At 69.1% G+C, this 55,747-nt stretch carries 54 protein-coding genes and 2 tRNA genes (2 of these 56 running past the window's edge); 22 read left to right on the top strand and 34 right to left on the bottom strand.

Going from position 1 to position 55,747, the window contains the following annotated elements; translation table 11 throughout:
• The 4 genes from ACYVF3_RS00580 to ACYVF3_RS00565 all read left to right on the top strand — a co-directional run.
• A protein-coding gene (locus tag ACYVF3_RS00580) for a hypothetical protein (protein WP_461152310.1) crosses the window boundary here: on the top strand, positions 1–458 show its 3' portion. 121 nt of this gene lie to the left of the window's left edge; the window shows 458 of its 579 coding nt (coding positions 122–579); its start codon lies off the left edge, out of view; it ends in the stop codon at positions 456–458.
• Positions 459–467: 9 nt separating this feature from the next.
• Positions 468–950 (top strand): hypothetical protein, encoded by a 483-nt coding sequence (locus tag ACYVF3_RS00575; protein ID WP_461152309.1) that lies wholly within the window; start codon positions 468–470, stop codon positions 948–950.
• 3 nt (positions 951–953) lie between these two features.
• Positions 954–2,954: an SGNH/GDSL hydrolase family protein gene (locus ACYVF3_RS00570; protein WP_461152308.1), complete on the top strand. Its 2,001-nt coding sequence runs from the start codon at positions 954–956 to the stop codon at positions 2,952–2,954.
• 88 nt (positions 2,955–3,042) lie between these two features.
• On the top strand, positions 3,043–3,279 hold the full coding sequence (locus ACYVF3_RS00565; RefSeq protein WP_461152307.1) for a hypothetical protein: 237 nt from the start codon (positions 3,043–3,045) through the stop codon (positions 3,277–3,279).
• Between the two features lie 152 nt (positions 3,280–3,431).
• Here the strand turns inward: ACYVF3_RS00565 and ACYVF3_RS00560 are convergent, their stop codons facing one another.
• From ACYVF3_RS00560 to ACYVF3_RS00550, 3 genes are all read right to left on the bottom strand, one after another.
• Entirely contained in the window at positions 3,432–3,836 is a 405-nt protein-coding gene (locus tag ACYVF3_RS00560; protein WP_461152306.1) for an NUDIX hydrolase, read from the bottom strand.
• Entirely contained in the window at positions 3,829–4,485 is a 657-nt protein-coding gene (locus ACYVF3_RS00555) for an NUDIX hydrolase (RefSeq protein WP_461152305.1), read from the bottom strand. Before ACYVF3_RS00555 ends, ACYVF3_RS00560 begins: the two co-directional genes overlap by 8 nt.
• Before the next feature lie 111 nt (positions 4,486–4,596).
• Positions 4,597–5,010, bottom strand: coding sequence for a helix-turn-helix domain-containing protein (locus tag ACYVF3_RS00550; protein ID WP_461152304.1), 414 nt, complete (start codon positions 5,008–5,010; stop codon positions 4,597–4,599).
• A 106-nt stretch (positions 5,011–5,116) separates the two neighbouring features.
• Here ACYVF3_RS00550 and ACYVF3_RS00545 point away from each other — a divergent pair, with 106 nt between their 5' ends.
• Genes ACYVF3_RS00545 through ACYVF3_RS00530 form a run of 4 tightly spaced genes read left to right on the top strand, consistent with a single transcriptional unit; the run spans position 5,117 to position 6,430 of the window.
• On the top strand, positions 5,117–5,335 hold the full coding sequence (locus ACYVF3_RS00545; protein ID WP_461152303.1) for a helix-turn-helix domain-containing protein: 219 nt from the start codon (positions 5,117–5,119) through the stop codon (positions 5,333–5,335).
• 56 nt (positions 5,336–5,391) lie between these two features.
• Complete coding sequence (locus ACYVF3_RS00540) at positions 5,392–5,664, top strand: hypothetical protein (protein WP_461152302.1); 273 nt, start codon at positions 5,392–5,394, stop codon at positions 5,662–5,664.
• Complete coding sequence (locus ACYVF3_RS00535; RefSeq protein ID WP_461152301.1) at positions 5,661–6,215, top strand: GGDEF domain-containing protein; 555 nt, start codon at positions 5,661–5,663, stop codon at positions 6,213–6,215. The genes ACYVF3_RS00540 and ACYVF3_RS00535 overlap by 4 nt, the downstream gene beginning before the upstream one ends.
• A gap of 20 nt (positions 6,216–6,235) precedes the next feature.
• Positions 6,236–6,430, top strand: a complete 195-nt coding sequence (locus ACYVF3_RS00530) for a hypothetical protein (protein WP_461152300.1) — start codon at positions 6,236–6,238, stop codon at positions 6,428–6,430.
• Between the two features lie 217 nt (positions 6,431–6,647).
• Here ACYVF3_RS00530 and ACYVF3_RS00525 read toward each other — a convergent pair whose 3' ends face one another.
• From ACYVF3_RS00525 to ACYVF3_RS00500, 6 genes are all read right to left on the bottom strand, one after another.
• Entirely contained in the window at positions 6,648–7,883 is a 1,236-nt protein-coding gene (locus tag ACYVF3_RS00525) for a tyrosine-type recombinase/integrase (protein ID WP_461152299.1), read from the bottom strand.
• A 120-nt stretch (positions 7,884–8,003) separates the two neighbouring features.
• Positions 8,004–8,077: transfer RNA gene (locus ACYVF3_RS00520), tRNA-Leu, on the bottom strand.
• Between the two features lie 99 nt (positions 8,078–8,176).
• Complete coding sequence (locus tag ACYVF3_RS00515) at positions 8,177–9,310, bottom strand: ATP-grasp domain-containing protein (RefSeq protein ID WP_461152298.1); 1,134 nt, start codon at positions 9,308–9,310, stop codon at positions 8,177–8,179.
• 311 nt (positions 9,311–9,621) lie between these two features.
• Entirely contained in the window at positions 9,622–10,944 is a 1,323-nt protein-coding gene (locus ACYVF3_RS00510) for an NAD(P)/FAD-dependent oxidoreductase (RefSeq protein ID WP_461152297.1), read from the bottom strand.
• A 314-nt stretch (positions 10,945–11,258) separates the two neighbouring features.
• A complete protein-coding gene (locus ACYVF3_RS00505; protein WP_461152296.1) occupies positions 11,259–11,828 on the bottom strand; it encodes a DinB family protein in 570 nt (189 codons plus the stop codon).
• Positions 11,829–11,865: 37 nt separating this feature from the next.
• On the bottom strand, positions 11,866–12,666 hold the full coding sequence (locus ACYVF3_RS00500; protein ID WP_461152295.1) for a DUF6597 domain-containing transcriptional factor: 801 nt from the start codon (positions 12,664–12,666) through the stop codon (positions 11,866–11,868).
• A 66-nt stretch (positions 12,667–12,732) separates the two neighbouring features.
• On the opposite strand from ACYVF3_RS00500, the gene ACYVF3_RS00495 reads away from it, so the two are divergent.
• A complete protein-coding gene (locus tag ACYVF3_RS00495; RefSeq protein ID WP_461152294.1) occupies positions 12,733–13,173 on the top strand; it encodes a DUF3224 domain-containing protein in 441 nt (146 codons plus the stop codon).
• Positions 13,174–13,353: 180 nt separating this feature from the next.
• Positions 13,354–13,791, top strand: a complete 438-nt coding sequence (locus tag ACYVF3_RS00490) for a VOC family protein (protein WP_461152293.1) — start codon at positions 13,354–13,356, stop codon at positions 13,789–13,791.
• 28 nt (positions 13,792–13,819) lie between these two features.
• Here the strand turns inward: ACYVF3_RS00490 and ACYVF3_RS00485 are convergent, their stop codons facing one another.
• Together ACYVF3_RS00485 and ACYVF3_RS00480 are read right to left on the bottom strand one after the other, a co-directional pair.
• A complete protein-coding gene (locus ACYVF3_RS00485) occupies positions 13,820–14,035 on the bottom strand; it encodes a VOC family protein (RefSeq protein WP_461152292.1) in 216 nt (71 codons plus the stop codon).
• A complete protein-coding gene (locus ACYVF3_RS00480; protein ID WP_461152291.1) occupies positions 14,025–14,426 on the bottom strand; it encodes a winged helix-turn-helix transcriptional regulator in 402 nt (133 codons plus the stop codon). Before ACYVF3_RS00480 ends, ACYVF3_RS00485 begins: the two co-directional genes overlap by 11 nt.
• Positions 14,427–14,513: 87 nt before the next feature.
• Here ACYVF3_RS00480 and ACYVF3_RS00475 point away from each other — a divergent pair, with 87 nt between their 5' ends.
• Entirely contained in the window at positions 14,514–15,980 is a 1,467-nt protein-coding gene (locus ACYVF3_RS00475; protein ID WP_461152290.1) for an MFS transporter, read from the top strand.
• 45 nt (positions 15,981–16,025) lie between these two features.
• Here ACYVF3_RS00475 and ACYVF3_RS00470 read toward each other — a convergent pair whose 3' ends face one another.
• Positions 16,026–16,775, bottom strand: a complete 750-nt coding sequence (locus tag ACYVF3_RS00470) for a uracil-DNA glycosylase (RefSeq protein WP_461152614.1) — start codon at positions 16,773–16,775, stop codon at positions 16,026–16,028.
• Between the two features lie 67 nt (positions 16,776–16,842).
• Between ACYVF3_RS00470 and ACYVF3_RS00465 the strand changes: the two genes are divergently transcribed.
• Both ACYVF3_RS00465 and ACYVF3_RS00460 read left to right on the top strand, forming a co-directional pair.
• Entirely contained in the window at positions 16,843–18,300 is a 1,458-nt protein-coding gene (locus tag ACYVF3_RS00465) for a S10 family peptidase (protein ID WP_461152289.1), read from the top strand.
• A 155-nt stretch (positions 18,301–18,455) separates the two neighbouring features.
• Complete coding sequence (locus tag ACYVF3_RS00460; protein WP_461152288.1) at positions 18,456–18,683, top strand: cell division protein SepF; 228 nt, start codon at positions 18,456–18,458, stop codon at positions 18,681–18,683.
• Positions 18,684–18,750: 67 nt separating this feature from the next.
• On the opposite strand, the gene ACYVF3_RS00455 is transcribed toward ACYVF3_RS00460, so the two are convergent.
• The 7 genes from ACYVF3_RS00455 to ACYVF3_RS00425 all read right to left on the bottom strand — a co-directional run bounded on the left by ACYVF3_RS00455 (position 18,751) and on the right by ACYVF3_RS00425 (position 27,111).
• A complete protein-coding gene (locus ACYVF3_RS00455; RefSeq protein WP_461152287.1) occupies positions 18,751–19,749 on the bottom strand; it encodes an ABC transporter ATP-binding protein in 999 nt (332 codons plus the stop codon).
• Positions 19,742–20,752 (bottom strand): ABC transporter ATP-binding protein, encoded by a 1,011-nt coding sequence (locus tag ACYVF3_RS00450; protein ID WP_461152286.1) that lies wholly within the window; start codon positions 20,750–20,752, stop codon positions 19,742–19,744. The genes ACYVF3_RS00455 and ACYVF3_RS00450 overlap by 8 nt, the downstream gene beginning before the upstream one ends.
• An 11-nt stretch (positions 20,753–20,763) precedes the next feature.
• Positions 20,764–21,732: an ABC transporter permease gene (locus ACYVF3_RS00445; protein WP_461152285.1), complete on the bottom strand. Its 969-nt coding sequence runs from the start codon at positions 21,730–21,732 to the stop codon at positions 20,764–20,766.
• On the bottom strand, positions 21,725–22,651 hold the full coding sequence (locus ACYVF3_RS00440) for an ABC transporter permease (protein WP_461152284.1): 927 nt from the start codon (positions 22,649–22,651) through the stop codon (positions 21,725–21,727). The genes ACYVF3_RS00445 and ACYVF3_RS00440 overlap by 8 nt, the downstream gene beginning before the upstream one ends.
• A gap of 63 nt (positions 22,652–22,714) precedes the next feature.
• Positions 22,715–24,343 carry a peptide ABC transporter substrate-binding protein gene (locus tag ACYVF3_RS00435; RefSeq protein WP_461152283.1) on the bottom strand — a complete coding sequence of 543 codons (1,629 nt, stop codon included), beginning with the start codon at positions 24,341–24,343 and terminating at the stop codon, positions 22,715–22,717.
• 206 nt (positions 24,344–24,549) lie between these two features.
• Positions 24,550–25,503 carry a Ppx/GppA phosphatase family protein gene (locus ACYVF3_RS00430; protein ID WP_461152282.1) on the bottom strand — a complete coding sequence of 318 codons (954 nt, stop codon included), beginning with the start codon at positions 25,501–25,503 and terminating at the stop codon, positions 24,550–24,552.
• A 138-nt stretch (positions 25,504–25,641) separates the two neighbouring features.
• Entirely contained in the window at positions 25,642–27,111 is a 1,470-nt protein-coding gene (locus tag ACYVF3_RS00425; RefSeq protein WP_461152281.1) for a lytic transglycosylase domain-containing protein, read from the bottom strand.
• 230 nt (positions 27,112–27,341) lie between these two features.
• On the opposite strand from ACYVF3_RS00425, the gene ACYVF3_RS00420 reads away from it, so the two are divergent.
• Complete coding sequence (locus ACYVF3_RS00420) at positions 27,342–28,931, top strand: acyl-CoA dehydrogenase family protein (protein ID WP_461152613.1); 1,590 nt, start codon at positions 27,342–27,344, stop codon at positions 28,929–28,931.
• A gap of 117 nt (positions 28,932–29,048) precedes the next feature.
• Here ACYVF3_RS00420 and ACYVF3_RS00415 read toward each other — a convergent pair whose 3' ends face one another.
• Genes ACYVF3_RS00415 through eno form a run of 3 tightly spaced genes read right to left on the bottom strand, consistent with a single transcriptional unit; the run spans position 29,049 to position 31,387 of the window.
• Positions 29,049–29,552 carry a DUF501 domain-containing protein gene (locus ACYVF3_RS00415; RefSeq protein WP_461152612.1) on the bottom strand — a complete coding sequence of 168 codons (504 nt, stop codon included), beginning with the start codon at positions 29,550–29,552 and terminating at the stop codon, positions 29,049–29,051.
• Positions 29,546–30,097, bottom strand: coding sequence for an FtsB family cell division protein (locus ACYVF3_RS00410; RefSeq protein WP_461152280.1), 552 nt, complete (start codon positions 30,095–30,097; stop codon positions 29,546–29,548). Before ACYVF3_RS00410 ends, ACYVF3_RS00415 begins: the two co-directional genes overlap by 7 nt.
• 3 nt (positions 30,098–30,100) lie before the next feature.
• Positions 30,101–31,387: a phosphopyruvate hydratase gene (gene eno, locus ACYVF3_RS00405; RefSeq protein ID WP_461152279.1), complete on the bottom strand. Its 1,287-nt coding sequence runs from the start codon at positions 31,385–31,387 to the stop codon at positions 30,101–30,103.
• Positions 31,388–31,703: 316 nt separating this feature from the next.
• Here eno and ACYVF3_RS00400 point away from each other — a divergent pair, with 316 nt between their 5' ends.
• The gene (locus ACYVF3_RS00400) at positions 31,704–32,081 is read left to right on the top strand and encodes a tetratricopeptide repeat protein (protein ID WP_461152278.1); all 378 of its coding nucleotides are present in this window, start codon (positions 31,704–31,706) and stop codon (positions 32,079–32,081) included.
• Between the two features lie 16 nt (positions 32,082–32,097).
• Here ACYVF3_RS00400 and ACYVF3_RS00395 read toward each other — a convergent pair whose 3' ends face one another.
• The 5 genes from ACYVF3_RS00395 to mfd all read right to left on the bottom strand — a co-directional run bounded on the left by ACYVF3_RS00395 (position 32,098) and on the right by mfd (position 39,552).
• Positions 32,098–32,913, bottom strand: coding sequence for a lytic transglycosylase domain-containing protein (locus ACYVF3_RS00395; RefSeq protein WP_461152277.1), 816 nt, complete (start codon positions 32,911–32,913; stop codon positions 32,098–32,100).
• A gap of 65 nt (positions 32,914–32,978) precedes the next feature.
• A complete protein-coding gene (locus ACYVF3_RS00390) occupies positions 32,979–33,731 on the bottom strand; it encodes a lytic transglycosylase domain-containing protein (protein WP_461152276.1) in 753 nt (250 codons plus the stop codon).
• The gene (locus ACYVF3_RS00385) at positions 33,724–34,713 is read right to left on the bottom strand and encodes a nucleoside triphosphate pyrophosphohydrolase (protein ID WP_461152275.1); all 990 of its coding nucleotides are present in this window, start codon (positions 34,711–34,713) and stop codon (positions 33,724–33,726) included. Before ACYVF3_RS00385 ends, ACYVF3_RS00390 begins: the two co-directional genes overlap by 8 nt.
• An 84-nt stretch (positions 34,714–34,797) precedes the next feature.
• The gene (locus ACYVF3_RS00380; protein WP_461152274.1) at positions 34,798–35,730 is read right to left on the bottom strand and encodes a SurA N-terminal domain-containing protein; all 933 of its coding nucleotides are present in this window, start codon (positions 35,728–35,730) and stop codon (positions 34,798–34,800) included.
• Between the two features lie 237 nt (positions 35,731–35,967).
• Positions 35,968–39,552 carry a transcription-repair coupling factor gene (gene mfd / locus ACYVF3_RS00375; RefSeq protein WP_461152273.1) on the bottom strand — a complete coding sequence of 1,195 codons (3,585 nt, stop codon included), beginning with the start codon at positions 39,550–39,552 and terminating at the stop codon, positions 35,968–35,970.
• A 166-nt stretch (positions 39,553–39,718) separates the two neighbouring features.
• Between mfd and ACYVF3_RS00370 the strand changes: the two genes are divergently transcribed.
• Positions 39,719–40,870, top strand: coding sequence for a PQQ-dependent sugar dehydrogenase (locus ACYVF3_RS00370; RefSeq protein ID WP_461152272.1), 1,152 nt, complete (start codon positions 39,719–39,721; stop codon positions 40,868–40,870).
• Between the two features lie 87 nt (positions 40,871–40,957).
• On the opposite strand, the gene ACYVF3_RS00365 is transcribed toward ACYVF3_RS00370, so the two are convergent.
• Both ACYVF3_RS00365 and ACYVF3_RS00360 read right to left on the bottom strand, forming a co-directional pair.
• On the bottom strand, positions 40,958–41,551 hold the full coding sequence (locus tag ACYVF3_RS00365) for a TetR family transcriptional regulator (protein ID WP_461152611.1): 594 nt from the start codon (positions 41,549–41,551) through the stop codon (positions 40,958–40,960).
• 179 nt (positions 41,552–41,730) lie between these two features.
• The gene (locus tag ACYVF3_RS00360) at positions 41,731–42,693 is read right to left on the bottom strand and encodes an acyl-CoA desaturase (RefSeq protein WP_461152271.1); all 963 of its coding nucleotides are present in this window, start codon (positions 42,691–42,693) and stop codon (positions 41,731–41,733) included.
• 516 nt (positions 42,694–43,209) lie between these two features.
• Here ACYVF3_RS00360 and ACYVF3_RS00355 point away from each other — a divergent pair.
• The 4 genes from ACYVF3_RS00355 to ACYVF3_RS00340 all read left to right on the top strand — a co-directional run bounded on the left by ACYVF3_RS00355 (position 43,210) and on the right by ACYVF3_RS00340 (position 47,884).
• Positions 43,210–43,280, top strand: a tRNA-Gln gene (locus ACYVF3_RS00355).
• A 68-nt stretch (positions 43,281–43,348) separates the two neighbouring features.
• A complete protein-coding gene (locus ACYVF3_RS00350; protein WP_461152270.1) occupies positions 43,349–45,121 on the top strand; it encodes a GGDEF domain-containing protein in 1,773 nt (590 codons plus the stop codon).
• 253 nt (positions 45,122–45,374) lie between these two features.
• Entirely contained in the window at positions 45,375–46,901 is a 1,527-nt protein-coding gene (gene glmU / locus ACYVF3_RS00345; protein ID WP_461152269.1) for a bifunctional UDP-N-acetylglucosamine diphosphorylase/glucosamine-1-phosphate N-acetyltransferase GlmU, read from the top strand.
• 11 nt (positions 46,902–46,912) lie between these two features.
• A complete protein-coding gene (locus ACYVF3_RS00340) occupies positions 46,913–47,884 on the top strand; it encodes a ribose-phosphate diphosphokinase (protein ID WP_461152268.1) in 972 nt (323 codons plus the stop codon).
• A 217-nt stretch (positions 47,885–48,101) separates the two neighbouring features.
• Here the strand turns inward: ACYVF3_RS00340 and ACYVF3_RS00335 are convergent, their stop codons facing one another.
• The gene (locus ACYVF3_RS00335) at positions 48,102–48,707 is read right to left on the bottom strand and encodes a malonic semialdehyde reductase (RefSeq protein ID WP_461152267.1); all 606 of its coding nucleotides are present in this window, start codon (positions 48,705–48,707) and stop codon (positions 48,102–48,104) included.
• 396 nt (positions 48,708–49,103) lie between these two features.
• Between ACYVF3_RS00335 and ACYVF3_RS00330 the strand changes: the two genes are divergently transcribed.
• Together ACYVF3_RS00330 and pth are read left to right on the top strand one after the other, a co-directional pair.
• Positions 49,104–49,724 (top strand): 50S ribosomal protein L25/general stress protein Ctc, encoded by a 621-nt coding sequence (locus tag ACYVF3_RS00330; protein ID WP_461152266.1) that lies wholly within the window; start codon positions 49,104–49,106, stop codon positions 49,722–49,724.
• 84 nt (positions 49,725–49,808) lie between these two features.
• Complete coding sequence (gene pth, locus ACYVF3_RS00325) at positions 49,809–50,384, top strand: aminoacyl-tRNA hydrolase (RefSeq protein WP_461152265.1); 576 nt, start codon at positions 49,809–49,811, stop codon at positions 50,382–50,384.
• A gap of 111 nt (positions 50,385–50,495) precedes the next feature.
• On the opposite strand, the gene ACYVF3_RS00320 is transcribed toward pth, so the two are convergent.
• The 4 genes from ACYVF3_RS00320 to ACYVF3_RS00305 all read right to left on the bottom strand — a co-directional run.
• Complete coding sequence (locus tag ACYVF3_RS00320; protein WP_461152264.1) at positions 50,496–52,154, bottom strand: fatty acyl-AMP ligase; 1,659 nt, start codon at positions 52,152–52,154, stop codon at positions 50,496–50,498.
• A gap of 123 nt (positions 52,155–52,277) precedes the next feature.
• Positions 52,278–54,056, bottom strand: a complete 1,779-nt coding sequence (locus tag ACYVF3_RS00315; RefSeq protein ID WP_461152263.1) for an ABC-F family ATP-binding cassette domain-containing protein — start codon at positions 54,054–54,056, stop codon at positions 52,278–52,280.
• Between the two features lie 33 nt (positions 54,057–54,089).
• The gene (locus ACYVF3_RS00310; RefSeq protein WP_461152610.1) at positions 54,090–55,046 is read right to left on the bottom strand and encodes a 4-(cytidine 5'-diphospho)-2-C-methyl-D-erythritol kinase; all 957 of its coding nucleotides are present in this window, start codon (positions 55,044–55,046) and stop codon (positions 54,090–54,092) included.
• A 141-nt stretch (positions 55,047–55,187) separates the two neighbouring features.
• Positions 55,188–55,747: the 3' portion of a MetQ/NlpA family ABC transporter substrate-binding protein gene (locus tag ACYVF3_RS00305; protein ID WP_461152262.1), read on the bottom strand. Its footprint extends 247 nt past the window's final position; only the last 560 of its 807 coding nucleotides appear in the window; its start codon lies off the right edge, out of view; its stop codon occupies positions 55,188–55,190.

Here is a 55,747-nt window from a genome sequence, read left to right as displayed (position 1 = left end):
CCGACACGGTGATCTCGGTGCAACCCATCGAATACCCCCTCGACGACGACGGGGGCATGTCCGTGCGTGTGCCGATCACAGTGCAGGACGCAGTGCCTGACTCGATCTACGTCGAGGTGCACGTGCTGCTGGCCGACACCCGGCCGGAGTCCCTGCTGCTCCGCATCCCCGGCGATACCGAGCTGGTGGACATCGCCGACGCGGAGCGGGTTCCGATGCTCCCCGAAGGCCCGGAACCACCGGTGGTTCCCCTGGTGGCGTGGTCGAGCGTGGGTGAACCCGGCGGGGTTGCACCGCTCGATGGGTCGGGGCTGGTGCCGTCCCGGTACCTGCCCGCCGGCTCCGGCGGGACAGCATCGGAGGCGATCGTGTTCGGCTACGGGCCACCACCGACGGACCTCGTCCTCACCGCAGGGCAGATGTACATCGACCAGGAATCGTTCCTGGTGTACCGATAGGAGTCGCACATGGCGACGTTGACGCCGATCGGGTCGATGCGGGGCCCGACCGGACCGGCCGGGCCATCGGGTACCGACGGGCGCGGGGTGTCCTCCGCAGGGGTCAACCCCTCCGGTGACCTGATCCTCACCTACTCCGACTCGACGCAGGCCAACGCCGGGCACGTCGTTGGCGCCGACGGAACGTCGGTGACGATCCAGGACAACGTGCCCACTGCCGCGGACCTGCCAAGCGGGCTGACCGAGGCCGACGCCGGCAAGGGCTGGATCACCGACGACACCGGGCACCTGCACGTGTGGTCGGGTAGCGAATTCACCGACGCTGGTGCCATCAAGGGCCCGCCCGGCGACACCGGGCCCGCCGGACCCGCCGGGCCACGTGGCAGCTCGTTCTTCACCAGCGCAGGCGCCCCGGATCCGAACGACCCCAGGTTCCAGGCAGGCGACACCGTCATGGACACCGCCACCGGCACCCTGTACTCGGTGAGCTGACCGATGGCGACCTTGACGCCGATCGGGCAAATCACAGCGTCGGCGGGTGCGCACGAGCACAGCGCGGCCGAGGTCGCCGCGTGGCATCCGGCGGCGACCCGCGCTTCGATCAACCCGCACTACACCGATCCCTCCGGACTTGGGCCGAGCCGGAACGCAATCCCGAGGGTCGACCACCGGTTCGGACGGTCGTTGTCGCGGGTCATCGCCCACGGGGTGCGGGAGATCCGGCTGGAGTGGCGCAACGTCTACACGCAGGTCGCCGACCCTGGTGAGGTCAACGGACCGAACGCGGTGACGATCCGGGCTGCGGTGGAGTACCCGGCGGGCCGGTGGCGGAAGGTCAACGGCACGACCGCGTGGTCATCGAGCACTGCGTACGCGGCCGGTGACCAGGTCACGCACGGCGGGCAACGATTCGTGGCGATCAACGCAACCAGTGCAGGCCAAACACCGACGACGGACCCGTACGGGCCGTGGCGGCAAGTGCAGGTACTTCCGGTGTCCTGGCCCGGTCAGGATGCCAACCGGCGCGTCACCGTCGACCCCGGCGGGACAGTTACCTCGGACCCGATCCGGGTGGGCTCCGCGGGGATCGGGTTGATGGCCGGGCACCAGGTCGCGGTGTGCCTCCTCGCCTCGGCGGCAAGTGCCGGTGGCGCGGTAATCGCGGGCGCGGACGCTCTCACCGATGACTTCGTCCTCGACTTCCCGACGGCCCCGGATCCGGCCGTCGATCTCGTCGACGCCCCGGTCACGACCGAATCGTCGCTGGCCGTAGGGACTCCGATGCCGATCCCGACACTGATCGCCGGGCGCTCCGAGGACCCTTCCACGGTCGCGGTCTTGGGCGACTCGTTGTTCCACGGGCTCTACGACACCGCCATCGACAACGACATCGGCGGGTTCATCTCCAGGGCGTTTCGGGCGCGGCAGCACTATCACGTGTCGGTTTCCGGCGCCCGCACCGACTTCTACACCCAACCCGCGCAGGTCTCCCGCTGGCGCTGCGAACTCGTCGACCGCTTTCCGGTGGTGCTCACCGACCTCGGTGGCAACGACGCCGTTGTCGGCGACGGCACGACGAACATCGCTAGCAACCTGGCGATGGTGCAGCAGCGGCAGACCGCCCTGTGGCGTGGCCTCGCGCAACGCAGCTCGCGGGTATGGGCGACCACGATGACGCCCTGGACCGCCTCGTCGGACGGGTGGGCCACCACCACGGGACAGACCCGGGCGAACAACGTCATGGGCGGCACGAACGGCCTCGACGGTGTGTGGGGCCGGCTGCGGGACTGGATGGTCGACGGTGCCCCCATCACCGTCTACGGCCGCACCGTGCGCGCCGGGGACGGGGAACACCCCCTCGCCGGCATCGTCGACATCGCCTACGCGGTGATCGACCCGGCCACCGGGTGGAAGTGGAAGGCCGGGTTGAGCCCGGACGGAATGCACCCCAACGCCGCCGGCCACGAGCTGCTCGCGACCGCGCTGCGCCCGTATCTGCCTGCGTTGACGCACGTGGGTGGCATGTCCCGCATCCCGTCGGGAACGTTCGAGGGGCATTGGTCGGTGCCGTTCGCCGCACAAGCCGGTGGCGGGGAGTCCAAAGCGATCACCGCATCGGCCGACAGCAAAGTCGCGCTGCCGAACGTGCTGGTCGACACACTCTCCAGGACCGTGGTCGACGGGGTTGGCTGCACCATGAACGCTGGCATCTTCGAACCCATCGTCGGCGGCGAGTGGCGGTTCGAATTCGCGACCCAGTGGATGGGTGGTTCCTCGTCAGTGCGGGCGATGTACCTGTCCGAGGTCGCCAGCAACGTCTTCGGCAGCCTCGGCTCGCAGGGCCTGGTGTCGGATGCGATGTCCTCGGGCACGGTCGTGCGTCTCAAACCGCGTCAGCGAATGGCCTTGTACGTGTCGAACTGGACCCGCGGCACGACCGTGAAGCTCTGGAACGACGGCATGACGCACATCCGCGCCACGTGGCTCGGGCCGTAAGTCGCGGCCAACTGAGGCCCAAAGGCCTATGCACTTTGTGTAGCCCATCGGAATACTACGAGTAATCGACTCTGGCGAGGGGGACGCAATGCCGAACACCATCGGCCGGTGGCGTGCGGGACACACTAACTGGCTCACGATCCCGCCGTACGAGATCATTCTCGAACGGTCCCCACCGAAATGGCTCCTGACCTACCTCGTTCACGGGGAGCGTCACGCCCTGATCGGTTTCGACACCGAGGAAGAAGCACTCCGTGACCTGACCTGGTTGAAATCCAGGTGCCCGGCAGGTGTCGATGCCTGGGTCGAGACCGCCATGCCGTGACTCGGTAGCGCGAACCCGGGATCACCCGGAACAATCTGAGAAGGCTTCGCGTGTGGTGACGCGGAGGGTGCCGCAATCCGGGTAGGGATGCGGTGGGGTAGAGAAATCCCCGGGGCCGGCGGTGGACCCGGGGATTTTCTATGCGCTGTTGGTCAAGCGGCGACGAGCATGGAGTCGAGGTACTCCTGCACCGGCTCGAACAGGCCGTACGGCACATACTCCGGGAGTTCGGCGAGGCTGATCCAGGCGACTCCGGCGAGTTCTTCCATGTCACCGACCGCGGCAACTCCCTCGACGACGGCGCAGGCGGTGTAGTGCATTTCCCGGCCGGTCTTGGGGTGGATCCGCTCTCCGAGGTGCTTGTCTTCGGTGACGGTAAGGGTGGTTTCTTCCTTGGTTTCGCGCACCGCGGCCTGCCCGGGGGTCTCGCCGGGTTCGATGCCGCCGGCGGGGAACTGCCACGACAGCGCGCCTTCGGTGACGCGGCGTTTGACCATCAGCACCCACTGGCGGTCGACGATGATGGCGGCGGAGATGGCGGGCTTGTCGTCAGGCATGGGTGTGTTCCTCCAGGGCTTCGAGGACGGGCGGGTAGACCTGCTCGGGTGGGATGAACCGGGACAGGTGGGTGATGGAGCACCAGACGACGTCGATGTTTTCCACGACGTCACGGTTTTCAACGTCTCCGGCGAGGTAGTCGCAGAGCCAGTAGTCGCAGTCGACGTTGGTGACCGGGTGCAGGCGGGTGCCGAGGTGGCGCTGCACAGCGACGTGCGCACCGGTCTCGTTGTGGGTTTCCTGCACGGCAACGGTTTCGGACGAGCCACCGGGTTTGACCATGCCGGCGGGGAACTGCCAGCGGATGCCGCCGTTGTCCTCGCGGCGCCGCACGAGCAGGATGCGACCGGTGTCGACGACTACGGCGATGGCTACGCGGAGGAATTCACCGCTGGCCTGGGTCGGTGTCGCGGGCGGCGAATGAAGTTCGGCGAACCGTGCTCGCTCCCCCGTGCTGGTGCGTTCGAGGGCAGTGTCGAGGGCTGCTTGCACCTCGGAAATCGGTTCGGATGCGGGTTTGTCGTGCCAGCGCTGGACGGTGCGCACGGCGACGCCGAGGTGTTCGGCGAATGCCTCGTTGGTCATGCGCTTCGCGGTCTGCAGGGCGCAGGCGGATCTCCCGGTCCAGCCGGTGACTACGTCTGACATGGGGTCTGCCCTTGCTGTGTCACTAGGGATGCACTGTGGATGCACTGTGGCGACATGGGATCTCTTGGATTCCACGCACATCCTAGGTGCATGGGCCAGGGTCGGGGGCAATCATTCGTCATCGGTGCGACGTTTCCGCAGCATCTCGGACACGGCAGCCGAGGCTTCCTCGTACACCTGCGGCCCGTAGTAGGTCAGGACGGTTGGCAGGAACCGCACGGCTTCTTGAATGAACTCGTCGGTGTCGGGCGCTGGGGTCGTCTCGTCGCCGCGGGTAGGCGTGTACAGCGACTTCCAGCCGAGAGCTGCGGACACGAGGTCGACGGTCTTGAGGCTGACCTTCGTGCCACTTTCAAGGTTGACGACGCTGCGGGTGCTGACTCCGGCAGCTGTTGCAAGGTCGGCCTGCGTCCACTTGCGTTTCTTCCGCGCAGCGGTGACCTGGGCCGCCAATTGATCCCGGTCTTGGGTGTTTCGCGAGGTCACCACCACATCATCGTGGCTCGAACGGTGCTGATCGGGCAAATGGCCGCACCGGCGGGTTGCGTCCTTTGCCGTTACTTACGTGCTCATATGCACCCTATTTGCGTCTTATGTTGCGTAATTTGCCGATTCTGCTTACGGTTGCGTCATGCCAGCAGTAGACGGGCCTCGACTGCGCGAACTGCGCCAGCGATCAGGCCAGAAGGTCGGCGCGTTCGCGACAGCCATCGGGATCTCCCGCGGGCACCTGGTCAACCTCGAACGCTCCGCACGCCCCGCCTCGATCGAGGTGCTGTACCGCATGGCGGGCGCCCTCGGCGTGGAGATCAACGAGTTGACCAGCGAATCCACCAGACCAGCGCCATAGAAAACGGGCCGCCCAGCTGCAACTGGACGGCCCGTGAAACCCGGAAAGGTTCCTTCATGTGCAACCCGGATGCTAATGCGCTCTCGGGCATGCCCGCTACCGGAGATCATGTCGCGACCGGTGACGTGCCACTGGTGGATCACGGCGAGAGGATCATCATCACCGCCCACCGCTTCCCCGAGAACGTCAATGACGGCGAGGTGTCGGTGAGCGTGCTGCATGCCGACGGTGTCGCCACGTCAGGTGTTCTCGACCCCGCCGAGGCCCGCCGCGTCGCGTACGCACTGCTGGACGCCGCCGATCTCGCAGATGGGGTGGGGCGGCGATGAATCCAACCTCTCTGGCCAACACCGCGCACGTGCGTGAACTGGTGCGTCGAGCCGAAACGGCCGAGGCCCAGGTGCGCGCCTTGACCGCCCGCCTTCACTCCGACCCGTTGACGGGTATCGGCAACCGCCTCGCCCTCGACACAACCTTCCGCCGTCACACCGGGCCGGCGGCCGTGCTGATGCTCGACCTCGACCACTTCAAGGCCATCAACGACACCTACGGGCACCGCACCGGCGACCTCGTCCTCGTCGAGGTCGCAGACCGGCTCCGCTCGCTCCAGCGTCCCGGGGATCTGCCGGTGCGGATCTCCGGCGACGAGTTCGCCCTCTGGCTCGGCGGCGCCGTGGACTCGGCACGCGACTGGGCCGAGAACGTCGCCCTGGCCATGGCCGAACCCATGCACCTCGGTTCCCTCCACCTACGGGTCACGGCCAGCGTCGGCACTGGTGTCCACCGCACCCCGGGTCGGTTGGAAGACCTCCTGGAGCTCGCCGACCACGACATGTACCGACACAAGCACCACCACTCCCAGATCCCCGCCGCTCGATAGCACCCCGCAGGAGGAACCCCATGGCCACGAACCAGCAGCACCAGCCGATCGACACCGACGTCCTGAACGCACTGGCCGGCTCGATCCGCACCGGCTGGACCGAGCTCGCCGAGGAGCACGGCCCGGACGAGCACGACAACTGCCGGCGCTGCGGTGTTCCGGCCGACTGGTGCCACGTGCGCCGCACCGCCCTCGACCACCTGGCCGCCGCCTGACCCCGACCCCTCAGGCGGCGCACGCACCCCCGGCCGAATCGGCCGGGGGTGTCGTGTTGTGTCGGCCGTTTCCGGTGCGACTGATTGGTTCGGCGATGGGAACCGTCCGGCCCCTCGTCGGGCGGTGAACCATCGTCACCGTCTACGACGGACGGTCGATAATTCTCGTTTCGACCTCAGTCGGACAGTCCCCATCCGAACGACAACGTCAGCTACATCATTCTTTCCGGCTGTAGGCGTCGTGCAGGGCGGCGGCAGCGGCCGGGTTTGTCGAGCCGCGGCCCATGTACACGTCTTGGGTCATCGACGGCTTCGCGTGACCGAGCTGGTCGGCGATCAGCCTGGCCGACATGTTTGTGTCGTCGAGGATCGTGGCCGCGGTCTTGCGGAACACGTGCGGCGTCACCCACTCGTAGCCGAGCTCGGCGCGGGCCGACCGCCAGGAGCGGCGCACGTTGTTGGGGTGCTTCCAGCCGAGGGTCTCCGATGGGAACACCGGCTCGTCGTCGGTGGCATCGACGTCACGGCGCACCATCAGCATCGCAACCAGGAACTGCGGCAGAGCGAGCTGCCGGTCGGCGTTCTCCGTCTTGCCGTTGTGCCGCACCAGGCCATCGCCGACGACATCGACGACGTTGCCGTTGATCCACACCGAGTACGGGGCCACCTCGGTTCCGTCGATGAACACCTTCTTGTCGGTGAGGTTCAGGTCGCGCCACCGCACGGCGACAGCTTCACCGATCCGGACGCCGGTACCGAGGAGGAACCGCACGAAGTCGGGTAGGTCTGAGCGCTTGAAGTAGCGGTTCTCCTCGACCAGCTTGTCGAGCCCCTTCAGCAGGCGCACCCGCTCGTCAGGGGTCAACGATCGCACCTTCTTCGCCTTGCCCTCGATGGGCGAGAGCTCGCGGACGGGGTTGGTGTCGATAAGTTCGCGGCGGACGGCGAAGGACAGCGGGCCGCGGATCACGGTGCGTGCCGAACGGCGGTAGTTCGCCGAGAGACCCTCGTCGGCGTACTCCTCGAACAGTTCTTCGAGGGTGCCGATGGTGAGCTCGGTAAGGCGGAGGTCGCCGATTCGATCGAGGACGAGGTTGTTGAGAGTGGCGCGGTACCGGTCGTGGGTGGTGTCGGCGCGCTCGGGATTGGCCTTGACCTGTTCGAGCCAAGCGGCGGCGACGTCCCGGAACTTTGACTGCGACGTCAGCGTCGACTTGCGCTCCGTGAGCTTGTTGATGGCAACGCGCAGAGCGCGCTTCGCCTTGGCCTCGGTGGAGCCGGATCGTTCGACGGGCTTGGTCTTGCCGTTCGAGTAGCGGAAGTTGGTGACGGCCCGCCAGGCGTCGGGGCGCGAACCCTCCGGCAGGGAGCTCTTGGCGATCCATCGGCCATCGAGCCATCCGTAGGTTCGGATGGTGCCGTGGGTGCCGATCTGTAGGGGTGGCCGGGCCATCGGTGTGCCCCTCTCACTCTCTCAAGATCATCCGGGTTAAGCATGGATAAAGCATGGATGACCTTGATTTTAGAGGATCACCAGGTTAAGTGACATGGCCTCTGACCTGGGAGAAGTAAGTGCCCCCGGTCGGGTTCGAACCGACACTCTGACGATTTTAAGTCGTCTGCCTCTGCCAGTTGGGCTACGGGGGCCAGCACGGATACCGGCACGCGTGCCGGATCGCCACTAGGACGCGGGAGAACCGCCTAAGGTTCCCGCGCGCGGACAGATTCCACACCCACGTGGTCTGGTCACCAGCTGCCCCATTCACCCACCGTCGCGGACGCCGCGAGCTCGTCGAACCTCGAACGAACCCAGTCGTGCACCGCGCTCGACACGTCCTTGCTGTCGGCGCGTTGCTCGAACCAGCGCCAGTCGCAGTTGACGTTGACCTCCAGGAACACCCACTCGCCGCCGACGCGCAGCAGGTCGAAACCCGCCACGTCCAGCCGCCAGCGCTCGCACAGCTGCAGGAGTCGTCGAGCCAGATCGTCGGGGATGTCCACCGTCTCCACCACGACCGACTCCGGATCGACCCACAGCTGAGCCGGGTCGAGCTTGTTCACCCGGAAACCGATCGCGCGCTCCCCCACCACGAACACCCGCAACTCCTCGTCGGCTTCGAGGTACTGCTGGACCAGCACCGGGGCCGGCTCGCGCGCCTCGTCGCCGGTGCGGCGGATGTCGAGGGGCTGCGGGAACAGGCCGCGCAGCGCACCGGGTTCGGGTTCGAGCATGTGGTGACCGGCGGTCTTGACGATGCACTGCGCGCCGCCGGGACGGCTGCGCCCGGGCATCGTGGTGACGGAGGTTCGCGGCACGCGCATGCCGACCGACGCCGCGCCCTGCAGCTGCGTCAGCCGGTCGACACCGTCGCCGGACCGCCCCGTGTTCACCCGATCCCAATCGTCCCTCGTGGTCAGCCAGTTGCCGACCGCCTGCCACTGCTCACGAACATAGGCCCCGTAGACGGTTGCGGCGTCAACGGGTACGGCGGTCATGTCGAAGTGTCGCCGCCAGATCAGTACCGGGCGCAAGAGCCAGCGGTGGAATTCGATCAGAGGAGTATCCGCGTAGACCGTCAGTGGGAGGTCGAGGCAGCGGTCGGCGTCGATGCGCACCATGCGGATGTCGTGCTCGGCCAGCGCGAGGGAGAGCTCGTTCATCTCCATGTCGGTCGCGCGCGAGAGCACGAGAACGCAGGGAACCGGGTCGCCGGGCTCCTCCTCGACCAGTCCCGCCTGGTACATGCGTTCTTGGAAGTCGAGCGGAGTGCCGGGTGCGCGGACGAAGTAGTCCTGTCCCTGCAGCAGCACCGGCGTCGGGCGGAGCTCCGGTTCGGACCGTTCCCCCAGATCAGCGGGCCGGTTCTCCGCCTCGCCCATGATCAGTCGTCCTTCTTGCGGAACACCTTCGAGGCTTCGGCGTAATCCGCTTCGAACTCGGCGATCGGCCCGTCCTGCGCGTCGCCACTGCGCAAGATCGCTGCCAGTTCTTTGAGCGTCAAGGGATTCACCCCTTCCCCCTGGTGACGCATCCTTTCAGGTGAACACCTGAACTGAGTCTTCGTTTACTCGCTACTGATTGTCAAGGATAGCGGGCTGGGTTGTCCACCGCTCGGACGAGGATCTTGAAACATGACGGCCGCGCGTCAACGTCGACGCGCGGCCTCGGTGTCGTTCGGCTCGAAGTGGCGTCAGTCCTTGGCGGCCCGCTCGAAGGCGGCCCGCGGGTTCTCGATCTGACCCATGGACACGGCTTCCCGCTTGAACAGGAAGGCCAGCGTCCAGTCGATGACGATCCGCATCTTCCGGTTGAAGGTGGGCATCCGGCTCACGTGGTAGCTGCGGTGCATGAACCACGCGATGAAGCCCTTGGCCTTGAAGCCGTAGACGTCGGCGACACCCTTGTAGAGACCCAGGCCGGCGACCGAGCCGGCGTAGGCGTGCCGGTACTCCTTGGTCTGCTTGCCGCGCAGTGAGGCCAGCACGTTCTTGGCGAGCTGGTCGGCCTGGCGGACCGCGTGCTGCGCGGACGGCGCGCAGGTGGCGGTCGGGTCCTCGTCGGTCTTGGACAGGTCCGGAACGGCGGCGACGTCACCGGCGGCCCAGACCTCGGGCAGCCCGTCGACCTGCATGTGCGCCGAAGCCTTGACGCGGCCTCGCTCGTCCAGCGGCAGATCGCTGTTCTTGACCACCGGGTTGGCCTTCACACCGGCGTTCCACACCAGGGTGTCGGTGTCGAACTCCGTGCCGTCGGACAGGACGGCGTGACCGCCTTCGACCGACTTCAGGAAGGTGTTCAGGTAGACCTTGATGCCGCGCTCTTCGAGGGCCTTGACGACGTAGACGCCCATCTTCTCGCTGACCTCTGGCATCACCCGGCCGGCAGCTTCGACGAGCACCCAGGACATGTCGTCCGGGCCCAGGTTCGCGTAGTCACGGCTCGCGTAGCGGGCCATGTCCTCCAGCTCGGCCAGCGCCTCGACGCCCGCGAACCCACCACCGACGAAGGTGAAGGTGAGCAGCCGCTTGCGCAGCTCCTCGTCGTCGGTGTTGGCCGCGGCGTCCATCTTGGCCAGCACGTGGTTGCGCAAGTACGTCGCCTCGCCCACGGTCTTGAGCCCGATGCCTTCCTCGGCGAGGCCGGGGATCGGCAGCAGCCGGGACACCGAACCGAGCGCCACGACGAGGACGTCGTAGGCGAGGGTCTCGGAACCGCTCTGCGGGTTCTCGATCGTGACGAGCTTCTCGTCGTTCTTGATCTCGGTGACAGACGCGGTGATCACATGGCACCGCTTCAACACTCGTCGCAGTGGCGCTACCACGTGGCGGGGTTCAACCGAACCCGCGGCCGCTTCCGGCAGGAAGGGCTGGTAGGTCATGTGCGGCTGAGGATCGACGACCGTCACGGAGGCCTCACGACGCCCCAGCTTCTTCTGCAGCTGAAGTGCCGTGTACATGCCGACGTAACCGCCGCCGAGGATGAGAATCCGCGTGGGATCGGATTTACCAGCCATGACTTTATGGTCGCACCACATACCGTGAGCGCGCTGCAGCTACCCCCCTTAATGTGACGCCAGTCGCGAGTGGCATCGATCACGATCAACGCGCGGTAGGCGAACATACGCGCTGCGTACGCGCTCTGTAACGAACAAGAGCGGAGGGCGGCTTCGACCAGAGATCGCCTCTGGTGTCAGGGGTCCTGGTTGCGGCTCACCCTACCGAATCTCCGGCGAGGTACGCCAAGCCCGCACCATTTCTTGATCAAGTCGAGCTCCACCTGCGGCGGATCCGCGAATCGCGGTGCCCTGCCGGAAATCCTGCTGGTGGATCACGCCTCCCGGGCGATCCGCTCCAGCCGGTCGCGGTGCTCCCGCCACTGCGCCTCGTCGTCGCCGGCCATGTTGTCGTTGCCCGGTCCGCGGCCGACGGCTCCGTCGATGAGTTCGCGGACGATGTCGAGATGCCCCGCGTGCCTGCCGGTTTCCTGCACCATGTGCACGAGGATCCGGTGCAGCGTGACATCGCCGCTCGGCCACCACGGCACGGATCCCGGCGAGTCGAGATCGAGCGCGTCGATCGTCGCGTTCGCGTGCGCGCACGCGCGGTCGTAGAGGCCGAGCACCCACGCGCTCGACTCGTCGGCGGTGGCCCACAGGTCCGCGTTGAACTCGGCACCCGGCTCCATCCACGGCGTCGGGATCCCCGACGGGCGCCCGAAGACGTCGCCGAAGTACCCGAGCTCCATGGTCGCCAGGTGCTTGATCACGCCCAGCACGTTGGTCCCGGTCGGCGTCATCGGCCGGCGCAGGTCGTGCTCGGAGAGCCCGTCTGCCTTCCACCGCACGGCCTCCCGGCCGTCGTCCAGGTAGCGCCGCAACATCGCCTTCTCATCGGTCATGCCTGGAAACCTCCCACGCCCCACCGACGTTCACCGCTCACCGAGCCGTGCCGGGGTCCCGTCGGTACCGCTCGGGCGATGTGCCGACGACCTGGGTGAACACGCGGGTCAGGTGGGCCTGGTCGCTGAATCCGAGCGTCGCGGCGAGACCGGACCAGTCGACCGGTTCACCGGAATGGGCGGCCGCGGTCGCGTCGAGGAGGCGGGAGCGCTGGATGACCCACTTGGGGCCGATTCCCACGTAGTCAGAGAACAGGCGCTGGAGGCTGCGCGTGCTGAGTCCGGCGTGCTCGGCCAGCTGCTCGGCGCGCACGATGTCCGGCCTCCGCCGGACCTCGTCGACCAGGTCCGTCACTTCGCGCCCGGTGGGATCCGGTTCGGGTTCGCAGGCCAGCAGGTAGGCGTCGAGGACCGGGACGATCGCGGCGGTGTCGCTCGTGGCCAGGATCTGCTCGGCGGCGGCGCGGTCGTCGTGGCCCAGGACTTTCTCGGCGGACCGGACGGTTCCCGAGATGGTCCCGACGCCGCCCCTCAGCAGCGCCCGGAAGCCGCCGGGGTGGAAGGCGGCGCCGAGCACGTGCCCGACTCCGGTCAGCGTCCGGAAGAACGGTTCGCGGGAAACCCCGTGGACCCAGAGCCTGCCGTCCTCCGCCGCGACGTGGACGCGCGGCTGCGGCACGACCTGCTGCCGGTGCTCACCGGTGACGTTCCAGCGGACGAGCCAGTAGTAGTCGACGAACTCGGCCAGCGCAGGATCCGGTTCGAGGCGTCCCACCTCGAACGCCCGCTCCCCCGCCTTCGGGCGCACGATCGCCTCGGGCCGCCCGGCTTTCGACATGGCTTGAAGCGTAAGCCGTCGCGTTTGTTCAAGACCGGCGAAACGGCCCGGCCTAGCGTCGAGAGCATGACCTACCAGCACAAAGCCGCGGCCCGCTTCACCGTCACCGCGTGGTCGGAACACCTCGTCGTCGACATCGACGGCGAAGGCACCACCGCGGGAGACGCCTACTACCCGAACCGGGGCATCACCCGCGCCGAGGTCCGCTACACCTACACCGGCGAGATCGAGGGCACGAGCACCCTGACCTACCTCATCTCCTACAAGGCCGATGCGGCCCCGGTCCTCGCCTTCGAGCACTTCGAAGGCTCCATCGCAGGTCACGAAGGCACCTGCGTCTTCCAGCACGTCGGGAGCCAGGACAAGGCTTCCGTCTCGGCCCACGTCCAGGTCATCCCCGGCATGGGCACCGGAGGCCTCGAAACCCTCCGAGGCGAAGCCGAACTCACCATCGCAGGCCACTCCGAAGACGGCTACGACCTCACCCTGGCCTACTCCCTCACGTGATGCCGCCTGGGCTCTGGGCAGTTTTGGTCCGAACCGTCCCATGATCAGGTCCGAAATGCCCGGTCAATTCAGACCAAAACTGCCCACGGTCCCGAACCCCGGAACCAAGTCCACCGGCCAGGCGACCCCGGCCCCGGCGGCCTGAGCGCACGTGTCGGTGTTCGGCCCTACAGTCGGTGCATGAGTCCGATACGCACGGTTCAGATCACGTTCGACTGCGCGCACCCGCAGGCGCTGGGACTGTTCTGGAACCAGGTTCTCGGGTACGAGACACCTCCCCCACCACCGGGTTTCGACTCGTGGGAGGCGTTCTCGGCGACCCTGCCCCAGGAGGAGCGCGACACGCGCTGGGCGTGCGTGGATCCCGAGGGCGTCGGACCTCGCCTGTTCTTCCAGCGGGTTCCGGAACCGAAGCAGGTGAAGAACCGCCTGCACCTCGACGTCCGGGCAGCACCCGGCCTCCAGGGCGACGACCGGATGGCGGCCCTAGAAGCGGAGTGCGAACGCCTGGTCGCGCTCGGCGCCGCGAAGCAGCGCCGAGTCGACCCGGCCCCACCGATGGAATCCGGCTTCATCGTCATGACGGACCCGGAGGGCAACGAGTTCTGCCTGGACTGATCCTCGTCCGCCGCGCCCGGATCCCGGCTCAGCGGGTGAGGCAGAGCTCGTTGCCCTCGGGGTCGGCCAGCACCGTGAAGCCGGGCTCCACCCGAACCTCGCGGCCTCCGAGCCCCAGCAGCCGGTCGACCAGCGGGTCGAGCTCCTCGCCCGGAACTCGCACGTCCAGGTGCACGCGGTTCTTCACCACTTTGGATTCAGGGACTCGCTGGAACCATACGGTCGGCCCCCGCCTACCCGGCACTGGACTCCTGGTCGCCGTTGGCTTGGTCGTACGCCTTGCGGGCCATCGCGATCGTGGCGCGGTGGCGTTCGGCCCAGGCTGTCAGTCCGGCCAGGGACTCGTGCAGTTCCCACGCGACGTCGGTCAGCGTGTATTCGACCTTCGGAGGAACCGTCGGGTAGACGGTGCGGATCAGCAGTCCGTCGCGTTCGAGGTTGCGCAGGGTCAAGGTCAGCATGCGCCGGCTGATCCCCTCGATGGCTCGTTCCAGCTCTGTGAATCGGATAGGACCGGCGGCAGCGGCGACCAGGATGCCGATGCTCCATTTGCCGCTCACGCGGTCAACGACCTCGGTGAGCGCGCAGGCATGGCCGCTGACCTGCTCGGACACATCAGTGTTCCTTTGGGACATAAAACTGCCTCCTTCCGGCCTGACCAAGGATCACAGAACATCTCCTCTGTAACAAATAGTGCACCAAGCAGTTCAGAGGAGCAGGCAGTGTCCACCACGCACCGCGATATTCAGGAAACAACGCCACCGAGTCGAAAGCACCGACCTCGCGCGGTCTTGGCGTTGCTGGCATTGGCGCAGTTGATCGTCGCGGTCGACTTCGACATCGTCTTCGTCGCGCTACCGCAGATCGGGCGCGAACTGGGCTTCAGCGTCCAGTCACTCCAGTGGGTGGTCAGCGCGTACACCGTGACGTTGGGCGGTTGCCTGTTGGTGGGCGGCCGCGCAGCGGATCGGCTGGGCGCGCGCCACGTCTTCGTCGCCGGGACGGTGATCTTCGGGCTGTCGTCGTTGGTCGGCGGCCTGGCCACCCGACCGGAAATGCTCGTGGCCGCCCGCGCCGTCCAAGGCTTGGGTGCCGCGCTGCTGATCCCGTCCACGCTCAAGCTGATCAACACGAGTTTCGAAGAAGGACCGGCACGCACGGGCGCGCTCGCGGTCTGGGGTATCGCTGGAAGCTCCGGTGCAGCGCTCGGTGCTCTCGGTGGTGGTGTGCTCACCGGGTTCCTCGGCTGGGAGTGGGTGTTGTTTGTCAACGTCCCATTCACGCTCGTCGCCCTGGCCGCGGGATTCGCTCTGCTGCCAACGGATCGCGGGCGCGGCAGGCCGAACGTCAGCGGGTTCGACCTCCCGGGGGCGTTGCTGGCCACCGCTGGTTCGACCTTGGTGGTGTTCGGCCTTGTCAGCGGCCCCGAGTCGGGGTGGATGACCTTCCGGGCTACGGGCTGCCTGGTCTTCGGGGTGGCTCTGCTCGCGGTGTTTCTCCTCCTTGAACGGCGCGCGAGCCATGCGCTCGTTCCGCTGCGCATGTTCAGAAACCGCAACCTGGCTGTTGCCACCGCCGTGGCTTTCGTGTTCATGAGCGCGATCGCCACCGAGTACTACGTGTTTACGACCTACATGCAGGAGGTGCTCGGCTACAGCGCGCTGGCGACCGGTCTGGGTTTCCTACCGCTGAGCGTGCTCAGCATGATCGGTTCCGGAGTTGTGTTCCCTCGCCTGTTGAAGCGTTGGGGACTGCGGGTCACGCTGTTCACCGGGATGGCGGGATTCGGCGTGTCCATGGCGATTTTCTCCACAGGCATTTCCAACGGCGGCTCGTACTGGACGGCGTTTCCCGGAGTGATCGCCTGGGCGCTGTTCGCGGGCATCGGGTTTCCGCCGATATTCCTGGCGGCTTCCACCGGCACGGATGCCGATGAACAAGGGGTTGCCGCCGCGCTGGCGTCGACTTCCCAGTACATCGGCGGTGCTGTTGGCCTGGCCGTCTTGGTCGGCATCGCCAATACCGTCGCGGGCACCGCGACTGCCGCCGCAGGAGCATCGGTTTCTCTACACGACGCCCTGGTAGACGGCTTGCGGACCGCTGGTTGGGTCGGCACAGCAGTCATGGTCGCGGGTGCGCTCCTGGCTCTCGCCATCCCGCGCGACACCGCGTCCACATCGAGGTCGTAGATGTCTGGTCCAGTGCTGGTTCGCCCAAGGACACAAATGGCGTGGTCACGGAGACCCGGCCAGCTCCTTGGCCCGCTCCAGCACGCCGCGGAGCATCTTCGGGGTGAGCTTGCCGGTGAAGGTGTTCTGCTGGCTGACGTGGTAGCAGCCGAGGAGGTGGAGCGGGGCGCCTCCGTCGGTGGCGGGGAGTTCCGCGTGGGCGAGGTGGCCGAACTTGGGGCGGGGGCGCGGGACCTGCCAGACCGCGTCGGCCAGCACCGGGAGCAGGGCCTGCCAGCCGAAACCGCCCAGGACGACCACGACGCGCAGGGTGGGGCGCATGAGATCGAGCTCGCGGACGAGCCACGGGCGGCAGGTGTCGCGCTCGGCCGGGGTGGGCTTGTTGGCGGGCGGTGCGCAGCGGACCGGTGCGGTGATCCGGATGTTGCGCAAGGTCAGGCCGTCGTGCATTGACACCGCCTCGGGCTGGGAGGCCAGTCCGACGTCGTGCAACGCCTGGAAGAGCACGTCGCCGGAGCGGTCCCCGGTGAACATCCGCCCGGTGCGGTTCGCGCCGTGGGCCGCGGGTGCGAGGCCAACGATCGCGATCTGCGCGTCGGGCGGCCCGAAACCCGGGATCGGGCGTCCCCAGTACTCCTGGTCGCGGAACGCGGCGCGCTTGACGCGGGCGACCTCCTCCCGCCACTCGACGAGCCGGGGGCAAGCCGCGCATCGGGTGACGAGCTCGTCCAGCTCGGTCAGATCGCCTGCGCCGGGGGCCGCGTCGGCGGGGTCGCCGACCGGATCGGTGATCAACTCCGGGGTGGTGTTCACCCCTCAAAACTGACAGAGAACGCCTCCGGTGGCACGTACTGTGGGCGCCATGGCAGAGGAGAAGACCGACGAGCAGGACACCACCCCCGCCGAACCGGTGGACGACCTGGTCAGCACGCACCACGCGATCACCGCGGACGGGACCGAGCTGTCCTACACCGCGACCACGGGACGCGTCGTGCTGCGCGACGAGGTCTACACCGACGGCAAGTTCGACGGGAACAAGCCCAAGGCCGAGGTGTTCCTGACCTCCTACGTCGTCGACGCCGCACCGGAGCACAACCGCCCGGTCACCTTCGCCTTCAACGGCGGTCCGGGTTCGGCGAGCGTGTGGCTGCACCTGGGCGTTCTCGGGCCGCGCCGGGTACTCTCCGGCGACGCCGGCGACCTCGCACCGCCGCCCTACGAGCTCGCCGACAACCCCGACACGCTGCTCAAGCACAGCGACCTGGTGTTCATCGACCCCGTGTCGACCGGCTACTCGCGGGCCGTCGAGGGCGGGAAACCCGGTGAGTTCCACGGTTTCCAGGGCGACATCGAGTCGATCGCCGAGGTCATCCGGCTGTGGACGACCCGCAACGGCCGGTGGATGTCGCCGAAGTACCTCGCGGGTGAGTCCTACGGGACGCTGCGCGCGGCGGCCGTGGCCGACCACCTGCAGTCGCGGCACGGGCTCTACCCGAACGGACTGCTGCTGATCTCGTCTGTGCTGGACATGGGCACGATCCGGTTCACCGAGGGCAACGACCTGCCGTACTCGCTGTACCTGCCCACCTACGCCGCCATCGCGCACCACCACGGCAAGCACGGCGACCGCCCGCTGCGCGACGTCCTCGACGAGGCCGAGAAGTTCGCCGCCGGGGACTACGCGTGGGCGCTCGCGCGCGGCGCGCGGCTGACCGCCGAGGAGCGGGCCGACGTGGTGCGCAAGGTCGCCGAGCTGTCCGGGCTGTCCGAGGACTACGTGGACCGCGTCAACCTGCGCATCGAGCACCTCCGGTTCTTCACCGAGCTGCTGCGCGACCAGCGCAAGACCGTCGGGCGGATGGACGGCCGCTTCACCGGTTGGGAACCGGACGCGGCGGTGGAGCGCTTCACCGACGACCCGAGCATCTCCGGCATCCGCGGCGCCTACTCCGCGGCCATCAACCACTACGTGCGCGAAGAGCTCGACTACCGCAACGATCTGCCCTACGAGACCCTGACCGGCCGGGTGCAGCCCTGGTCGTACAAGGAGTTCGAAGGCGCGGCGGTGTCCGTCGTGGACCGGCTCGGTTCCGCGATGCAGGCCAACCCGCACCTGCGGGTGCACGTGGGCTGCGGGTACACCGACGGCGCCACGCCGTACTTCGCCGCCGAGCACGTGCTGGCGCGGCTCCCGGTTCCGGAGGAACTGCGGGACAACATCGACGTCCGCTACTACCCGGCGGGCCACATGATGTACGTCCACGAGCCGTCCCGAATCCAGCAGTCCGAAGACCTCGCCACCTTCATCACCCACTCCTGATCCAGCGTGGGCTCCAATTTCTTAAGTATTTGACGTTCACCCGGGTGACGTTCAAATACTTAAGAAATTGGGCCCCTGGGGACGTGGGGTGGGGAATTTTGCGGCGCGGGGGTGGTTGGCTTTGACACCTGGGCCGGTTGGGTGACACTGAGCACGTGGTCAAGACGCTGCACCCGCAGAACTACGCCGACGTCTACTACGTGGGCGACTACTACCGACAGGGCAACGCGGTTCTCATGGACCTCACCGACGTCCGGGGTCCCGAAGCAACCCAGCTCGTCGACTTCGCAGCCGGCCTGGTCGTGGCCCGCGGCGGAGACATGCAGCGGGTCGCCCCGAAGGTCTTCCTCCTCAGCCACCCCGAGCAGCCGGAGCGGCGCTGACCCGACGCAGCGCGCGAAAGGGCGCCCCCACCCGAGTTCGGTGAGGGCGCCCGGTTCTCGTGCGGTGTCAGACCACGACGTGCGGGATTTCCTCGGCGAAGTGGCAGGCCGAGGGGTGCCCGCCGAGGCGGACCTCCAGCTCCGGGGCCTTCTCGGCGCAGATGTCCTGGGCCTTCCAGCAGCGGGTGCGGAAGCGGCAGCCCGACGGCGGGTTGGCCGGGCTGGGGACGTCGCCGGTGAGGCGGATGACCTCGCGCTTGCCGCGCAAGGTCGGGTCCGGCACCGGAACCGCCGACAGCAGCGCCTGGGTGTACGGGTGCTGCGGGTGCTCGTAGATGTCGTCCTCGGTGCCGACTTCGGCGATCTTGCCGAGGTACATCACCGCGACCCGGTCCGACAGGTGCCGGACCACGCCGAGGTCGTGGGCGATGAAGACGTAGGACAGCCCGAACTCGTCCTGCAGATCACCCAGCAGGTTCATCACCTGCGCCTGGATCGACACGTCCAGCGCCGACACCGGTTCGTCGCAGACGATCACCTTCGGCTTGAGCGCCAGCGCGCGGGCGATGCCGATGCGCTGCCGCTGACCGCCCGAGAACTGGTGCGGGTAGCGGTGGATGTGCTCCGGGTTGAGGCCCACGACGTCCAGCAGCTCCTGCACCTTGCGGCGCCGCTCGCCCTTCGGGGCGACCTCGGGGTGGATCTCGAAGGGCTCGCCGACGATGTCGCCGACGGTGCGCCGCGGGTTCAGCGAGGTGTAGGGGTCCTGCAGCACGATCTGCATGTCCCGGCGCAGCTTCCGCAGTTCGGAGCCGCGCATCTTGAAGATGTCGCGGCCCTCGAACAGCGCGGTGCCGCCGGTGGGGTTCTCCAACCGCATCAGCACCTGCGCCAGCGTGGACTTGCCGCAACCGGATTCGCCCACGACACCGAGGGTTTCGCCCTTGTTGAGGTCGAAGGACACGCCGTCGACCGCCCGCACGTGCCCGACGGTGCGCCGCGGGAGCCCCGCGCGCACCGGGAAGTGCTTGACCAGGTCCTGGACCTGGAGGATCGGCTCAGCCACGGCTCATCATCTCCTCCGCGAAGTGGCAGGCGCTGACCCGGCCCAACCCGAGGTTGTGGTCGGCGGGCACCTCCGTGCGGCACTTGTCCTCGGCCCGCGAGCAACGCGGGTGGAACGGGCATCCGGGCGGCACCGCCATCAGGTTCGGCGGCAGGCCCTTGATCGTCTCCAGTTCCTGGCCCTTGAGGTCCAGGCGCGGTATCGACCGCATCAGACCGTCGGTGTAGGGGTGGCCCGGAGTCTTGTACAGCGAGTGCGCGTCGGCCTTCTCGACGATGCGGCCCGCGTACATCACCACGATCCGGTCCGCGACCTCGGCGACCACGCCCAGGTCGTGGGTGATCAGGATCAGGCCCATCCCGCGTTCGCGACGCAGCTCGTCGAGCAGGTCCATGATCTGGGCCTGCACGGTGACGTCCAGCGCCGTCGTCGGCTCGTCGGCGATGAGCAGGTCCGGGTCCAGCGCCAGCGACATCGCGATCATCGCGCGCTGCCGCATGCCGCCGGAGAACTGGTGCGGGAACTCCTTCACGCGCTGCTTGGCGTTCGGGATCTTGACCTGGTCCAGCAGTTCCACGGCCTTGCTCATGGCGTCCTTGCGGGACATGCCACGACGGGTGCGCAACTGCTCGGAGATCTGGAAGCCGACCGTGTAGACCGGGTTCAGGGCCGACAGCGCGTCCTGGAAGATCATCGCCATCGAGTCGCCGCGCAGCTCTCGCCTGCGCTCCTCGGTGGCGGTCAGCAGGTCCTCGCCGCGGTAGCGGATCGAACCTCCCGTGATCGCCCCCGGCGGGATGTCCAGGATGCCCATCACGGTCTGCGCGGTGACGCTCTTGCCGGAGCCGGATTCGCCCAGCACGGCCAGCGTTTCACCCGCATCGACCTGGTAGTTGACGCCGTTGAGGACCTTCGCGACGCCGTCCCGAGTGCGGAACTCGACGTGCAGGTCCTCGACCTCCAGCAGGGGTTCCGCCGAGGTCTTCTGTTCGTTGGCAGACACAGCGGTTTCTCCTACTTCTGCTTCGGGTCGAGCGCGTCGCGGACGGCATCACCGAGCATCACGAACGCCAGGACCGTGATCACCAGGAAACCGGCCGGGAAGAGCAGCAGGTGCGGTGCGGCCTGGATGTAGTTGCGCGAGTCGGAGATCATCACGCCCCAGGAGACCACCGGTTCCCGCAGGCCGATGCCCAGGAAGGACAGCGTCGCCTCGGCGCCGATGAACCCGCCCAGCGCGATGGTCGCGTAGACCAGGACCGGCGCCAGCGTGTTGGGCAGCACGTGCCGCAGGATGATCCGGCTCGAACTGGCGCCGAGCGCGCGGGCGGCCTTGACGTAGTCCTGCTGCTTGGCGGCGATCGCCGCCGACCGCATGATGCGCATCGAGATCGGCCAGGACAGCACCGCGATGGTCAGCACCACCTGGGTGATGATCCGGGTCCCGCTGGGGATCTTGATGTCGGCGTTGAAGGTCGTCAGGATGACGATCGCGCCGAGCACGAACGGCAGTCCCATGAAGATCTCGGAGAACCGGGAGATCAGGGTGTCCACGATGCCGCCAAAGTAGCCGGCGACGATGCCGATGAGACCGCCGAGCAGCACCGTGAGCAGCGTCGCCGCCAGACCCACCAGAATCGACGCGCGGGCACCGATGATCGTCCTGGCGTAGAGGTCGCGGCCGAGGTTGTCGTAGCCGAACCACGCCTCCGCGGACGGGGTGTCGCGCGCCTTGGTCAGGATCTGGAAGTTCGGGTCCGTGTGCGTGAACAACTGCGGGAACGCCGCGATGATCAGCAGCAGGAAGATGAGCGCGGAGGCCACCAGGAACAGGGGACGGCGGCGCAGATCGCGCCACGCGTCGCTCCAGAGTCCGCGGGGCTTCTCGTTCTTGGCCCGCTCGTTCTGGTCGTCCGCCGGTGATACCTCGGACGCCGGGGTGGTGGTTTCGGCGAGCCTCGTGGTGGGGCGTGGGTCAGTCATATCGGATCCTCGGGTCGAGCACCGCGTAGAGAACGTCCACCAGCAGGTTCATCAGCAGGTAGACCAGGACCAGGACGGTGACGATCCCGGTCACCGTCGTGCCTTCTTGGGTGGTGATGCCCTTGTAGACGAGACCACCGATGCCGCGGATGTTGAACACGCCTTCGGTGACGATCGCGCCGCCCATGAGGGCGCCCAGGTCGGTTCCCAAGAAGGTGACCACCGGGATCATGGAGTTGCGCAGCATGTGCACCCCGACGACCCGGCGGGGCGCGAGGCCCTTGGCGACGGCGGTGCGCACGAAGTCCGCGTGCTTGTTCTCCATGATGCTGGTGCGCGTCAGCCTGGAGACGTAGGCCATGGACAACGACCCGAGGACGAAACCGGGAACGATGAGTTCGCCGATCGAGGGGTCGGACGACACCGTGGTCTTGATCAGCCCCAGCTCGGAACCGAGCACGATCTGCAGCACGAAACCGGTGACGAACACCGGCAGCGCGATCAGGAACAGGGTGGACACCAGCACCAGGTTGTCCAGGAAGCCGCGGCCGCGCAGGCCGGTCAGGACACCGGCGAGCAGGCCGATGACGCCCTCGATGACCAGGGCGACGATGGCGAGCCGGATGGTGACCGGGTAGGCCTGTTCGAGCAGCGACGAGATCGCGGTTCCGGAGTAGGTCTCCCCGAAGTCACCGCTGAGCAGCTTCCCCAGGTACTTGAAGTACTGCACGACCAGCGGATCGTTGAGGTTGTACTTCTCGTTCATCTCCGCGATGTAGGACGGCGGGCAGCCGCGGTCACCGCACTTGCCCGCGAACGGATCGCCCGGGATCGCCCACACCAGCAGGTAGATGATGAAAGTCGTCCCGATGAAAACCGGGATCAGTTGCAGCAACCGCCGCAACACGTAGCGACCCATTCGGGCCTCCTTCAGAGGCGCCCGGCCCGCCGGGTCGCGGCGGGCCGGGCACGGACTCGATTGTTACGGGTTCAGCTTGACCGTGGTGAGGTCGAGCCTGCGGTTGGCCAGAACCTCGCCCTCAGCGATCCGCTCCGAGAAGCCGTACTGCACCGGCTGAGTCCAGAGCGGAACGACCGGCAGGTCCTCGCCCAGCAGCTTCTCCGCTTCGGCGTAGGCGTTGGTGGCGTCCTCGATGGTCGGAGCCGCGTTCGCCTTGTCCAGCGCCTTGTCGAAGGCCGGGTTGGAGTACTTGTAGTCGTTCGACGACGCGTCCGTGCGGTACAGCTGCGTCAGGAACGTCTCCAGGTTCGGGTAGTCGGCCTTCCAACCGGTCCGGAACATGCTGGTGAACTGGAACGCGTTGGCCTTCTGGCGGAATTCGCTGAAGGTCGGCACCGGCACGAACTGCGTCGGGACGCCCAGGTTCTGCTGGATGCTCGCGGCCACGGCCTGCACCCACTCGGCGTGCCCGCCGTCGGCGTTGGACTCCAGGGTCAGAGTGCCCTTGAAGCCACCGGCCTGGGCCAGGTACTGCTTGGCCTTCTCCGGGTTGAACTCGCACGCCTCGCCGCACTGGCCCGGGCGATAGCCCTCGACCGCGGCGGTGGCGAAGCCGTCCGCCGGGTCACGACCACCCGAGAAGACCTGCTGAGTGATGGTCTTGCGGTCGATCGACATCGAGATCGCCTTGCGGACCAGCGGGTTCTTGAACCGCTCGTCGTAGATCGGGAAGCCCACGTTCTGGGTGAGCAGACCCGGCTTCTGCTTCGCGCGCTCGCCGAGGTCCTGCTTCCACTTGTCACCGACCAACGCGGAGACCGGAATGGCCTCGAGGAAGTCCAGGTTCCCGGAAACCAGGTCCTGGTAGGCGGTGTCGAGCTCGTTGTAGACCTTGAAGTTGGCGCCCTTGATCTGCGGCTTGTCGGCACCCGCGTACTTGTCGTACGCGGCGACGTTCAGCTCGACGTTCGGGGTCCGGTTCTCGAACTTGAACGGACCGTTGCCGACCGGGTGCTCCTCGAACGCATCAGGGTTCTGGAAGAACGAGTCCGGCATCGGCATGAAGGCCGAGTAACCCAGCATCACGGGGAAGATGGTCAGCGGGGCCTTGAGCTTGACGGTGAACGTGGTGTCGTCGACGACGTTCAGGCCGGAGAGCTTGTCCGCCGCCGGCTTCGGCGCCTGCGCGGGACCGTCCTCGTCGGGGTCCTCGCTCTGCATGGCGTCGTAGCCGTCGATCTGCTCGAAGAAGCTCGCACCCTGAAGACCGTTCGGGCCGTAGGCCGCGTAGTTCCAGGCGTCCACGAAGTTCTTGGCCTTGACCGGAGTTCCGTCGTGGAACGTCCAGCCCGGCTTCAACTTGATGGTGTAGTTCGTGTTGTCGGTAGTCTCGATCGACTGCGCGACCGCGTTCTCCGGCTCCATGTCCGTGGCCCGGTACTTCACCAAGCCGGTGAACAGGGCGTCAACGATGAACCCACCCATCTCTTCGGTGGTGTTCGCCGGGACCAGAGGGTTCTCGGGCTCGCTCCAGTGCAAGGAGACGATGCCGTCCTCTCCCGAGCCGCTGCCGCCGCCACCGCAGCCGGTGGCGAGCATCGCCACCACCAGCGGGGCCGCGACCATTGCGGCCAAACGTCCCTTTCGCATGTAGGTCCTCCCGCTTCCACGCGCGCCCCAGCCTTGGTTTTTTCCGGGGTCATCACGCACGACGGTTCTTCACCGTCGCGTCAGACGTGCGTAAACATAAGTGAGAACCGGGCGGCGGCAATGCAGTGTCACAAAGCCGTCACTTTCTGAATCGATTCTCCGTTGCCGTTCTTTGCAATCGGAACGAAGTGTCCACGATCTGGGAACTAGCTGATCGACAGGGCAATACCGTCGAGGATGTCGTGCTCGCTCGCTGTCATCGACGAGATGCCGCTGCGCTCGGAGAACTCGGCCGCGAGGACCTTGACCACCAGCGCACCACCGCCGATCACGTCCACCCGACCCGGGTGCATCGAACCGATCTTCGCGCGTTCCTCATGGGATTCAGAAAGAAGGCGTTCGGCGATTTGTTCGACGCGATTCTGGGAAATATGGGAAAGGTGGATCGCCTGCGGGTCGTATTCGGGCAAATCCTGGGCGATCGCCGACAGCGTGGTGACCGTTCCGGCCACTCCGACCCAGGTCCGGGCCGCGCTGACGTCGACCCGGACGAAGGCCTCGTCGAGCACCTGCCGCGCGACCTTCTCCGCCTCCAGCACCTCTTCGTCGGTCGGCGGGTCGTTGTGCAGGCAGCGTTCGGTCAGCCGCACGCAGCCGATGTCGGCCGAGTGGGCCGCGATGATGTCGGCGTTCGCACCGTCCCAGTTGCCCACCACGACCTCGGTCGAACCGCCGCCGACGTCGGTCACCACGAACGGGCCGTCCAGCGGATCGAGGTCGCCCACGGCGCCCACGAACGACAGCCGGGCCTCCTCGTCACCGGTGATCACCTCGGCGTCGACGCCCAGCGTCTCGCGCACCATCGAGAAGAAGTCTTCGCGGTTCTCCGCGTCGCGGGTCGCCGAGGTCGCCACCATCCGAACCCGCTCGACTCCCTTGCGCGCGGCCATCGCGGCGTACTCGACCAGTGCTTCCCGGGTGCGCTCGATCGCCTCCGGCGCGAACCGGCCGGTGGCGTCCACGCCCTGGCCGAGTCGCACGATGCGCATCGCGCGGTAGATGTCGCGCAGATCCTTGCGGCCGTCGTCGTGCACCGTGACGTCCGCGACCAGCAGGCGAATCGAGTTCGTCCCGCAGTCGATCGCCGCAACCCGTGCCATCGCACCCTCCTCGCCCAGCTGCGCACCGGCGCTTCCGGCGGCTCCCCCACGCTATCGGGCAGCACGGGGGCCGGGAAAAGCGCCGGGCCGCCCACATTTCGGGTGAAACGTGGGCGGCCCGGTGCTGGGGTCCAGCGGTTACTGCGGCTTGGGGGTGTAGCCGTCCGGGACGGTGCAGGCCTTCGCGACGCCCTCGGCGTCGGTGAAGACCTCGTTGCCCGGCTGCGCGAGCAACGGGGTCGACTCCCCCGGCTCCAGCTCGTCGCCCGGGTGCGGCTCGATGATCGCGAACTCCCCCTGGTCCAGCAGCGACGTCTCGCACTGCTCGGCGAACCCGTCGGCCGGGGTGGACGACGACGGCAGCAGTGGCTGGGACGGCGTCGCTTCGGGAGCCGGCTTCGTCTCCGGGACCGGAGTCGTCATCGGGGACGACGTCGTCGGCAGGGACGGAGTCGTCTCCGGTGCCGGCTTCGTCTCCGGTGCCGGCTTCGTCTCCGGGGTCGGCTGCGCGGACGGCGGCTCCGGCGCGGTCGGCTCCACCGGGGCCACCAGCGGCGTCTGCTCGGGAACCGGCTGCTCGGGAACGGCCTGCGGAGCAGCGGTTTCCGGAGCGGGCTCCGCCAGCGCGAGCGGTTGCGGCGGCGGGTCCTCCGGCAGCGGCACCGGGTCGATCCCCGGGATCGTCAGCGGCTCGGGCTCCGGCATCGACATCGCGTCCAGGTTCTCGGTCGCCCGCGCGCCCGCCAGCACGTCGCTGGTCTCCGGTGCCAGCTCGGCCGGAGTGGGGGTGACACCGCGCCGGTAGGCGTCAGCCCAAACCAGGACCGTGCGGACGTACTCCTCGGAGTGGTTGTAGCGGAACACGGCGGCCGCGAGAGCGCGCTGGTCGCTCAGGTCCTCGCCGCCCCCGCAGAGGTAGGTGCCGGCCGCGGCCGCCGCGTCGGGCAGGTTGTGCGGGCTCTCGACGCCGTCGAGGTTGCCGTCGGTCGCGACCTTCCGCCAGGTCGACGGGATGAACTGCATCGGCCCCACCGCGCGGTCCCACACCCGGTCACCGTCGAGGGCGCCGGCGTCGGTGTCCGGGATCGCCGCGACGCCCGGACCGCCCGACAGCTGCGGGCCGAGGATCGCGTGGGCCGTCGTGCCGTGGACGTCGATGTCCCCGTTGCGGGCGTGCCCCGACTCGATGCGCCCGATCGACGCCAGCACCGACCAGTGCAGTCCGCACGCCTGCGTCTGCTCCACCTCGCGGGCGGCCTGCATGTACGCGGCCAGCACGGGCTCCGGGATGCCGAGCTCACCGGTCGGCAGCTCCACCCTGGGCGCGGCCTGCGGCACCGCGCCGAGCTCCGCCGGAGCGGCGGCCTCGTCCAGCAGGCCCGGGTTGAGCTCGCGGGCCTGCGGCAGGTTCCCGCTCGCGCCCAGTTCCCGCAGCTCCGGGGAGTGCGCCCCCGTTCCCGCGGGGAGCGCCGACGCGCTCAGCAGAGCGGCCGGAAGCGCGAGGATCGGCGCCATCGCGGTGGCCGCCAGCCACTTCCTCCCCCGCACCGGAGCGCCCGCCCGGTAGTAGTTCCGCCGGGCCTTGTCGCGCTTCCTGCGGTCCCCCACTCGTCAAACCCCCACGCCTGAGTCGAGCACATCCGCCAATAGCCGAATCCCTGGATACACCACCCCTGGCGGGCTCGCCGCCCGACTTCACCCGACCGAGCCGCTCCAGCGGAGGCGCCGCCCCAGCGAAACCGTCACCCCCGCGGAATGGAGCCGCAATCGCGCGAGGCATTCAACTCGCCGCCGTTTGTGCCTACGCTCCGGGCATGACGCTCATCGACGAGCCGCGCGTGGGAGCGACCCACCAGGTGACGAACCAGGCGACGCCGCTGTCCGGTTTCGACCCGCTCGCCTGCGACCCGGCGCTGGGATCGGCGCTCACCCGGTACGCGGTCGGCGACCTGACCCCGCTCGCGCTGGAGGCCGGTTCGGCCGAAACCCGCGAGCACGGCAGGCTCGCCGACGAGAACCGCCCCCAGCTGCGGACCCACGACCGCTACGGCAACCGCATCGACGAGGTCGAGTTCCACCCCTCCTGGCACTGGTTGATGGAACGCGCGATCTCGCACGGCCTGCACGCGGCGCCGTGGGGTCAGGGACCGGGCGCGCACCTGCGCCGGGCCGCCGGGTTCTACCTGTGGTCCCAGGCCGAGGCCGGGCACGGGTGCCCGATCTCGATGACCTACGCCGCGGTCCCCGCGCTGCGCTGGTCGCCGGAGCTCGCCGCCGAGTACGAGCCGAAGCTGACCGCCAACCGCTACGAGTTCGGGCTGCGACCACCGCAGGAGAAGCGGGCGCTGCTGGCCGGCATGTCGATGACCGAGAAGCAGGGCGGCTCCGACGTCCGCGCCAACACGACCACCGCCGAGCCGCTGGCCGACGGCACCTACCGGCTCGTCGGGCACAAGTGGTTCACCTCGGCACCGATGAACGACCTGTTCCTGACGCTCGCCCAGACCGCGAACGGGCTCAGCTGCTTCCTGGTGCCGAGGGTCCTGCCCGACGGCACCCGCAACGAGATCCGGCTGCAGCGGCTGAAGGACAAGCTGGGCAACAAGTCCAACGCCTCGTCCGAGATCGAGTACTCCGGAGCGATCGGGCACCTCATCGGCGAGGAGGGGCGCGGGGTCCGCTGCATCATCGAGATGGTGTCGATGACCAGGCTGGACTGCGTGCTCGGCGCATCGGCGAACATCCGGATCGCGCTGTCGGAGGCCGCCCACCACGTGCAGCTGCGCAGCGCGTTCGGCGCGCGGCTGGCCGACCAGCCGCTGATGCAGCAGGTGGTCGCCGACCTGGCGCTGGAGTCCGAGGCCGCGACGACGCTGGCGATGCGGCTCTCGGCCGCCGTCGAGCAGGAGGAGCACGACCTGCTGCGGCTGGCACTGCCCGCGACCAAGTTCTACGTCTGCAAGCGCGCTCCGTACGTCGTGGCGGAGGCCCTGGAGTGCCTGGGCGGCAACGGCTACGTGGAGGAGTCGGGGATGCCCCGGCTCTACCGCGAGGCGCCGCTGATGTCGATCTGGGAGGGATCCGGGAACGTCACCTCGCTCGACCTGCTGCGCGCGCTGGCCAAGCAGCCGCCGAGCCGGGACGCGCTGCTCGCCGAGCTCGACGCCGCCGCGGGCGAGAACGCCGCCTACGACGACGCGCTGCGCCGCGTCCGCGCGGAGCTGGCCGACCCCCGCCCGGAGCGGGCACGAGCGCTGGCGGAGTCCGTGGCGCTGACGCTCCAGGCATCGCTGCTGCAGCGCTACGCCCCGGCCTCGGTCTCGGACGCCTTCATCAAGACGCGCCTGGCCGAACCGGGCCGCACCTTCGGCGCAACCCCGATCGCCAACCCGAAGTACCTCCTCGACCGCATCGCCCCAGGTCAGTGAGGACCGCTCCCAGTTTTAGTCATAGCTGAGCCGACATTTCGGACATGATCATGGCTCGGTTTGGACTAAAACTGGGACCGGGTGACCACCGACATGCGCGAAGGTCGGGGAACAGCGTCAGGGCTTGACGAGGTAGCGGTGTTCTGGCCAGCGTTCGGCGATGAGGTTGACGGCCTCGTCGCCGAACGGGTTCACGCCGGGTCCCTTCGCCAGCGAATGGGCGATGTGGACGTGCAGGCACTTCACGCGGTCCGGCATCCCGCCCGCGCTGACGTCGGTGCCCAGCGACTCCAGCGCGTCGCGCTCGGCCAGGTAGGACTCGTGGGCCCGCCGGTAGACCTCGGCCAGCTCGGCGTCGGTCGCCAAGCGGTCCTGCATCTCCTTCATCAAGCCCTCGGCCTCGAACGTCGAGGCGTGGGCCGTGAGGTCCGGAGCCGTCAAGTAGTAGAGCGTCGGGAACGGCGTGCCGTCCTCCAGCCGCGGCCAGGTCTGCACGACGGTCGGATCACCGGAGGCGTCCCGCGCAGCGATCGCGCGCAGGCCCCTGGGCGGACGTCCGAGCTGACGCCGGACGCACTCCCGGTCCGCCTCGCTGACCTGCGACGTATCCACCGTCACGATTCCTTCCCCAACACCGAGTTCCACATCTCCTCGTACCACGGCACCCCGTCGTCACCGGGTGCCCGCGGAGGCGGCGGTGCCGGAGCCTGCGGGACCTCCACGATGTAGGGCGTCTCGCCCGGCCGGACGTAGCCGAGCCGCGCCCGCGCCTCCGCCTCGACCTGCGCCGGGTCGGAGAGCTCCTGCTTGCGCTGCTCCAGCTGGCGGACCTGGATCTCCAGCTCCGCCCGCTGCGTCTCCTGCGCCGCGAGCTCGTCGCGCTGGCTGAGGTAGGTGCGCAGCGGCACCGCGACGCTCAGCGCCATCACGCACACCAGCAGCGCCAGCACGGCCGCGCGACGCGTCGAGGAGAGCTTGAACGCTCCCCCTGTGCTGGACTTCGCGCGGTTCGCCGGGCGGCGCTTCGGGTGCTGGTTGTTGCTCCTGGGCGAGTTGCCGGCCGGACGCCCCTTCGCCGGGGCGCGGCGGGCGCGCACCCGTCGACGCGACGGCGGAACGTTCCGCTCGCCGCGCCCGTGCGGATCGGATGCGCGCCCGGCCGGCATGGCTCAGCCCTCCGCGTTGAACCGCGGGAACGCCAGCTCACCCGCGTAGCGAGCGGCGTCGCCGAGGCCCTCTTCGATGCGCAGCAGCTGGTTGTACTTGGCAACCCGCTCGCTCCGCGCCGGAGCACCGGTCTTGATCTGGCCGCAGCCGGTGGCCACCGCCAGGTCGGCGATCGTGGTGTCCTCGGTCTCGCCGGAGCGGTGGCTCATCATGCTCTTGTAGCCGCACGAGGTGGCCAGGTTGACCGCGTCCAGGGTTTCCGAGAGCGTGCCGATCTGGTTGACCTTGACCAGCAGCGCGTTCGCGGCGCCCTTGTTGATGCCGTCTTCCAGGCGCTCCGGGTTGGTGACGAACAGGTCGTCGCCGACCAGCTGCACCTTGTCGCCGACCTGCTTGGTCAGCTTGGTCCAGCCGTCCCAGTCGTCCTCGCCCAGCGGGTCCTCGATGGACACCAGCGGGTAGGCCGACACGAGTTCCTGGTAGTACTCCGCCATCTGGTCGGCGGTGCGCTTGGAGCCCTCGAAGTTGTAGGTGCCCTCGGTGAAAAACTCCGTGGCGGCCACGTCGAGCGCGAGCACGATGTCGCGACCCAGCTTGTAGCCGGCCTTCTCGATCGCCGAGGCGATCAGGTCCAGCGCCTCGCGGTTGTTGGGCAGGTCGGGGGCGAATCCGCCCTCGTCGCCCAGACCGGTCGCCAGGCCCTTGGACTTCAGGACCGACTTCAGCGCGTGGTAGGTCTCCGCACCCCAGCGCAGCGCGTCGGCGAAGGTGTCCGCACCGATCGGCGCGATCATGAACTCCTGGATGTCCACACCGGTGTCGGCGTGCGCGCCACCGTTGAGGATGTTCATCATCGGCACCGGCAGGACGTGCGCGTTCGGGCCACCGACGTAGCGGAACAGCTCCAGCTCCGAGGCCTCCGCGGCGGCCTTGGCCACCGCCAGCGAGGCGCCGAGGATCGCGTTGGCGCCCAGCCGGGACTTGTCCGGCGTGCCGTCGAGGTCCACCAGCTTCTGGTCGACCACGCGCTGCTCAGTGGCGTCCAGGCCGGTCAGTTCGGGGCCGATCTCGTCCAGCACGGCCGAGACGGCGTTCTCCACGCCCTTGCCGCCGTAGCGGCCGGCGTCACCGTCGCGCAGCTCGACGGCCTCGTGTTCGCCGGTCGAGGCGCCCGAGGGGACCGCGGCGCGACTGAGCGTGCCGTCCTCCAATGCCACTTCGACCTCGACGGTGGGGTTACCGCGCGAATCGAGGATCTCGCGGGCGCCGACCTGTTCGATGATCGCCACGTGTGCTCCTAACCAGCTTGGATTCATAGGACGTGAGCAACCGACACGACGTTCCCGCACGCCGCGAACCGGCTGTCCGCCCCGACAACCGACTACGAGCCTAACCGGGCCCGCGCGGCGCTCGCCGCAGACTCGCGATGCCGTGATCTGCGCCGCTCGATCTCCGCACCCGGTGTTCGCCGTCCGTTCGCCTTCGCGGAGGTCACGGCACCTCGGCGTCGGCCCGGCGACGCGCGCCCGACACCTCTGCGTCACCACAAGACCATCCGGTCGGACGTCTCGGAACAGTGGATCGCGAATTAACGTTGTCCGCGCCATGACGACAGAAGGCACCGTCGAAGCGTTCCGGCGAGCGGAGCGACTGGTCACGCAGCGCCGCCCGCTGGAAGCCCTCCGCGTCCTCGAACCCGTTGTCGACGTCGCCCGCGACGAGCCCAGCGTGCAGCTGCTGCTGGGGCGGGCGTACTTCTTCTCCGCGCAGCTGCGCAAGGCCGAGCGAGCCTTCTTGCGCTTGCTGGAATTCGACCCGTCGGACCACTACGCGCGCCTGGTGCTCGGCCGCACCCTGCAACGTCAGGGCCGGTTGGACGAGGCCAGGGCCCAGCTCCGCCTCGCCGCCACCATGTACCCGGATCCCGCGTACCAGGAAGCCCTCGGCGAGATCAACGCTCACATCGCCGTCCGCTCGTCCTGACGCCGATCCCGGGCGGTCAGCGGCGGATGTTGCCCGCGGCCGCGTAGTTCTCGGCGAGGCCGAAGACCTTCTGGGCGTACTCGACGGAGTTGTTGTACGACATCACGCCCTGCCACCAGCCCGAGCCGGTGGACATGTCGCGCCCGCTGGCACACAGGTAGCGGCCCGCGGCGATGGCCGCGTCGTCGAGGTTCTGCGGGTCGCCTCGGCCGTCGCCGCTGCCGTCGGTCGCCCACTTGCGCCAGGTCGAGGGGATGAACTGCATCGGCCCCACCGCGCGGTCGTGCTCGACGTCGCCGTCGAGGGCTCCCCCGTCGCTGTCCGGGATGAGCCGCACGTTGGGGCCGCCGTCGAGCTTGATGCCGATGATCGGCACGGACGGGCGGGCGTCCTCGCGCAGCTGCCGGTTGCCGAAGCGGCCGTGGTTGGACTCGATGCGGCCGATGCCCGCCAGCGTGGTCCAGGAGATCTGGCAGCTGGGCTGGTGCTGCCGCATCGCGAGGTCCGCGTTGACGTAGGACACGACGGCGCGGGCCGGGATGTCGACGGACGCCGAGACCTGGTTCGCCCACTCCCGCACCGGATCGACCCCGGGTTCGGGCTGCGGCTGGACCTCGGTCACCTGCGGCGCCTCGACCGGTGGCGCGATGGAGCCGGGCGCGACCTGCGCGGGCTCGGGGTCCTCCGGTCGCGGTGGTGCCGCCACCTGCGCCTTCGGCGGAGCCCCGAGAACGTTGATCAGGGCGACGCCGACGACCAGCGCAGCCAGCAGCGATACGGCGAGCGCGAGGCGTCCGAGGGCCGCGAGCACCGTTGGCGAGATCCTGATCACCCGGACAGGCTACTTGCAGGTAGCTCAGGGTTCCAGCACTTCAGGACACCGACCACCCTCCGGAATCATCCTTCTGCCGGCAGTGACCGGCTGGTCCTCCCGTAGTGATCGGCGTGGTCGAGGACTTCCTGGCCGTAGCTGCGGGACTGGTTGTAGTCCAGCAGCGCGGACCAGAAGCGGTCCTCGTCGCGCAGGTCGTGGCCGACCGCGCACAGGTAGCGCCCGGCCGTCAGCGCCGCGTCGTCGACGTCCTGCGGGTCGGCGACGCCGTCACCGTCGGCGTCGGCCTGGTACTCGCGCCAGGTGGACGGGATGAACTGCAGCGGCCCAACCGCCCTGTCCCACACCGGATCCCCGTCGAGAACCCCGTCGTCGGTGTCGTGGATCTGCTTGACCCCGGCGCTGCCGTCGAGCGGCAGACCGATGATCCGGGGTTCGGGCCTGCCCGTCCCGTCGAGCCGGGAACCGCCGTGCCTGCCGTGGCTCGACTCCACGGCGCCGATGCCCGCCAGCACCGTCCAGGTCAGCCCGCAGCCGGGCGCGGAGGCGTTCATCATCTGCTGCGCGTAGCCGTAGGCCTGGAGCGCGGCGCGCGGGACGTTGAGCTCGTCGGACATCCGCTCGGACCAGTCGGTCAGCTGCGCCTGCGGACGTTCGGGCGACGACTCGCCCGCCGCGAGCAGCCGGACGGGTGGCGGGTTGACGCCCGGGTCGGGCGGAGCGGACGCCGAGGGCAGCTCGAAGGTGGTCGGAGGCGGCGGAGAGCAGGCGGCGAGGGCGAGCACCAGCGGTAACGCCAGCACCCAGCGCTCACGCATCGGATCCCGCAGAGGAGCCGAGCAGCGCGCACCAGTCGTCGGCGGTGAGCGCGGTGCTTCCCGATTCCCGGGCGCTGCGCTCGGCTTCGCGGACGCGCGCGGCGAAGGACAGGGCCACTCCGCGCAGCGCGTCCTCCGGGTCGATGCCGTCCAGCTTGGCCGCTGCGGCGAGCGCGAACAGCGCGGAACCGGTGTCCTGCCCGGAAGGCATCGCGGCCAGCGGGATTCCCGCGCGGTTCGCCCGCTGGGTGAGCTTGGCGGCCAGGGCGACCGCGGGCTGCCCGAGCGCGACTCCGTCCACGATGGACTCCCGCTGCTTCTCCTGCTGCTTGAGCTCTTCCCAGCGCGCGTGCTGCGACTCGGTGTCGAGCACCGTCGCGTCGTCGGCGAAGACGTGCGGGTGCCTGCTGACGAGCTTGCTGACCAAACCCGCGGCCACGGCGTCGATGTCGAACGGGTCGCGGGAGTCCTCGGCGGCGACCCTGGCGTGGAAGAGCACCTGCAGCAGCACGTCGCCGAGTTCTTCGCGCAGGGCTTCGCGGTCCTTCTCGGCGATCGCGTCGAGCAGCTCGTAGGTCTCCTCGACGAGGTACTGGCGCAGCGAGTCGTGGTCCTGCTCGGCGTCCCAGGGGCAGCCGCCGGGCGAGCGCAACCGGTCCATCACGTTGACGGCGTCCAGCAGCTCCACCCCGGCGGGCGCGGGTGCTCCGACGACCTGCGCACCGGCCGCGCGCAGCGCCTCGGCGGTGGCGTCGATCTCGCCGGTGATCAGCACGACCGACGTGGACGCCGCCCGCTCGACGACGTCCTCCGGGACGACCGGAACGCCCAGGGCGGACCGGGTCGAGGCCGACAGGCCGCTGTCGGCGTAGACGGCGCCGGCCTCGCGGACCAGCGGCAACGCGGCCGTCGGCAACGCCTCGCCGAGCCGGTCGTCGACCAGGACGATCGCCGTGCCTTCGGCCACCCGGAGCTCGCTCATGCCTCGATTGTCCCAACCGGCAACACCCGAGGGTCAGCGACGTGCCTCACATCCCGCCGATGGCGGGATCGCGGCGACGAGCGGTCAGCTGTCCTGCGCCTGGTAGTCGGGCTCGATGCGGAAACCGGTGGTCTCGTCCTCGTTCGGCGCCGCCTGGAGGCCGATCGGGTCCCACACGCCGTAGCGGGGGCTGAGGGTGACGCCGACGCGATCGGCGGTGTCGCCCAGCAGGAACGTGCCGACGCCCTGCAAGGTCTGGTCGTCCACACCGCCCGCGGGGTTCGGCGTGGGCGCGGCTTCGCGGTGGCGGATGAGCGCGACCAGCCACTGACCCGAGTTGGGTTCGGGCTCGAACGCCAGAACCGTTCCCGGTTCGGCGCCGAAGAGCGGGGTGGAGGCCGCGAGCTTCGGGCTGTCCACCGCGCGCAGGTGCTGGCCGGCTGCGGCCGGTACGCCCGCCTTGGCGTCGGCGGCGATGAGGTCGCGGACCGCGGCGTCGCCGCGCGCCATCTGGTGGGCCTTGCGGTCGGCCTCGGAGCGGGTGGTGGCCTGGGTGAAGTCGAAGGTGACCGCGAGACCGTCGAAGTGACGCCTGCCGAGCTCCGTCACCAGCGCTTCGGTGCGCGCCATCTCGCGCAGGTTCTGCGGCGTGAAGATCTTGCCCTCGGTCGCCTGCGGACCGCCCCACTGGTTGATCATGTCGTCGACCTGCTGCTCGGACACGGTGAGGCCGTCCTCCCGCGCCGCCTGCGCGACGAGCTCCTGGCGCACGAGCTGCGCGGCGAGGCTCCGGCCGAGCTCGTCGAACTGACCCTGCTGCCGCAGCTGCGGTTTCAGCTCCGGCTCCTTGGCCAGCACCTCGGAGAACCAGGACTGCACGTCGGACACCGGAATCCGCTGATCACCCACGATCGCGGCGGCCCCGGCCTGACCGGGCCCGGACCCACAACCCGACAGCAGCACACCGGCGACGGCGAGGGAGGCGAACAGGCGGCCACGGCGCAGCGAGATCGTCACGCGGGCACCTTCTCACGAAGTAACCCTCAGATGAAGACGAAACACTGTCCGAAGTCAACATCTCGCCAACCAACGAGAGGCGCGACCAACAGCCGAGCTCCGTCAGGCAAGCACCGAAGGTGCTTTCTCAGGCTCCTGCTGGGGGCGAGACCGAAGTTTTCATGAAAACTTCCCCACGACCCACGTCAGGCAACCGGCGAAGCCGGCTTCTCAGTCAAGCAGCAAGACCACAGAGCTTTAAGCCGGAACAGGGTCAGCCGTAAGCGTTTCCAGGAACTGAGCGCACCACTCGAGCAGCGCTTCATCTCGCAGCTGCGGCGCTCCCATCCGGCCCCCGGCCGCACCTTCGGTAGGACGCGGCAACGAGATCGTGCGCAGCGCCGGCTTGTAGACCGCCTTCGGGTAGAGGCGCTTGAGCCGGACCTGCTTGGAGTCGGGCAGCTCCAGCGGGGCGAACCGCAACGACGTGCCCTGCAACGTCACCTCGCGGACTCCGTGCTCGCGGCACACCTGGCGGAAGCGGGCCACCTTGAGCAGCCGTTCCACCGGCTCGGGCAGAGGACCGTAGCGGTCGGTGAGCTCGGCGCGCACGACCTCCAGGTCGTCGGGGTTCGCGGCTGCGGCCAGCTTCCGGTAGGCCTCCAGGCGCAGTCGCTCGCCGGGCACGTAGTCGTGCGGGATGTGCGCGTCGATCGGCAGATCGACCCGCACGTCGGTGAGCTCTTCCTCGCCTTCGGCGGGTTCGGCGCCCGCGTGCTTGCGGAAGGCGTCCACGGCCTCCCCCACCAGCCGCACGTAGAGGTCGAAGCCGACGCCGGCGATGTGCCCGGACTGCTCGGCGCCGAGGATGTTGCCCGCGCCGCGGATCTCCAGGTCCTTCATCGCCACGGCCATGCCTGCGCCGAGCTCGGAGTTCTGCGCGATCGTGGCCAGCCGGTCGTGCGCGGTGTCGGTGAGCGGTTTCTCCGGCGGGTACAGGAAGTACGCGTACCCGCGTTCGCGCGCCCGGCCGACGCGCCCGCGCAGCTGGTGCAGCTGGGCGAGGCCGAGCATGTCCGAGCGGTCCACGATGAGCGTGTTGGCGTTGGAGATGTCCAGGCCGGTCTCGATGATCGTGGTGCACACCAGCACGTCGTGCTCGCGCTCCCAGAAGCCCTGGATGATCTTCTCCAGCCGCTCCTCGTTCATCTGGCCGTGCGCGGTGACGATCCGCGCCTCCGGGACGAGCTCGCGCAGCTGGCGGGCCGCCTTCTCGATGTCGCTGACCCTGTTGTGCACGAAGAACACCTGGCCGTCGCGCAGCAGCTCGCGGCGGATCGCCGCGCCCACCTGCTTCGGGTCGTAGGCGCCGACGTAGGTCAGCACCGGGTGCCGCTCCTCGGGTGGGGTCAGGATGGTCGACATCTCGCGGATGCCGGCCATGCTCATCTCCAGCGTGCGCGGGATCGGCGTCGCCGACATCGTCAGCACGTCGACGTGGGTCCGCAGCGCCTTGATGTGCTCCTTGTGCTCGACGCCGAAGCGCTGCTCCTCGTCGACGATCACCAGGCCGAGGTCCTTGTAGCGCACGCCGGTCTGCAGCAGGCGGTGCGTGCCGATGACGATGTCGACCTCGCCGTCGGCGAGCCCCTTCACCGTCTGCTCGGACTCGGCCGGGTCGGTGAAGCGGGACAGTCCCTTGACGGTCACCGGGAACGAGCGCATCCGGTCGGCGAAGGTGTTGAGGTGCTGCTGCGCGAGCAGCGTCGTCGGCACCAGCACCGCGACCTGCTTGCCGTCCTGGACGGCCTTGAACGCCGCGCGCACCGCGATCTCGGTCTTGCCGTAGCCGACGTCGCCGCAGATCACCCGGTCCATCGGGACGGAGCGCTGCATGTCGCCCTTCACCTCGTCGATCGCGGCGAGCTGGTCGCCGGTCTCGGTGTACGGGAAGGCGTCCTCCAGCTCGCGCTGCCACGGGGTGTCGGCGCCGAAGGGGTGGCCCGGCGAGGACTGCCGCGCGGCGTAGAGCTGCACGAGCTCGGCGGCGATCTCCTTGACGGCCTTGCGCGCCTTGGCCTTGGTGTTCTTCCAGTCCGAGCCGCCGAGCCGGTTCAGCGTCGGGGTTTCGCCGCCCACGTAGCGGGTGACCTCGTCGAGCTGATCGGTGGGCACGAAGAGCCGGTCACCGGGCTGGCCCCGCTTGCTGGAGGCGTACTCCAGCACCAGGTACTCGCGGGTCGCGCCACCGACGGTGCGCTGCACCATCTCGACGTACTTGCCGATGCCGTGCTGGTCGTGCACCACGTAGTCACCGGTCTTGAGCGCCAGCGGGTCGACGGCGTTGCGGCGCCGCGAGGGCATCCGGCGCATGTCCTTGGTGGAGGTGCCGTGCCTGCCGCCGGTCAGGTCGGCTTCGGTGAGCACCACCAGCGCGATCTCGGGTGCGGCGAAACCGTCTTCGAGCCCGCCGCGCACCACTGTGACCACGCCGGAGGCGGGTTCTTCGGCGAGCCCGTCCTCGGCGAGCGAGGCGGGCAGCTCCGCTTCGCGCAGCTGCTGCGCGGCGCGCTGGGCGGTGCCGGCACCGGCCACGACCACGACCGCCGCGCCGCCCGAGGCGATGTGCGCGCGCAGGTCGGTGAAGGCGCGCTCGATCTCGCCGCGGTAGGCGTCGGGCTGCTTGAGGGTCAGCCGGATGACCTCGTCGTCCTCGCCTTCCTCGCTGGTCAGCTGGGTCAGCGGCCACCAGGGCAGGCCGAGCTCGCGGGTGTGCTCGGCGACCTCGGCGAGGCCCCGGTAGGCCGATGCGCCCAGGTCGATGGGGGCTTTGCCGCCGTCGGCGGCGACCATCCAGGACGCTTCGAGGAACTCCTGCCCGGTGCGCACCAGGTCGGCGGCGCGCGCGTGGATCTTCTCCGGGTCGGCGGGGATGACGTGGGTACCGGCCGGGACGAGGTCGCTGAGCAGCTGCATCTCGCCCTCGCACAGCGCCGGGATGAGGGCTTCCATGCCCTCCACGGGGGCACCGCCGGCGATCTTGCCGAGCATCTCCGAGAGGTGCGGGTCGGCCTGGTGCTGCTCGGCGAGCTTGGCCGCGCGCTCGGAGACCTGCTCGGTGATCAGCAGCTCGCGGCAGGCGGGCGCGGTGAGGTCGGTGTCGGTGGACTCGGGCAGGGAGCGCTGGTCGGCGACCGAGAACGGGCGGATCTCGGTGACCTCGTCACCCCAGAACTCGACTCGCAGCGGGTGTTCCTCGGTGGGCGGGAAGACGTCGACGATCCCGCCGCGGACCGCGAACTCGCCGCGCTTCTCGACCATGTCGACGCGGTCGTAGGCCAGCGCTGACAGGTGCTCGACGGTCTCCTGGAAGTCGACCTCGACGCCGACCGACAGCCGGACCGGGCGCAGCTCGCCGAGACCGGGCGCGATCGGCTGGATGAGGCTGCGAACCGTGGTGACCAGCACCCGGATCTGCCCGCAGGGGTGCTCCTCGGGGTGGGCCAGCCTGCGCAGCACCGAGAGCCTGCGGCCGACGGTGTCGGCGCGCGGCGACAGGCGTTCGTGCGGCAGCGTCTCCCAGGACGGGAAGACCTCCACGCCGTCCGCGCCGAGCAGGTCGGCGGTCGCGGCTGCGGCCTCCTCCGCCTCCCTGCCGGTGGCGGTGACCAGCAGCACCGGCCGGTCGGCCCCGGCGGCGAGCGCGGCGGCGGTCAGCGGGCGCGCGGCGGCGGGCCCTTCCACGACCAGGCGCGGGCTGTCTGCGGCATCCACCAGACGCCGCAGAGCGGGATCGCGCAGCACGTTGTCGAGCAGTCCGCGCAGGGGACCGGCCTGGCTCATGGAGCAACCTCGCAGCGGAGAAAAGCGAATGCGGACACACCTCTGCCCGGGAAAGATGGGCCGAGGCGGCTGCCACCCTGGAGTGGGAACACCAGCCTACGACGCAGGTATGACGGAAACACGACGACCCGTTGGCGGAGACGTGAGCGCTGCAACACTGATCTACATGTCAGGAATCAGAACCGCAGCACTGGTCCTGTCCCTGGTGGCCGCCGGTTGTGCGACGGCTCCCCCGAACCCCGCTGACGCCTCGGCGCCGCAGCTGAAGGTCGAGACGGTCGCCTCCGGCCTCGAACACGCGTGGGACGTCGGCTTCCTGCCCGACGGCAGCTCCCTGATCAGCCAGCGCCCCGGGAAGTTCGCGCTCGTCAGCGGCGGCGACACCCGCGAGGTGCAGGCCGATCTCGCCTCCGTGCAGGACGAAGGCGAGGGCGGGCTGATGGGCCTGCTCGTGCACCCCGACTTCGCCAACAACCGCACCTTCATCACCTGCCAGACCCACCAGGAGGGCGGCAACCCGGTCGACATCCGCCTGGTCAACTGGCGCCTCGCCGAGGACGGTTCCCGCGCGGACCGCGTCTCGGACCTGCTCACGGGCCTGCCGCTCAGCGCCTCCGGCAGGCACTCGGGCTGCCGTCCCGAGCTCGGCGCCGACGGATCGCTGCTGGTCAGCACCGGAGACACCGCTCAAGCTCCGCTCTCGCAGGACCGCACCTCGCTCGGCGGGAAGGTCCTGCGGATGAACCTCGACACCGGGGAGCCGATGCCGGACAACCCGTTCGCCGGTTCCGCCGACCCGCACGAGCGGCTCGTCTACAGCTACGGCCACCGCAACCCGCAGGGCGTGGCGCTGCACCCCGACGGCCGGGTGTTCCTCGCCGAGCACGGGCCCGACGTCGACGACGAGGTCAACGTCCTGCGGCCCGGCGGCAACTACGGCTGGGACCCGTCGCGGGGAGGCACCACCGACGAGTACGACGAGTCGGTTCCGATGACCGACCTGCAGCGCTTCCCGGACGCCGTGCCCGCGGTGTGGTCCTCCGGCTCTCCGACCGAAGCGGTCTGCGCCGCCGAGTTCCTCACCGGCCCCCAGTGGGGCGAGCTGGACGGAGCCCTGGCGGTCCCGGCGCTGAAGGGCAGCAAGCTCCTGATCTTCCGCCCGGGCCCGGACGGCGCGCTGTCCCCGCCGGAGATCCCCGCCGAACTCGACAACACCCACGGCAGGCTCCGCGCGGCCCGGCAGGCACCGGACGGCAGCCTCTACGTAACGACCTCGAACGGCACCGACGACGAACTCCTAAGAGTCACCCTGCCGTAGTGGCCCTTCCCAATTTCCCAGGTATTTGCACGTCACCCGGGTGAACGTCAAATACTTAAGAAATTGGGGACCACCTGGCGCACGGGGTCAGCGGATCGTTGGTTTGGGCTTGTGCTCCAGGTGGGAGAGGCCGTTCCACGCCAGGTTCACCAGGTGTGCGGCGACCTCTTCCTTCTTGGGCTTGCGCGCCTCCAGCCACCACTGGCCGGTCAGGGCGACCATGCCCACGAGCGCCTGGCTGTAGAGCGGCGCGAGCTTGGCGTCGTAGCCGCGGGCGCTGAACTGCAGGCCGAGGATGTGCTCGACCTGGCTGGCGATGTCGTTGAGCAGGCTGGAGAAGGTCCCGCTGCTGCTGGCGACGGGCGAGTCGCGCACCAGGACGCGGAAGCCGTCGGTGTTCTCGTCGATGTAGTCGACCAGGGCGTGGGCGGCCTGCTCCAGCAGCACGCGCGGGTGACCGGCGTCGAGCGCCGAGACGATCAGGTCGAGCAGGTCGCGCATCTCGCGGTCGACGACGACCGCGTAGACGCCTTCCTTGCCGCCGAAGTGCTCGTAGACCACCGGCTTGGACACCGAGGCGCGGTGGGCGATCTCCTCGATGGAGGTGCCGTCGAAGCCCTTCTCCGCGAACAGCGCGCGAGCCACGTCCAGCAGCTGCTGCCGTCGTTCCTTGCCCGTCATCCGGGCGCGCGCACGGGCCGGAGCCCGCGTCTGCGCTGCCGGTTCGGGCGCGTTCCGCCCGCGTCTCCGTCCTGCCACTCGACCCACCCTAGGCGAGGGACCGGCACGCGAGGCGCAGGCCCGGGACATGGAGGTGCCCGCGCGGTCGCACCGCACGGGCACCTCTCGATCGTGAGCGGTCAGCCCTTGTGGTCGGTGACCGCGATGCGCGCGAGGCGCTTCTCGTTGGGCCAGCGGACCTTCCAGGCCCAGCCGAGCTTCTCGAAGAACCAGATCGTGCGCGCCGAGATGTCCAGCTGACCGCGCAGCACCCCGTGCCGCGCGCAGGTCGGGTCGGCGTGGTGCGAGTTGTGCCAGGACTCGCCGAAGGACAGGATCGCCAGCGGCCAGAAGTTGGCGGCCTTGTCGCGGCTCTTGAACGGGCGCTCACCGATCATGTGGCAGATCGAGTTCACCGACCACGTGATGTGGTGCAGGAACGACACGCGCACGAGACCGGCCCAGAAGAACGCGGTGAACGCGCCCCACAGCGACCAGGTGAACAGCCCGCCGAGCAGCGCGGGCAGCAGGAGGCTGGCGGCCGTCCACACCGGGAAGAGCTTGTTTGCCCAGACGATGTCGCGGTCCTTGAGCAGGTCCGGCGCGAAGCGGTCCTCGTTGGTCAGCTCGCGGTGGAACATCCAGCCCATGTGGGAGTGCCAGAAGCCCTTGGTCAGTGCCAGGGCCGAGGTGCCGAACAGCCACGGCGAGTGAGGGTCGCCCTCGCGGTCGGAGAAGGCGTGGTGCCGCCGGTGGTCGGCGACCCAGGTGATCACCGGCCCCTGGACCGACATCATCCCGGCGATCGCCAGGGCGATCTTGACGCCGCGGTTGGCCTTGAAGGCGCCGTGCGTGAAGTACCGGTGGAACCCGACGGTCACGCCCAGGCCGCTGATGCCCCAGAACGCGACGGCCAGGGCGATGTCGACGGGCCCGATTCCCCAGCCCCACACGAACGGGATGGAGGCGACCAGCGCGGCCATGGGAATCAGGAGGAACGCGTACACCAGGGACGACCGTCCGACGGACTGAGGCCCACTGGTCAGCGGCTTCGGCCCGGACTCGGCGTTCGGGGGAGCAACGTCCTCAGTTGCTGCGGTCATGCTCAATACCTCGAATGGCTTGAGGAGGTGGGAAAACTTCGGTTCCACGACCGAGATCACGGCCTCGCAACACCTCCACCCTACGGGACCGTAACCTACGCTAGCGTAAGTTGTTCGATGCGAAATCGTCACCCCCCGGAGGAAAAATGCGGCGTGTCGATGCTTTTCGGGCGTGTCAGGGCCGTGTTCGTTCACCCGATCGTCTGTCGATCCCCGTGCAACCGGGCTCCGCCGCGTTCCGTCTCCACGGTGTGCCTGCCCAGAACCAGCCGTGCGGGCTTCCGAGCCTCAGCCCCCGACTCCCCGCGACTCCCCGACCGCAACGACGGCAGCCCCTCGCGCCGCCCTGCCGCCCGGCGCCGCGACCACGTCCACCCCAGAACCCGGGCCGGCATTCGGATTCGGCCGGCCACGTGACGATCTCGGCAGGGTGCCACCGGGCGTTGTCATCGACCGGTAAGCTCACGCTGCGGCGCCGGTGCACAACGCCCGGTTCCGGGGGCCCAACGCGCCCAATCCGCCGTGGTGTAAAGGCAGCACCTCGGATTTTGGTTCCGATGGTTCAGGTTCGAATCCTGGCGGCGGAGCGAGCAGCCCTCCCGGGCCCGACGCGGTGCGCGGCGACGCGCACCGCCCGGGACGCCCGGGAGACAAGGTGAACAGGGGGTGTGCGCCGCTGCGCGACGACACTGCCGCCGTGCGCGAAGAACCGGTGACCACGCTGGGTGAGGTTTCCGACGCGTGGTTGGTGGGTCGTGCCCGCGAACTCAACGCAGTCGGCCAGCACAGCGACCCGGCCGGCCAGTCGAGCACGATTCGCGAAGCCGACAACCTGCTGGCCGAGGCCCAGCGCCGGGGAGAACCGCGCATCGTCGCCCAACTCCTCCGGCACTGCGCCGCCATGCGCCTGACCACCTCTGAACTGGTGGGCAGCGCCGACCTGCTGCTGGACGAGCTGCTCACCCACACCAAGCGCCACGGCCTCGAGGTGCTGCAGGCCGACGCGCACGCGCTGCGCGGTCGCCGCGCCCTGCTCCTGGGCGCCGAGGACACCGCGCTGTCCGAGGTCGCGCACGGGCTGGCGATGCTCGACGAGGAGCTGGCCCCGGACCGCACGCTCGGCAGGCGCTCCTGGGAGAGGCTGCTGGCGACCTCGCTGATCGACATCGGTCTCGTGCTGACCCAGCTGGGCGTCTACGAGATGGCCGACGAGGTGATGGCCCGCGCCCACCAGCGCATCCGCGAGAGCGGCGGGCCGCACGAGATCGCCGTGCACATGATCAACCGCTGCCGCATGCAGCTGGGCTGGGGTTTGCGACTGGAGCGCGTCGGGCTGCAGGACGAGGCCGCGAGCCAGTTCTCCACCGCCTCCGCCCTCGCCGTCGCGGTGGAGGGCCCGTGGCGGGAATCGCTGTTCCCGCGCGTGTCGAACCGGACCGCCGCCGAGCAGATGCCCGTGCTGGGCGCCGCGCACGCGCTCGCCGCCCCGTCCGCCGACCACATCACGCGGTTGGAGGAGATGCGCCACCTCGACCGCTCGATGCACCCGCGCGAGCAGATCATCATGGCGATCGCGCTCTCCCGCTGCCTGGTGCGCGGCGATCACCGCGACGACGCGGTGCGGGTGCTGTCGGAGACGCTGACCAGCCTCAGCCACGACACCTCCGAACCGACCCTGCGGATCTCGCTCGCCCGGGAGTTCGCGCTGCTCACCGAGCTCGCGCCGGACCGTCCCAGGGACGCGCTGCGCGACTACGCGCTGGAGCTGGAGACCGAGCTGTGGGCGATGCGCGAGACGCGGGTGTCCACGCTGGCCACCCGGCTGGAGAACTCGCGGCTGAGCCACAAGCACGACGCGATCACCCGGCAGGCCCGCGAGGACCCGCTCACCGGGCTGTCCAACCGGCGGGCGCTCGACGACCGGCTGGAAACGCTGCTCAGCGCCCCGGACGTGCAGCCGCTGGCGGTCGCGCTGGTCGACCTGGACGGTTTCAAGGGCGTCAACGACCGCTGCTCGCACGCGGAAGGCGACGACGTGCTGCGCACCGTCGCGGGCAACCTGCGCGACACGCTGCGCACCGACGACTTCGTCGCCCGGTACGGCGGTGACGAGTTCGTGGTCCTGCTGCCGGGAGCGACGCTGGCCGCGGCCGAGGCCGCGCTGAACCGCACCGTCGAGGCCGTCGACCGGCTGGCGCCGGAGCTGTCCCGAGGGGTGACGCTGTCGATCGGCGTGGTCGCGATGCGGCCGCAGGAGTCCGCGGCGCAGGTCCTCGCCCGCGCGGACGCCGCGATGTACCAGGCGAAGCGCAACGGCGGGAACCGCGTGACAGCACTCTCCGGAGTCAGCAACACCGCCCAGCCTCCCCCGGTCGAGCAACCTTCCGAGATCGATCAAGCGGTCTGGATCCCTCCGGACGCACGCTGAAGCGCGCTGTCAACCGGAGGGCGAAAGATCACATTGGCCCAGCTAGAGAGGCCTGTTTCCCGGGACCGTCCGACCGAACGGCGGTACCATCGCTGCTGCTGCCGGAAGGGCAGGGGCACCGGAGGTGGAGGACGACCCGTGCGGTTACCCTTCACCCGCTTGGACGCAACAGGCACGTCGGTCGGCGCCGGGTCCGCACACTGCGGGATCCGAGTCTCGGCAGACCGCTTCTAGAGATCAAGGGAGAGCGCTGATGCTCCAGGGCGACAACGCCCAGCCCTCCTCTCAGCGCGCTGCTGCGCACCCGGAACCGGTCAGCACGGTCGTGCTGGCTGCCGGGGAGGGCACCAGGATGCGATCGGCGACACCGAAGGTGCTGCACCGGATCGGCGGTCGACCCCTCGTCGAACACGCCGTCCGCGCCGCCGCCGGAGTCGATCCCGATCAGCTGGTCGTCGTGCTGGGACACGGCCGCGACGCCGTCGCCGAGCACCTGAACTCGGTTTCGGACGCCATCGACCGCCCGATCACCACCGCCGTCCAAGAGGAGCAGCTGGGCACCGGTCACGCCGTGTCCTGCGGCCTGTCCGAGCTGCCCGACGGCCTCGCCGGGACGGTTCTGGTCAGCTACGGCGACGTGCCGCTGCTCGACGCCGACACGCTGCGCGCGATGCTCGACGAGCACGCCGGATCGGGCAACGCCGTCACGGTGCTGACCTCGGTCGTCGACGACCCGACCGGCTACGGCCGGATCACCCGGGACGCCGACGGACAGGTCACCGGCATCGTGGAGCAGAAGGACGCCACCGCCGAGCAGGCTGCGATCACGGAGATCAACTCCGGGGTCTACGCCTTCGACGCCGAGGTGCTCACCGGCGCGCTCAAGCGGCTGTCCACCGACAACGCCCAGGGCGAGCTCTACCTCACCGACGTGCTCTCGATCGCCCGCGGGGACGGTCGTTCCGTCGGCACCCTGATCTGCTCGGACACGTGGCTGGTCGAAGGCGTCAACGACCGGGTCCAGCTGTCCCGGCTCGGCGTGGAGCTCAACCGACGGCTGGTGACCCGCTGGATGCGCGAAGGCGTCACCGTCGTCGACCCGGCCACGGTGTGGCTGGACTGCGACGTGACGCTGGCCCGCGACGTGACGCTCGAACCCAACGTTCAGCTGCGGGCGGGCACCACCGTCGGCGAAGGCGCCGCGGTCGGCCCCGACACGACGCTCACCGCGTGCACGATCCACCCCGGCGCCAAGGTGGTGCGCACCCACGGCGACAGCGCGGAGATCGGCCCCGGCGCCAGCGTCGGACCGTTCTCCTACCTGCGACCGGGCACCTCGCTGGGCACCGGCGGCAAGATCGGCACCTTCGTCGAGACCAAGAACGCGAACATCGGCGACGGCACCAAGGTGCCGCACCTGAGCTACGTGGGCGACGCGACGATCGGCGAGAAGTCCAACATCGGCGCCGCCACCGTCTTCGTCAACTACGACGGTGTGAACAAGCATCACACCAAAATCGGATCACACTCCCGGACCGGTGCCGACAACATGTTCGTCGCACCGGTGGAGATCGGCGACGGCGCCTACACCGCCGCCGGTTCGGTGATCACCCAGGATGTCCCCCCGGGCGCGATGGCGGTCGCCCGCGGGAGGCAACGAAACATCGATGGCTGGGTGGCCAAGCGCCGCCCGGGCACCGCCGCCGACCAGGCCGCACAGCGGGCTTTGGGCAATGAACCGACCGATGACGCAGAGACGTCGAACGGGGAGGGACGATGACCGTGAGTGCCATGTCTGCGACTCCGAAGAAGAGCCTCAAGCTCTTCTCCGGCCGCAGCCACCCGGAACTTGCCGAGGAGGTGGCCAAGCAGCTCGACGTGACGGTCACGCCCCAGGCCGCGTACCAGTTCGCCAACGGCGAGATCTTCGTGCGGTACGACGAGTCCGTTCGTGGCTGCGATGCCTTCGTGATCCAGTCGCACTGCACGCCGCTCAATGACGCGATCATGGAGCAGCTGATCATGGTGGACGCGCTCAAGCGCGCCAGCGCCAAGCGCATCACCGTGGTCATCCCGTTCTACGGCTACGCCCGTCAGGACAAGAAGCACAAGGGCCGCGAGCCGATCTCGGCTCGGCTGATGGCAGACCTGTTCAAGACCGCCGGCGCTGACCGGATCATGGTCGTGGACCTGCACACCGACCAGATCCAGGGCTTCTTCGACGGTCCGGTGGACCACCTGATGGCGCAGAAGCTGCTCGCGAACTACATCAGCGAGACCTACACCGACAAGAACATCACCGTCGTGTCCCCGGACTCCGGTCGTGTGCGCGTCGCTGAGAAGTGGGCCGACGACCTGGGTGGCACGCCGCTGGCGTTCATCCACAAGACCCGCGACCCCAGCAAGCCCAACCAGGTGGTCGCCAACCGCGTCGTCGGTGACGTCGAAGGCCGGCTGTGCGTGCTGGTCGATGACATGATCGACACCGGCGGCACGATCACCAAGGCCACCGAGCAGCTGCTCGCGGCCGGTGCCAGCGACGTCATCATCGCCTCCACCCACGCCGTGCTGTCCGGCCCGGCCGTGGAGCGGCTCTCCAACTGCGGAGCCAAGGAGGTCGTGCTGACCAACACGCTGCCGATCCCCGACGAGCGCCGGTTCCAGAACCTGACGGTCCTCTCGATCGCCCCGCTGGTCGCGGAAGCGATCCACCAGGTCTTCGAGGACGGCTCGGTCACCAGCCTCTTCGACGGCCGCGCCTGACGGCGTCCCGCACCAGCGCGGAAGGCCCCGGTCCGAGCGGACCGGGGCCTTCCGCCGTCCGTGGGGAAGTTTTCATGTAAACCTCCCCCTCTCGTCACGGGGAAGTTTTCATGAAAACCTCCCCGCCCTCGTCACAGGGGGTTCCACGAGATCTGTCCCCGGAGGACACCTGAGGTCACCACGTGGGGAGGTCCTCAGGTGAACCTCCCATCACACGTCAGAGGGTGGTGACGACCTCGTCGTAGTCGAGGCGCGGAAGGCGTTCCATCCAGGCGTTCTCGCCGGGCTTGCCGATGTTGGCGACCACGAGGGTCTGCTGCCGGCCGTCGGGGAAGAACTCGGCGTTGATGCCGCCCGCGTCCAGCCCGGTCATCGGGCCGACCGCGAGACCCGCGGCGCGCACGCCGAGGATGAAGTACGCGGTCTGCAGGGTCGCGTTCAGCTTCGCGTTCTGCTCGCGGAAACCGGGGTCGGCGAAGATGTCCTTGGCCCCGGGGCTGTGCGGGAAGACCCGCGGGAGGTTCTCGTGGAACTCCGTGTCGGCCGCCAGGATCGCAACGAGCGGAGCCTTCTCCGTCTTGGCCCGGTTGCCCTCCATCAGGTGCGGCAGCAGGCGCTGCTTGGCCTCCTCGGACCGCAGCAGCACGATCCGCAGCGGCTGCTGGTTCATCGAGGTCGGCGCCCACTTGACCAGGTCGTAGATCGCCTGGACCTGCTCGTCGGTGACCGGCTCGTCGCTGAAGGTGTTGGCCGTGCGAGCGTCGCGGAACAGCAGGTCCTGCGCCTCCGCGTCGAGGACGAGGTCGGTCTGGGACACGGTCATGGGCTCACTCCTGGGCGATCGGGAATGTCTCTTCCGACAGGCGATGGGGTTCCTGCCACCCCTCTCCAGCGCTGTCGAACCCGCGCGGATTCCCGGCCGGGGGACGTGTAAGAGGAGTCACCGCCGCCGCACGTTCGGGCGTGGTGTCCACCCGTGCGAAAACGACCATCCAAGCACCGTTTAGACTGTTCGGGTTGCCTCGGCGAGGTCGGGACGTACGCCCGGCGTGATCGGCGCGGTGGCACGGTGACGGTCGGTCGATTCCTCCTCCGGCGCACTGATGTCGCGCACTCTCCCGGCGCCTGTTCTCATCGGCGCCCGTCGATCGCTCCCAGCGCGCCCCACCGCCGCAGGCAAACTCACGTTCCGCCCGACGTCATCAAGGAGTGCAGCACCGTGTCCGAGGTAACCATCGCAGTCGAGCAGCGCAACGAGTTCGGCAAGGGAGCGGCCCGCCGCACCCGCCGCGCCGGCAAGATCCCCGCGGTCCTCTACGGCCACGGCTCCGACCCGAAGCACCTGTCGCTGCCCAGCGTCGAGTTCGCCCGCGCCGTCCGCGAGAACGGCCACAACGCGGTGCTGACGCTGGACGTCGCGGGTTCCGGCAAGGAGCTCGCGCTGACCAAGACCATCACCGCCCACCCGATCAAGGGCTACATCGAGCACGTCGACCTGCTGCTGGTCAAGCGCGGCGAGAAGGTCGTCGTCAACGTCCCGGTCGTGGTCAACGGTGACGCCGTCTCCGGCTCCCTGGTCAGCCAGGAGCTCACCGAGGTCGAGGTCGAGGCCGAGGCCCTGCACATCCCGGAGCAGGTCGAGCTGTCGATCGAGGGCGCCGAGATCGGCACCCGCTTCTTCGCCAGCGAGCTCAAGCTGCCCCGCGGCGTGACCCTGCAGTCCGACCCGGAGACCCTGGTCGTCAACATCTCCGAGGCCTCGGCCTCCATGGAGGAGGACACCGCTTCCGAGGAGGAAGAGGCCACCGCCGAGGGCGAAGCGGCCTCCGAAGAGGCCTGAGCCTGAAGACGTCGGGCGCTCCCGCGCCGTTCCCCACCGGGGGGCGGCGCGGGGCACGCCTCGACCAGAGGGAGACTTACTTCCGTGACCACTGCGGACGCGGTTTCTGTGATCGTCGGGCTGGGAAACCCCGGCCCCCGCTACGAGGGCAACCGGCACAACATCGGTTTCCTCGTCGCCGACGAGCTGGCAGCGCGCATCGGCGGCAAGTTCAAGTCGCACAAGTCGGGTGCGGACGCCGTCGAAGGACGGCTGGCCGGGTCCCGGTCCGTGCTGATCAAGCCGCGTTCGTTCATGAACCTCTCCGGCGGCCCGGTCGCGGGAGCGGTGAAGTTCTTCAAGACCCCGCCCGAGTCGCTGATCGTCATCCACGACGAGCTGGACCTGCCCTACGGGACGATCCGGCTCAAGCAGGGCGGTGGCGAGAACGGCCACAACGGGCTGCGGTCCATCTCCAAGTCGCTGGGCACTCGCGACTACGTGCGGGTCAGGTTCGGCGTCGGGCGTCCGCCCGGCCGGATGGATCCCGCCGACTACGTGCTCAAGGACTTCTCCGGGACCGAGCGCAAGGAACTCGCGTACTTCGTCGATCTCTGCGCCGACGCGGTGGAAGCCCTGGTCACCAAGGGCCTGGAAGCAGCCCAGAACGAGTTCCACTAACCCTGCGCTGCCGGGTCACCTCTCACTCCTCCCGGGCCGGTCCCAGTTTTAGTCATAACTGAGCATGATCAATGCCCGAAATGTCGGCTCAGTTTGGACTAAAACCGGGAGCTAGTGCCGCGGGACCAGGTCCGCTGTCGCTGCTCGGCGGAGCTTTCCCGACGGGGTCTTCGGGAGCGTTCCCGGCGCCAGGACCACGACCTCGGCCGGGCGGACGCCGACGGCGTCGACGATGCGGGCCACGACCTCCTTGCGCAGCGCCTTCTCCGCGTCCTCCGAACCCGCCCGCTGAGACTCCAGGACCACCGCGAACCGCTCGCGCCTGCTGCCCGCCTCCAGGCGGACGGCCGCCGCGTTGCCCGCGCGCACGCCATCGACCTCGCACGCGGCTCGCTCGATGTCGACCGGGTAGATGTTGCGGCCGCCCATGATGATCACGTCCTTGCGGCGTCCGCAGATCACCACCTGACCGTCGGTCAGGTAGCCCTCGTCGCCGGTGTCCAGCCAGCCGTTCTCGTCCTGGACCTCCTGCGGACCGTCCACCGTGAGGTAGCCGGGCGTGACCGCTTCGCCGCGGATGCGCAGCCGCCCGACCTGCCGGTCGGCGAGTTCGTCGCCCTCGTCGTCGACGACCTCGACCTCCAGGCCAGGCAGCGAGCGCCCCAGCAGCGCGAACCGCCGCGCGTGCGGAGCATCGGGGTCGACCGGCTCGGCGACGCGCCGCTTCTCCAGGCCCTCGGGATCGACCGCGTCTGTCTCCAGGCCGCGCCCCAGCGGTGCGAACGAGACCGCCAGGGTCGCCTCGGCCATCCCGAAGGCGCACACCATCGAGTCCGGTGGGAGCCCGAAGCGCGCCCCGGCGTCGGTGAACGCCTGAACCGCGGCCGGGTCGATCGGTTCGGCGCCGTTGAGCGTGAAGCGCAGGCTCGACAGGTCGAATTCGGCGTCCTCGGCGCGCGCCATCCGGCGACCGACGACGGCGTAGGCGAAGTTCGGGGCGGCGGTGACCGTGGCGCGGTACTTGCTGATCAGCTGCGGCCACAGCAGCGGCCCGGCGAGGAAGTCGGACGGGGTGACCTTGACCGTCGACATGCCGATGGCCATCGGCACGGTCAGGCACCCGACCATCCCCATGTCGTGGAACAGCGGCAGCCAGGACACCGCGACGTCGCGCTCCGGGTCGAGCTCCCCGGCGGTGACCATCGCGTGGAGGTTGGCGTGCAGGTTGCGGTGGGTGATCCGGACGGCCTTCGGATCAGCGGTGGAACCGCTGGTCAGCTGCAGCAGCGCGGTCTCGTCCTCGCCGACCTCGACCGGCTCCGCCAGCGGCTCGGCTTCGGTGGCGGCGAGCCCGGCGAGGTCGCGGTAGGCGATACCGTTGTCCTCCAGCACCCCGGCGAGCTGCTCGAACGGCGGGCCGAGCAGCACCAGGCGCGCGCCGATCATCTTCAGCACTGCGAGCGTGTCCTCGGCCCAGTGCGCGAGGTCGGTGCGCGCCGTGGGCTGGTGCAGCATCGTCACGCTGCCGCCGCCGAGCCACACCGCCTGCACAGCCGGTCCGATCAACCTGGGATCGGCGGCCAGGATCGCCACCGCCGCGCCCGGCCGGAGCTGCTCGGTGAGCCCGCCGGCCATCCGCAGGGCTTCGGCGTGCACCTGCGCCCAGCTGCGGAACCGGGGCTGGGCGGGTTCTCCGGTGAACAGCCCGCGGGCTCCTTCGCCGGAGTTCCGCCGGGCGGACGCCACCAGGGTCTCCACGAACCGACTCATGTGACGCAGCTTACGATCCGGGCCTCGACTGGGCACCTCTCGACGCTCGACCGGTTCGTCGGGGGAAGTTCACATGAAAACTTCCCCCGCACGACGAGCCGAATCGGACGACCACGACAGGGTCTACCCGAGCTGGTCGGCCAGCTCCATCCACCGCGTTTCGAGGTCGTCCTTCTCCTGGTGGAGGGACTGGAGCTCGGCGTTGAGCTTCGCCAGCCGGTCGGGCTCGGTAGCGGCCTCGGCGAGCTTCTCGTGCAGCTCGGACTCGCGCTTGGCCAGCTTGTCCAGCTGCCGCTCGTAGCGGGCGAGCTCCTTGCGGGCCGCGTGCTCCTCGGCCCCCGACAGGCCGCTCGACTGGGCGGCGTCCGCGGCCTGCTTGCCGACGCTGTTCTCCGCCGCCAGCAGCGAGTGCCGCCGGGCCAGGTACTCGTCGATCCCACCCGGCAGGTGGGTCAGGCTCCCGTCGCCGAACAGCGCGTGGACGCTGTCGCAGACGCGCTCGACCAGGTACCGGTCGTGCGAGACCACGATCATCGTGCCCGGCCAGGAGTCGAGCAGGTCTTCCAGCTGCTGCAGGGTGTCGATGTCCAGGTCGTTCGTCGGCTCGTCGAGGATCAGCACGTTCGGCTCGGCCATCAGCAGCCGTGCCAGCTGCAACCGGCGGCGCTCCCCGCCGGAGAGGTCGCCGACCGGCGTCCACTGCCTGCCCTTGCCGAAGCCGAACCGCTCCCCCAGCTGCGACGCCGACAGCTCGTACTTGCCGAGGGTGACCGTCTTGGCGACGTTCTCGATCGCTTCCAGCACGCGCCAGTTGCCCGGCAGGTCGTGCAGCTCCTGCGTCAGGTGCGCCATCCGCACCGTCTTGCCCTCGACGCGCTTGCCCGCGTCCGGCTCGCGCTCCCCCGCCAGCAGCTTGAGCAGCGTCGTCTTGCCCGAACCGTTGACGCCGACCAGACCGATCCGGTCGCCCGGCCCGATCCGCCAGGTCACGTTCTCCAGCAGGGCCCGGTCGCCGATGCGGAGATCGACGTCCTCCAGCTCCAGCACGGTCTTGCCCAGCCGGCGCTTGGCGAAGGCCAGCAGTTCGACGGAGTCGCGCGGCTCCGGGACGTCGGAGATCAGCGCTTCGGCGGCCTCCACCCGGTAGCGGGGCTTGGAGGTGCGGGCCTTGGCGCCGCGCTGCAGCCAGGCCAGCTCCTTGCGGGCCAGGTTCTGCCTGCGGTCCTCGGTCGCCTGGGCGATCCGGGCGCGCTCGGCTCGGGCGTAGATCCAGTCGGCGTAGCCGCCCTCGTACTGCTCGACCTTGCCGTCCACGACCTCCCAGGTCCGGTTGCAGACGGTGTCGAGGAACCAGCGGTCGTGGGTGACGATCACCAGGGCGCACTTGCGCTCCAGCAGGTGGTCGGCCAGCCAGCGCACGCCTTCGACGTCGAGGTGGTTGGTCGGCTCGTCGAGCACCAGCAGGTCGAGGTCGCGCACCAGGGCGGCGGCCAGCGCCACGCGGCGCCGCTCACCGCCGGAGAAGTTCTTGACCGGCGTGTCCAGGCCGAGGCGCGTCATGCCCAGCCCGCTGAGCACCGACCGGACCCGCGGGTCGGCGGCCCACTCGTGCTCGGCGGTGTAGCCGTGCGGGTCGAGGACGGCGTTGCGGACGGTGGCGTCCTCGACGAGCTCGGTGCGCTGGGTGACCACGGCCATCCGCAGGTCGCGGGACTGCGAGACCCGGCCGTCGTCGGGCTCGGCGTTGCCGGCGAGGACTTCCAGCAGCGTCGTCTTGCCGCCGCCGTTGAGGCCGACGACCCCGATCCGCTCGCCTTCCGACACCCCCAGGGAGACGCCGTCGAGCAGCGGGCGCACGCCGTAGGACTTGCTGACCGTTTCCAGGTTGACCAGGTTGACCATCGAGACTTCGACTACTCCATCACTGCGGGTGCGTCACGCGTGGACTTGGGGCGGGGTGGGGCGGTTGGCCGGCTCCTCGGAGACGACCTTGGCGCCCGGCACCGGGCCGTGGGCGACGCGGACGGTCCGGCACACGCCGGCGCCGGAGAGCTCGGCCGCGACCCGGACGGCCTCGTCGGCGTCGGTGCAGAGGAACGCGCAGGTCGGACCGGAGCCCGAGACGATGCCTGCCAGCGCTCCCGCCTGGACTCCCGCGCGCAGCGTGCGGCGCAGGCCGGGCCGCAGCGAGACCGCCGCCGCCTGCAGGTCGTTGCCCAGCAGCAGCGCGAGCTGCCGGGGATCGCCGGAGGCCAGGGCCTCCAGCAGGGGTTCCACCTCGCCGATCCGGCCGTTGCCGTTCTCCTCGCGGAGCCGGTCCAGCTCGCCGTAGGCGGCGGGGGTGCTCAGACCCTCGCGGTCGAGCGCGATGACCCAGTGGAAGGTGTGCCTGGCCAGGACCGGGACGAGCCGCTCACCGCGTCCGGTGCCCAGCGCGGTCCCGCCCTGCAGCGAGAACGGCACGTCGCTGCCGATCTTCCCGGCGATCTCGCTGAGCTCGTCGCGTCCGAGCTCCAACCGCCAGAGCTGGTTGACCGCCAGCAGCGCGGCCGCGGCGTTCGCGCTGCCGCCGGCCATGCCGCCGGCGACGGGGATGCCCTTGTTGATCGAGATGTGCAGGCCGGGGTTCTCCGGGTCGCGCCCGCAGTGCTCGGCCAGCAGCCGAACGGCCTTCCACACGAGGTTGTCCGGGCCGGTGGGGACCTCGTCGGCGCCCTCTCCCCTGACCTCCAGACCAGGTTCGTCGGCCGCCATCACCGTGACGTCGTCGGTCAGCGACAACGCCTGGAAGACGGTGACCAGCTCGTGGTAACCGTCCGGACGCGCGTCACCAACCGAGAGGTGGAGGTTGACCTTCGCCGGAACTCGGACGGTGATCGGTGTAGGAACCACGGAGAGCACACCAAGAGCCTACGTGGCCGGAGAACCTCAGCGCCCACTTCCCTGCGCACAGCGGGTCCTCAACGCAAGAACCGCGGTGTTCGCGCGCACGAACACCGCGGTTCTCCCCGGTTCGATCGGTCCCGGAGCGGGTCAGGACGCGGGGACCACCGCGACGCCGCCCCACTTCTGGTTGATGAAGTCCTTGACCTGCTGGCTGCGCAGCAACTCGGCGAGCTTGAGCACGCGCGGGTCCTTGGCCAGCGCCGGGCTGGTCACCAGGCCGTTGGCGTAGGGGTTGCCCTGCGGGCTCTCCACCACGATCGGGTTCGACAGCTTCGCCTTGATCGCGTAGTTGCCGTTGACCACCGCGGCGGCCGCGTCGTCGACCGAACGCGGCAGCTGGTCCGGGGACAGGTCCTTGAGCTGGATGTTCTTCGGGTTCTCCGCGATGGCGGCGTCCACCCTGGTGCCCACGGCCGCCTCCGGCTTGAGCTTGATCAGACCGCCCTGCTCCAGCAGCTTGAGGCCGCGGAACTGGTTGGCCGGGTCGTTGGACAGCGTGACCGTCGCGCCCTGCGGGAGCTCCGCCAGCGACTTGGCCTGCTTGGAGTAGACGGCCAGCGGTTCCAGGTGCACCGGCTCGACCCAGGCGAACTCGCCGCCGCGCTCCTTGCGGTACTCCTCCAGGTAGGGCACGTGCTGGAAGTAGT

Source organism: Saccharopolyspora tripterygii (genome assembly GCF_054778355.1).
This window is presented reverse-complemented; position numbering and strand designations above follow the sequence as displayed.

Excerpts from the sequence above, each read along its gene's own strand:
- ACYVF3_RS00570 (WP_461152308.1), top strand. The coding sequence starts at position 954 with ATGGCGACCTTGACGCCGATCGGGCAAATCACAGCGTCGGCGGGTGCG.
- ACYVF3_RS00525 (WP_461152299.1), bottom strand. The coding sequence starts at position 7,883 with ATGGCCCGGCCACCCCTACAGATCGGCACCCACGGCACCATCCGAACC.
- ACYVF3_RS00465 (WP_461152289.1), top strand. The coding sequence starts at position 16,843 with ATGGCAGAGGAGAAGACCGACGAGCAGGACACCACCCCCGCCGAACCG.
- ACYVF3_RS00335 (WP_461152267.1), bottom strand. The coding sequence starts at position 48,707 with ATGACCGTGTCCCAGACCGACCTCGTCCTCGACGCGGAGGCGCAGGAC.
- ACYVF3_RS00510 (WP_461152297.1), bottom strand. The coding sequence starts at position 10,944 with ATGGCTGGTAAATCCGATCCCACGCGGATTCTCATCCTCGGCGGCGGT.
- mfd (WP_461152273.1), bottom strand. The coding sequence starts at position 39,552 with ATGAGCCAGGCCGGTCCCCTGCGCGGACTGCTCGACAACGTGCTGCGC.
- ACYVF3_RS00555 (WP_461152305.1), bottom strand. The coding sequence starts at position 4,485 with ATGTCAGACGTAGTCACCGGCTGGACCGGGAGATCCGCCTGCGCCCTG.
- ACYVF3_RS00340 (WP_461152268.1), top strand. The coding sequence starts at position 46,913 with ATGTCTGCGACTCCGAAGAAGAGCCTCAAGCTCTTCTCCGGCCGCAGC.
- ACYVF3_RS00390 (WP_461152276.1), bottom strand. The coding sequence starts at position 33,731 with ATGCGTGAGCGCTGGGTGCTGGCGTTACCGCTGGTGCTCGCCCTCGCC.
- ACYVF3_RS00445 (WP_461152285.1), bottom strand. The coding sequence starts at position 21,732 with ATGACTGACCCACGCCCCACCACGAGGCTCGCCGAAACCACCACCCCG.
- ACYVF3_RS00400 (WP_461152278.1), top strand. The coding sequence starts at position 31,704 with ATGACGACAGAAGGCACCGTCGAAGCGTTCCGGCGAGCGGAGCGACTG.
- ACYVF3_RS00315 (WP_461152263.1), bottom strand. The coding sequence starts at position 54,056 with ATGGTCAACCTGGTCAACCTGGAAACGGTCAGCAAGTCCTACGGCGTG.
- ACYVF3_RS00545 (WP_461152303.1), top strand. The coding sequence starts at position 5,117 with ATGCCAGCAGTAGACGGGCCTCGACTGCGCGAACTGCGCCAGCGATCA.
- ACYVF3_RS00430 (WP_461152282.1), bottom strand. The coding sequence starts at position 25,503 with ATGGCACGGGTTGCGGCGATCGACTGCGGGACGAACTCGATTCGCCTG.
- ACYVF3_RS00505 (WP_461152296.1), bottom strand. The coding sequence starts at position 11,828 with ATGACCGATGAGAAGGCGATGTTGCGGCGCTACCTGGACGACGGCCGG.
- ACYVF3_RS00565 (WP_461152307.1), top strand. The coding sequence starts at position 3,043 with ATGCCGAACACCATCGGCCGGTGGCGTGCGGGACACACTAACTGGCTC.
- ACYVF3_RS00435 (WP_461152283.1), bottom strand. The coding sequence starts at position 24,343 with ATGCGAAAGGGACGTTTGGCCGCAATGGTCGCGGCCCCGCTGGTGGTG.
- ACYVF3_RS00480 (WP_461152291.1), bottom strand. The coding sequence starts at position 14,426 with ATGTCCCAAAGGAACACTGATGTGTCCGAGCAGGTCAGCGGCCATGCC.
- ACYVF3_RS00515 (WP_461152298.1), bottom strand. The coding sequence starts at position 9,310 with ATGGGCGAGGCGGAGAACCGGCCCGCTGATCTGGGGGAACGGTCCGAA.
- glmU (WP_461152269.1), top strand. The coding sequence starts at position 45,375 with ATGCTCCAGGGCGACAACGCCCAGCCCTCCTCTCAGCGCGCTGCTGCG.
- ACYVF3_RS00320 (WP_461152264.1), bottom strand. The coding sequence starts at position 52,154 with ATGAGTCGGTTCGTGGAGACCCTGGTGGCGTCCGCCCGGCGGAACTCC.
- ACYVF3_RS00490 (WP_461152293.1), top strand. The coding sequence starts at position 13,354 with ATGAGTCCGATACGCACGGTTCAGATCACGTTCGACTGCGCGCACCCG.
- ACYVF3_RS00385 (WP_461152275.1), bottom strand. The coding sequence starts at position 34,713 with ATGAGCGAGCTCCGGGTGGCCGAAGGCACGGCGATCGTCCTGGTCGAC.
- ACYVF3_RS00495 (WP_461152294.1), top strand. The coding sequence starts at position 12,733 with ATGACCTACCAGCACAAAGCCGCGGCCCGCTTCACCGTCACCGCGTGG.
- ACYVF3_RS00575 (WP_461152309.1), top strand. The coding sequence starts at position 468 with ATGGCGACGTTGACGCCGATCGGGTCGATGCGGGGCCCGACCGGACCG.
- ACYVF3_RS00370 (WP_461152272.1), top strand. The coding sequence starts at position 39,719 with ATGTCAGGAATCAGAACCGCAGCACTGGTCCTGTCCCTGGTGGCCGCC.
- ACYVF3_RS00360 (WP_461152271.1), bottom strand. The coding sequence starts at position 42,693 with ATGACCGCAGCAACTGAGGACGTTGCTCCCCCGAACGCCGAGTCCGGG.
- ACYVF3_RS00530 (WP_461152300.1), top strand. The coding sequence starts at position 6,236 with ATGGCCACGAACCAGCAGCACCAGCCGATCGACACCGACGTCCTGAAC.
- ACYVF3_RS00500 (WP_461152295.1), bottom strand. The coding sequence starts at position 12,666 with ATGTCGAAAGCCGGGCGGCCCGAGGCGATCGTGCGCCCGAAGGCGGGG.
- ACYVF3_RS00540 (WP_461152302.1), top strand. The coding sequence starts at position 5,392 with ATGTGCAACCCGGATGCTAATGCGCTCTCGGGCATGCCCGCTACCGGA.
- ACYVF3_RS00410 (WP_461152280.1), bottom strand. The coding sequence starts at position 30,097 with ATGCCGGCCGGGCGCGCATCCGATCCGCACGGGCGCGGCGAGCGGAAC.
- ACYVF3_RS00440 (WP_461152284.1), bottom strand. The coding sequence starts at position 22,651 with ATGGGTCGCTACGTGTTGCGGCGGTTGCTGCAACTGATCCCGGTTTTC.
- ACYVF3_RS00560 (WP_461152306.1), bottom strand. The coding sequence starts at position 3,836 with ATGCCTGACGACAAGCCCGCCATCTCCGCCGCCATCATCGTCGACCGC.
- ACYVF3_RS00365 (WP_461152611.1), bottom strand. The coding sequence starts at position 41,551 with ATGACGGGCAAGGAACGACGGCAGCAGCTGCTGGACGTGGCTCGCGCG.
- ACYVF3_RS00535 (WP_461152301.1), top strand. The coding sequence starts at position 5,661 with ATGAATCCAACCTCTCTGGCCAACACCGCGCACGTGCGTGAACTGGTG.